We start from the raw sequence: 57,671 nt of genomic DNA, 5'->3' as shown, positions 1-57,671 counted from the left end.
ATCGGCAGGAATTCGTGGTGGTGGGTTACACCGATCCCAAGGGTTCGCGCAGTGCCTTCGGCGCGTTGTTGCTGGGCTTGCATGATCGCGACAGCGGCAAATTGCGCTACGCCGGTAAGGTGGGCACCGGGTTCAACGAAACGACACTGAAGAGCATTTACGCGCAATTGCTGCCGTTGAAGGCGAAGAAACCCTCGGTCGCCAACCCGCCCTCGGGGTTCGATGCCAAGGGTGTGCATTGGCTCAAGCCGGTGTTGCTGGCGGAAATTGCCTTTGCCGAAATGACCAAGGACGGCTCCGTGCGCCACGCGGTGTTCCATGGCTTGCGTGACGACAAGCCGGCCAAAGATATCACTGAGGAGCGCCCAGCCGTGGTGAAAAAAAGCGCTGCATCGGCGCCTGCTGCCAGGAAGTCTGCTACCAGGAACCCTCCAACCAAAAAGCCTGCCGGCAAAAAAGCCGCCGCAGAGCAAGCCAGCCCGGCGCCATCCCAGGCGGGACTTGCTGCGGGCAAGGTGCGCATTACTCACCCGGACCGGGTGATCGATGCCAGCAGTGGCACCACCAAGATGCAACTGGCCGAGTATTACGCCCGAGTCGCCGAATTCATCCTGCCCGAACTGAAGGATCGCCCGGTCGCCCTGGTGCGCGCCCCGGATGGCATCGCCGGCGAACTGTTCTTCCAGAAAAACGCCGAGCGCCTGGCGATCCCGGGCATTACTACCCTGGACAAGGACCTTACCGGGCAGCCGGTGATGATGATCAACAACGCCGAAGCGCTGATCGGTGCCGTGCAGATGAGCACGGTGGAACTGCATACCTGGAATGCCACGTCCGATAAGCTGGACAGGCCTGACCGATTCATCCTCGACCTCGACCCTGACCCGGCGCTGCCTTGGAAAAGCATGGTCGAGGCGACTCAGCTGACCCTTTCGGTGCTGGATGAACTGGGGCTTAAGGCGTTCCTAAAGACCAGCGGTGGCAAAGGTATTCATGTGGTGGTGCCGCTGACCCGCAAGCTTGGCTGGGATGAGGTGAAAGAATTCAGTCACGCGATTGTCAGCCACATGGCGAAACTGCTGCCAGAACGGTTTTCCGCCGTGTCCGGGCCGAAAAACCGCGTCGGGCGGATATTCATCGACTATCTGCGCAACGGCCTTGGCGCCACGACGATCTGCGCCTACGCGGTGCGCACCCGTGAAGGGCTGCCGGTGTCAGTGCCGATTTTCAGGGAGGAGGTAGGAGAGCTGAAGGGCGGTAATCAATGGAATGTGCACAACGTGCATGAACGCCTTGCCGAGGTCGGCCATGAGCCCTGGGCAAACCTGAAAAAAACCCGCCAGACCATCACCGCCGATATGCGCCGTCGCGTTGGAATGAAAAAGTAGGCCTCACAACGGGTTAATTGCGGGCTTCAGAGTTTGCTGGATTTGCCCCTGATCTACGTTTCACGCATCTCTGAGCAGGTCATTGGCATTGAGCAATTCATAAGCCACTTCAGGATGCTTTTCCAACCCGCGCCGAATCGCCGCCGGGATCGATGCGCGGGTCTTGCGGCACAAGCCGGGCAGTTCGGCGATCGAAATGGCGATGCCGCGCATGGTCCGGACTTCGTTGAAGCCTGGCGCAATGTCAACGCGGATGCCCAGTTGTTCGTGCATGCGGCGTTGCAAGCGCTCCAGGTCACCAAGGCTCTGGAGGTTCTCCAGACGCTCGAGCAGACGTTTTTCCTCCGCACGGGTCAGCAGCAGGATGCGCACGTCCGCGCCCGGGGTTTCCAACAGCGGATCACGCCCGCAATCGCAGGCGCCGGGAGGGCAGGGTTGGCGGAACGCAGGCATGTTGGTCATGGTGGTCAATCATAGCAGCCGAATCGGCTGCCGAAACTACCTTCAACCCACCACCACACCGAGCACACCCGCCGCCCCACAAACGCTTACTTCACTTCAACACCAACAACCGCGATACGCCGTCCTCGGTTTCAATGCCGTGCGTATCATGTGTAAAGCCCGGGAAGGACTTGTCGAAGTTCTCCAGCGCCTTCAGATATGCCAGCAATGGCCCATCCGCAGGTCCTGCGTTCTCGCCCGGCATCAACAGCGGAATACCAGGCGGATAAGGCACGATCCCGGTAGCGACAACGCGCCCGGCAGCTTCTTCCAGGGTCACCAGTTCGACTTCGTTCCTCACCAGCTTCTCATAGGCTTCCACCGGGCTGAACTCGGCTTGCGGCAGCATGCCGAAGGCCCGGGCCATGGTGGAAGTGGTCTTGTTCTCCTTCATCGCGGCGAAAATCTCGTCGGCCAGGTTCTTCAGGCCCATGCCGGCATAGCGCTGCTGATTCGCGGCCAACAAGTCCGGCAGGCACAGTTCGAGCTCCACGTTCTCGTCGTAGTCACGCTTGAAGTCGAGCAAGGCGTTGACCAGCGTGCCCCATTTGCCTTTGGTGATGCCGATGGAGAACAGGAACAGGATGGTGAAGTCAGTGGTTTTTTCCACCACGATGCCCTGGCGACCGAGGTACGCCGTCAGCACGCAAGCGGGAATGCCGGATTCCAGCAAATTGCCGTCGTCGCCCATGCCCGGGCTCAGCACCGACACCTTGATGGGGTCAAGCATGCAGTAGCCGTCTTCGATGTCGCCAAAGCCGTGCCACACCTCATTAGGGTGCAGTACCCAGCAGTTCGGCTCGGTTTTCAGCAACTGCGGATCGACCTCATGGAACGGCACCGCCGCCGCGCCGACTTGCACGGTCGGTGGCTGCCAGCAGGTGAAGAACCACTGGTCATTGCTGGCCATCTCATGGTGCATGCGCGAGATGACCTGGCGGAAGCTGATCGCTTCTTCGATGGATTCAGTGGTGAGGATTTGCCCGCTGGGCGCTTCCATCATCGCAGAGCTGACGTCGCATGAGGCCATGATCGCGTAGTTCGGCGAGGTTGAGGCGTGCATCATGTACGATTCGTTGAAGCGTGCATGGGGGATCGGATTACGGCCGTTACGCACGTGAATCATCGACGCCTGGGACAGTGCGGCCAGCAGTTTGTGGGTCGATTGGGTGGCGAACACGGTTGGCCGGGACTCGTCGTGATCCTCAGGGGCGCCATGCATGGCGAAGCGTTCGCGGTACAGCGGGTTGAACCGCGCATAGCCGTACCAGGCCTCGTCGAAATGCAGACGATCGACGCTTTCCCCCAGCAATTTCTCGACTCGGGTGACGTTGTAGGTCAGGCCATCGTAGGTAGAGTTGGTGATGATGGCGTGGACCGGCGTCGGATCGATGCCTTCCTTGACCAACGGGTTGTTGGCAATGGCGGCCTTGACGCCCTCGGCGCTCAAAGTCTGCGGCAGGATCGGGCCGATGATGCCGTAGCGATTGCGGGTCGGCACCAGGTAGGTCGGGATGGCCCCGGACAACGTCATCGCGTGTTCAGCAGATTTGTGGCAGTTGCGGTCGCACAGGGCGATCTGATCGCGCGTGACGCTGGCCATGAGGATGACGCGGTTGGACATCGAGGAGCCGTTGGTCACGTAATAGGTGCGGTGCGCGCCGAACACCTTGGCCGCGTAGCGCTCGCCCTGGCCGATCGGGCCGCTGTGATCGAGCAGGGAGCCCAATTCGCCGACCGAAATCGACAGGTCGGAGCGCAACAGGTTTTCGCCGAAGAATTCGTAGAACGCGCGTCCGGCAGTGCTTTTCAGGAAGGCGGTGCCACCGGCATGGCCAGGGGTGTGCCAAGAGTATTCGTAGGAGCGGGAGAACTTCACCAGCGCGCCAAACATTGGCGGTAGAGCGGCCTGCCGATAGCGCTCGATGGCTGCCATGATGCGGCCGCTGAGGAAGCGACTGGTGTCTTCCGGCAGCCAGATGAAGTCGTCGGCATGCTGCATCACCACCAGCGGAATGTTCGACGCGGTACTGCGGTCGCTGATCAGGAATACCGGCACCCGAGTGTTGCGCTCGCGCAGGGTGGTCAGCAGCTTGATGCATTCCTCATGGCCTTCACTTTCGTCCATTTCCCAGCTGAGCAACACGCACTGGATGGCCGAGTCCGAACGCAGGATCGACGTCGCGTCGCTCAGGCTTTCCGACATCAACACGCTGATGGAGCGTTCTTCCACGTCGTGGATCAGTTGGTCCAGGGCGCGACCGAAGACGGTACGTTTGTCCGGGGGAGTGCCCACCACCAGCGCGAGCATGCCCAGCGAGTGTTTATATTCCGTCATGATCTAACCTCCAAAGGCACAGTATTCAAATGATTCACCGGCACCGGTTCGCCCGTGATGTGCTGGGCGCTGACCGTCTGCGTCGGTACGCTGTTGTTGTGCGCTTCAAGCGCAATCAAGCGGTTGTTGACGAAGCTGAACAGGGTGTAGCCGAAGATCGTCGCCACACCGCCGAGCATCAGCGCCTGCTCGCCTGAACTGTACAGCGCCAGGTAACTGTAGGCCGTGGCGACCCAGGCAATGATGTTGGTAGCCAGTGCCTTGCCTGCCGGTACGTTGGAGACCTTCTGGATCGTCATGAGAGCCGCCATCGACAGGATGTACGGGATCAGGTTGGTGACCACTGCCAGGTTGACCAGAATGTCGAACTGCTTGCTCAGATCCGGACTGATGGTCAGGAAGCCGATTGCAGTCTGGATCGCCAGCAGGATCAACATGCCGACAATCGGCGTGCCGGCCTTGGTGGCCTTGGCGAAGATCGGCAGGAAGTAACCGGTATCCGCCGAGCTCTTGAACACTTGGGCAATGGTGAACTGCCAGCCCAGTAACGAGCCAATGCAGGCCAGGATCATCGCCGCCATGACGATGTTACCGACCATCGGATTGAACATCTTGGCGAACACCAGCCCGAACGGCGCGGTGGAGGAGGCCAGCTCCGGATTGCCGACGATGCCGGCGATCACGTTGGTGGAGACGATGTAGATCACCGCTGCGCCCAAGGTGCCGCCGAGTACGGCGATCGGTACGTTCTTCTCCGGGTTTTCCACGGCGTCCGTGTTGGCGCACGCCGATTCCAGGCCCAGGAAAGCCCACAACGTGATTGCGACCGAAGCCCCCGCTGCTTCCAGATAGCCCATGTTGTGCGGGTTCCATCCCGCCGCGTAGACGCTGCTGTCGAACCAGAACCAGCCGACGGTGGAAACCAGGACCACAGGTGCGATCACGCCCCAGACGGTGATCGAACCGATTTTGCCAGTAATCCGCGCGCCGCCGAAGTTGGCGAACGTGGTGATCCACAGCAACGCAATGGTCGCCAGGCCTACTTGCAGCGAATCGAGTTTGACGTCGAACAGCGTCTGTATATAGCCGACCGCCGTAATGCTGATCGCCACGTTGGCAATCAACAGCGAGACGCCGTAGGTGTAGTTGGTCAGGTAGTTGCCGGCCTTGCCGAAGGTGTATTCAGCGTAGCCACCCATGCCGCCCGTCTTGCGGCTGAGCATCCCGCAGCGCGCGAAGGCGTAAGCCAGCGCGAGGGAACCGGTGGCTGTGATCAGCCAGGAAAGAATGGAAATTCCGCCGACTTCGGCGAGTTTGGTTGGCAACAATATGATGCCGGACCCCAACATGTTGACGGCTGTCAACATTGTCAGTTGCCCTACCGTCATCTTCTTTGCGACTGACATTCCGTTGCCTCACTTTAGAACATTGGAGTGTTAGCTATAGCTAACAAAATGGATGTTGCAAAAAATGTCTTGGATTTATCAAGAATTATTCTCATGTAGGCGTAAGGCATTTTACTGGCCCCGAACACTGCGGGTTTTGATCAGAATCAATTTAATTTCAAATTGTTAGGATCGAATCTACATGCGCAGTGTGATGATCGCGTTAATGTCGTGCGGGCTGGCCAGCGTGGCGACGATGGCCGAAGCCCGGGAACTGAAGACGAATGATCGTTACATGTGCAGTTGGGGCGCGGGGACGGCCGCTAAAGCCCAGGAGTTGAAGCTGGCGGGAGTGTCGCTGTACGCCGCGCGTCAGAAGCTGCAGACCTACAAATTCACCAAACCGTGGATGCGCATGATGGCCATGGGCATCACCGAACAGACCTACGACAGCCCCTCGCGAATCAAGCCGGAGGCCATTCGCCAAGGCTTTTATGAGGATTGTGTCCGATACAAGCTGGCACGTCGGTAAACACTCTGGAATCCCATGGGGTCCCCGTAGGAGCTGCCGCAGGCCGGGATCTTTTGATCCTGGAAAATCAAAAGATCGCAGCCTTGTTTCACTCGGCAGCTCCTACAGGGTCAGGGTTGTGCACGGGATTTGTGCAGCACATCAGACTCTACGGGTTCTCCATTCCCGGACCTCTATCCTCAACCGTCTCCTATACTGACCCGTCCAGCAGTTTCCCAACCCTTCACCGCGAGGAGAACGCACATGACCATTCGTATTGGCGACGAAGCACCGGATTTCACCGTCGAGAGCACCGAGGGCACGCTGCATTTCCATGAATGGATTGGCGATCAGTGGGCCATCCTGTTTTCCCACCCCAAGGACTTCACCCCGGTGTGCACCACTGAACTTGGCTACATGGCCGGGCTCAAGCCCGAGTTCGACAAGCGCAACACCAAGATCGTCGGGCTCAGCGTTGACCCGGTGGGTAACCATCAAAGCTGGGCCAAGGACATCGAGGAAACCCAGGGCCACGCGGTGAATTACCCCATGATCGGCGACGAGAACCTGGTGGTGGCCAAGCTCTACGACATGATCCACCCCAATGCCAGTGGCGGCGCGCGCACGGCCGTGGACAACGCCACCGTGCGCTCGGTGTTCATCATCGGCCCGGACAAGAAGATCAAGGCCATGCTGATCTACCCAATGAGCGCCGGGCGCAACTTCGATGAAGTGCTGCGACTGCTCGATGCCATCCAGCTCAATGCCAAACACACCGTGGCCACCCCGGTGAACTGGCGCCCGGGCGAGGACGTGATCATCCCGACTTCGGTTTCCGATGAAGACGCGAAGAAGAAGTATCCGGACGGTTTTAAAACGGTAAAACCCTATTTGCGCACAGTCGCGCAACCGAAATAGCTCAGTTGCCCATCCCGTCTTCAATCGCGATGCCTCGTGCCCGCATCGCCTTGATCAGCTCGGCGCGGGTTCCGGGAAGACTGAGCAAGCGTTGGCGCTGTTGACCGGTGCACTGAGCCTGTTCGTCTGATCGCCTGATTCCCCCTGAAAACTGTCCACGCGGCCCTGCAAAGGGCGCGCGGATCAGCATCTGCCACTAACAATAATGAGGTTAATCGCCGTATGTCGGCACCCGGGAACCGCTATCTGCACCAGACGCCCAACCAGAAACAACCGTTGGAGTCTGGCCATGAACGACGATCGAAAGCAGCAAGCAATGGCGGCCTGGTACCAACTGCTCAAGGAGCCGTTGATTCGCATGGATTGTGAAGAGCAGTACGATGAGCTCCTCAAGGCCGCTGACGAGATGGAACGTACCGGTCTGATCAACAGCTATGAATGGCGTCAGCTGGTGCGCGAGGCCGGTGTGGCGTTTGCCCAGGCGACCGAGGGCATCGGTAACGGCACCTAGCTTTCGGGGTTCGCGATTTTCCCCTCGGCCTGCTGGGCAAACCACTCAAGGATCAGCCCACAGGCCGGATGCGTGCTCGCTGAGGGTTGCAGGATCAGCGCATACACGCCCGTTGTCTTCAGCGCCTTGCCGAAGGGAATCACCAACACGCCTCGATCTACCGACTCGCCCGCCAGGGTCAGGTCTGTCATCGCCACACCCAGCCCGCGTGCAGCCGCATCCAGTGCCAGTTCATCCAAGTTGAAAGGAATGTGCCGGTAGCGCTCCAGCGGTCCACCGCCCTTGGCTGCCAACCATTTTATCCAGTCATGCCGGTCCGAGGAGCGATGCAGCAGGGTGCAATGCACCAGGTCTTCAACTGCTCGCAGCGGGTCAGCCAGCCCCGGCGCGCAGACGGGCACTAGCGCTTCCTCGAACAGCGTCATGGACTGCGGATCATTCGAGGGTTGCGCCAGGTAGAGGATGTAGGCGTCGCTGTCGACGGCTGGCTCCACCACTTCAGTTGCCACAGTCTCGATCGACAGCAAAACCTCGGGATGAGATCGGTAGAACTCGCTCAGCCTGGGCAGCAGCCAGCGCACCGCCAGGGATACGTGCATGCGGATGCGAAACGGACGCTCCCTGGGGGCCAGCCGTTCCTCCAGGGCTTTGAGTTGCTCAAGGATGCTGCGGGCACTGGTTAGCACCTGCTCGCCCTGGGGCGTGAGACTCAGGCTGCGACTGGTGCGCACGAACAACGCCACACCGAAGTGACTCTCCAGCTGCTGAATTTGCCGACTCACAGCGCTTTGAGTCAGGCACAGCCTTGATGCGGCCTGCGTAAAGCTGCCCGAGTCGGCGACTTCCACCAGCGCCTGCATTGCTTGCAGCGACGGCACGTGACGAAGCTTATCCATGCGTTTTCCGAATACTTCGATGATTTTATAACGTTGGTTTTATCACCGATGACACTCTAAATTCCAGTCAAGGCCGAGGTTTCTCATGCGTTCAGCGCATGGGAAAGGGCAGTGCCCACGGCGGGACAACAGTGGATCGAGGTGATGCATGACCAATGAATGTGGCTGGATTGCGCAGGCGGGCAGCTCGCCCGTGCGCGGTTCCCTGAAGGGTACCGAGAAGGCTGACTGGCTGATTATCGGGGCTGGGATTACCGGGTTGAACGCCGCCCACACCCTCGCGCAGATACACCCTCAGGCCCGCATCGTGATCGTTGATCGCCAGCGTGCGGCGCAAGGCGCTTCGGCGCGCAACTCAGGGTTTGCCGTGGCCCACGAACATCCGGGCACCGATGAGTTGTTGGGTAGCAAGGGTTTTGCCAATTATCAGGTGGACACCGAGATCTCCCGGGTTGCAAGCCTCGAAGTGCGCCAGCGTATCGCCCGGCATGGCATCGAATGCGATTTTCGCGACGATGGTTACTTTTTTGCGGTGAGCGATCCCGGCAAATTGACCCAGGTCGAGGACAAGCTGCAAACCCTGCGCGCGGTGGGTGCTTCGGCGCATTTTCTACAAGGCGAGGCGCTGTATCACAAGCTGGGCACCCGGCATTACCAGGCGGCTATCTGGTGCGGCAATGGCAACGCGTTGTTGCAGCCGGCGAAGTACGTCAAGGGCTTGCTGGATGCATTGCCCGCCAGCGTCACCCTCTACGAAAACACCGACATCACCGGTCTGGAGCGCCTGAGTCAGGGGCGCGTGCGCGCCAATGGCGTTGCCGGCCGAATTGAAGCGCAGCAGGTGCTGGTATGCCTGAATGCATTCATCTCGCGTTCGGGCATCGACGACAGCGCAACGTTTGCGATGGAGCTCAGCGCGAGCCTCACCCGGCAGCTGACTGACGCCGAGTACCAGGCAATCGGCGCGGTCGAGCCCTGGGGCGTGCTGTCCACCCGCCCGCTGGGCGCCACCGTGCGCTTGACCCCGGACCGCCGGGTGATGATCCGCAACACGGCGGAATACCGGTCGCGGGATTTGTCCGCCAGCGAGCTGCGAGTGCGCCGTGAACATCATGTGCTGGGTTTGCAGCGGCGTTTCCCATTCCTCGGCGCGCAGGACATCCAGTACACCTGGACCGGACATTTGAGTGCATCGCGCAGCGGCCAGCCTTACTTCGCCAAGGTCGAGGAGGGGGTTTATGCGGTGGCCGGCTGCAATGGTTCCGGCGTGGCACGCGGCACTTTGTGGGGGCGGTTGCTGGCTGAAATGTCCTCTGGCGTCGATTCGCCAGTCCTGCAATCGGTGATGCGCCGAGCCCAACCCGGCTGGCTGCCACCCAAACCGTTGCTGGATATCGGTGCCATGCTGCGCATGCGTGTGGAGTCAGTCAGGGCCAGAACTGAAATCTAGAACATCCGTCGATCAACCAAGAACAACAACTCAGCACACACGGTGACAGAAAATGCGCATCAACAACCTTACCCTGGTGGTCATGCTCGCCTCGTTCCCGGCAGCCAGTTACGCGGATGAAGTGGTCAATATCTCCAACTGGAACGGCTACATCGCCGATGACACCCTGACTACTTTTACCAAGGAAACCGGGATCAAGGCCACCTACGACATTCATGACAGCAACGAGGTGCTGGAATCCAAGCTGATGACCGGCAACACAGGGTATGACGTGGTCAGCCCTTCAAACCATTTTCTCTCGCGCCTGATCAAGGCCGGCGCCGTGCAGAAGCTCGACAAGAGCCAGCTGCCGAACTGGAAAAACCTCGACCCGGTATTGCTGCACAAGCTTGAGGTCAACGACCCGGGCAACCAGTATGGCTACCCCTATATGTGGGGCACCGCAGGCATTGGCTACAACGTCGAGAAGATCAAGGCGATCTTTGGCAACACCGATATTACCCGTTCCTGGAAATTGTTCTTTGACGAAGAGAACATCAAGAAGCTCAGCCAGTGCGGCGTGGCGATCATCGATAACCCCACGCAGATCCTGCCGATCACCCTCAACTACCTGGGCCTTGCGCCCCACAGCCACGAGCCGGCGGACTACAAGAAGGCCGAGCAGGCGTTGCTGAAAATCCGCCCGTATGTGCAGTACTTCCATGCCTCCAAGTACATCAGCGACCTGGCCAACGGCAATGTCTGCGCAGTGATCGGCTTCAACGGCGACGTGGTACAGGCGGCGGCCAGTGCGAAGGAAGCCAACAATGGCATCAACATCGCCTATTCGATTCCTGATGAGGGCTCGACCCTGTGGTTTGACATGGTGGTGATGCCCAAGAGCGCACCGCACGAGAAGAACGGCTACGCCTACATGAACTATCTGCTTGATCCGCAGGTGATTGCCAATATCAGCAACAGCATCCACTACGCCAACCCCAATCTGGCGGCGGATCAATATGTGGTGCCGGCGGTGAAGCAGGACCTGGCGATCTATCCGCCAAAGACGGTGCTGGAGAAGCTGTTCACGGTCGAGGAGTTGCCAGCGGCGATTGCGCGGTTGAGTACGCGCTTGTGGACTCGATTGAAGACCAATACCTGAGGTTTCGATAGCCTGATCCCCTCCGCACGGGTCTGGCAGAGATCACTGTGGGAGCAAAGCTTGCTCGCGATAGCGGCATGACATCCACCAACGATGTCGCCTGATACGCCCTCATCGCGAGCAGGCTCACTCCTGCAGGGGATCGCCACACCGTCACAGCGCGCCTGTACTACGCTGTGTGGAATCGCAGGCTTATAAAAACAACTCCGGCCGACATCGCCTGACTTCGCTGTGGATGACCCGCTCGGACTGGAAACGCTAGGTGCCCGCCTGGCTGCGCGGAACCCTGATCGGCTTTCCGTTTGGCTCGATTCCGGCTGGCGGTGCGCAGATCCCGACTTTCCTGTCCTATTCCACGGAACGCAAACTGAGCAAATACCCCAAGGAGTTCTCGGCGAACAAAGGCGAGGGCGCCATTGAGGGCGTCGCCGGCCCCGAAGCGGCGAACAACGCCAGCGCCACCGGCTCGCTGGTGCCGCTGCTGACCCTGGGCATCCCCACTTCAGCCACTGCGGCGATACTGCTGGCAGCGTTCCAGAACTACAACCTGCAGCCGGGGCCGATGCTCTTTGAAACCTCCGCGGACCTCGTCTGGACGCTGGTGGCTTCGCTGTACATCGGCAACGTGATTCTGCTGGTGTTGAACCTGCCGTTGGTGGTCCTGTGGGTCAAGCTGTTGCAGATCCCCAGGCCCTACCTCAATGCCGGCATCCTGGTGTTTGCCACGATCGGCGTGTACGGCATGCGCCATTCCTCGTTCGATCTGCTGTTGATGCTCGGGATCGGTTGGGGCGGGGTGTTGATGCGGCGATTCGATTTCCCTGTGGCCCCGGTGATCGTCGGCATGGTGCTGGGGCCCATGGCGGAAAAACAGCTGCGCAACGCCTTGTCGATCAGCGAGGGCGACTGGCTTATCTTCGTCACGCAACCGATATCGGCTGCGTTCCTGGCGTTGATGCTGCTGGTGCTGGTGGTCCCGCCGCTGCTGCATGCCCGTGGCATCAAGCTGCATGAGGACGACTGAGCCGGCTTAAAAGGTGGGAGTGTATTTGACGCTGAACATCAGGTTGCGTGGATCGCCATAGTTGTTATTGCCATTGAGCTGGTTATACCCCGCCGTGATGTAGCTTTTGTCGAACAGGTTGTTGGCGTTCATCGCCAGGCCGATCTCCGGAGTCAGCTGATAGCCGACACGGGCATTCCACACGGTGTAGCCCGGCACCTCGTAAGTGTGTTCGTAGCCCAGGGTATGACTTTGCGTGGTGAAGCCCAAGCCGGTGCTGAGGCGGTTGAAGTCGCCACTGAACTGGTAGTCGCTCCATACCCGCAGCATGTGCTTGGGCGTCCAGGTACTGAAGGTCTTGCCTTCATTGTCCGGGTCGTCGAGGTACTTGGTGGTGTTGTAGGTGTAGCCGGCGAACAGTTGCAGGCCATTGAGCACTTCACCGCTGATCTCGGCATCGAGCCCCTGGCTGCGGACTTTCCCCGAAGCAGTGGAGCAATACCAGCCGTCACAGGCGAACCCCGAGGCCACATCGTTGACCGCGCGGTTTTCCTGGTCGTAGCGGAATAGCGCCAGGGAGGTGTTGACCCTGCCATCCATCAGTTCGCCCTTGAGACCGATTTCGTAGTTGCTGCCAATCACCGGCTTGAGCACCGAGCCGCTGGTGGTGCGAGCGGTCTGTGGCTCGAAGACATCGGTGTAACTGGCGTACACCGCCCATTCGCGGTTCAGGTCGTAGACGATACCGGCGTAAGGCGTGACTTCACCGTTCTCGCTCATGGTGCTTGGCACATTGGTAGTGGCGACATTGGCGAAGGCTCGCTGGTCCGCCGATTTGTAGCTGTAATCGTACCAGCTGACCCTGGAGCCGAGCACCAGGGTCAGCGGCTCAATCGGCTTGACCCGCCAACTGCCGTAGATACCTTTTTGCCGGATGTCGTATTTGCTGAGAGTTGCGCGGCCACCGGCAGTATTGAGCAAACCCTCGTAGCTGATCTCGGGCCGATGGTGGTCGATGTCGAAAATCGTGTCGCTGCTGTTGTTGAAAGTGCGGGCGAATTTGTCGTCGGACTTCAACTTTGAGTAGTTGCTGCCAAGCATGATTTCCTGGGGCATGGACAAGGCTTCAAAGCGCCCTGTGAGGTTCATGTCCAAGCCGATCTTGGTGGCATCGAAGTCAGTCGCGAAGTCGGCATATTGCACCCCGCTACCGTCGGCATTGATACCGGCTCCGGAGGACTGCAGGCGCTGGTTTATAGCGTCGTTGTCTTCGGTCATGCGCACTGCACCGACCTTGAGTGCCCAGTCGTCGTTGAAGCGATGTTCCATATCGGCATACACAGTGGTCAAGTCAATTTGTGAGTGGTTCCAGGTGGCGCCGGTGAAGGTCGAACGGGGCACGTTCAACCCGTCGCCATTGGTATAGCGGGGCAGGCCGCGAATGATCGGGCGCGACTCGTTGTCGGAGCGGCTGACGGCCAGTCCCAGGGTGGTATCCTCGCGCAAGTCGACGTCGAGAGCGCCGTATAGCGAGTGGGTTTTGCTCCATTCATAATCGGTGAACGAATGGCTGTCGTCCTCGTCGGCAACCAGGCGTCCACGTACCGTCCCGCTCTCATTCAGCGGGCCACCGGCATCCAGTTGCAGACCGTAACGGTCCCAGGAGCCGGCCTTGCCGGTGAGGGTCACGGTCGGTGCGTTCTGTCCGCGTTTGCGTACCAGGTTGATCGCACCGCCAGGGCTGCCGGTGCCTTGCAGCAAGCCCGATGCGCCGCGCAGCACTTCCAGGCGATCGAAGAAGATCAGGTCCTGGGTCGCCCAGTTGCCCAGGGCGTAGGTGTTGCGGGGGATCGGCACGCCGTCGTACTGCCAGTCATCTATCTGGAAGCCGCGGGAAGTGAGGATCATGCCTTTACCCACGCCTTGCACACCGACCAGGCCGGTGGTCTGGTTGGCGGCGTCCTTGAGGTCGGTCAGGCCCTGGTCGTCCATCTGTTTGCGAGTCATCACGGTGACTGACTGCGGAATTTCTTTGAGGGTGTGGGTTCCCTTGCCGATGGTCACGGCCCGCGCGGCATAGGAGCCGGAGCCTTCAGTCGTGGCCTCGACGCTGTTCTCAACGATGGTGGTCGCCCCCAACTGCACTGCCGCGCTGCCATCGGCGCCAGGCTCGACGCTGAAGTTGCCTTGCCCGGTCACGCGCAATTGCAGGCCGCTGCCGGTCAGTGCCTGATTCATCGCTTGTTCGGGGAGCATCCGGCCGACCACCGCAGGCGCCTGCTTGCCTTGTACCAGAGCGGGTTCAAGCGAGACGATGTGCCCGCTTTGGCTGGCAATCGCATTCAACGTGGCGGCCAAGGGGCCGGCCGGCAGGTTGAAGGTCAGGGGTTGCGCCTGGGCCAGGATGGGGCTGGCCAGGGTTGCCAGGGCAACAGCGACGGAAAGGGCGTGGGGCCACGGGTTGAACACAGCGTTCTCCTGATGATGTGAAAGTGTCAGGAGATAGGTGGGATGAGAAACGAAAACCGGACACGAATAAGAAGTATTTTCAAAAAAATTTTCGCTTGGAGTTTTGCACCCCTCTTGCGGCGAGCGCCACAGGGTCACAGCTTCCAGTTCCATTCACGTGTTTCGTGCCCGGATCAACGTCAGCCACGGGCTGTAGCTGTCCACCTGGATAGGCAAGGTTTCTGCCAGCGCGGCGAGGGTCCGGGCCGGGTCGTCGAGGGGGAATACACCCTGGACCCGCAAGTGACGCACCTGCGGCGCAATCCGGATGAATCCGCGCTGGTACGGACGCAGGGCCTCGACCACTTGCTCGAGGGGTTCGTCGAGCACATTCAGGCGTCCGACCAGCCAGTCGGCGCGACCACGCTGGTCGCCGGCCGTTGGCGTGATGCGCCCAGTGGCCAGCAGGGCGGACTGGCCTTCCTGCAGATCCCGTGTGGTGCCGTCCGGCAGTCGCAGCTGCACCGAATGCTGCAGCACAACGACCCGGGTGGCGTCCTGTTCCTGGGCCACCAGGAAACGTGTGCCCAGGGCCTGCACCTGCCCTTGAGCGGTGCGCACACGCAATGGACGTTGCGGATCGGGTGCCACCTGAATCACCAATTCGCCGTGACGCAGAACCACCAGGCGTTGCTGGTCGTCGAAGCGCAGGTCCACCGCGCTGTTGGCGTTGAGGTTCAGGCGGCTGCCATCTGCGAGGTTGTACCCCTGACGCTGACCGCGCCCGGTGCTCAGGTCGGCCAGTAAGGAATCCCCCAGCGGACTGCGGGCGCAGAGCCACAGACCGCCGCCCAGCAGACCCAGCCCGGCAATGACCCGCAGAGCATCCCGTCGAGAGCCTTGGGGTTGCAGCAGGATCTGCCGCGCTTCACCGGCCTGGCCCGGCACTCGGCGATCCAGGGCGCGCACGGTGTTGAACGATGCCCCGAGTCGCTCCTGCAGAGTCGTCCAGGCCTGCAGGTGCGCCGGGTCCATCGCCAACCAGGCATTGAAGCGCATTTGCAATGCGGCATCCGGGGTGCCGGCGCGAAGCTTGACCATCCAGTCTATGGCTTGCTCGCTGACCGGGTCCAGGCGCAGCTTGCTCATGGCGTGATCTCGCTCAGGTAGCACTGACGCAGGGCCTGCTTCATGTAGCGGCTGACGGTGCGCTCCGATAATCCCAGTTTCTGCGCAATGGCCACGTAGCTCAGCCCGTCGAGCTGGCTATAAAGGAAAGTCGCCTTGACGATCGACGGCAAGCCATCGATGGCCTTGTCGATGGCGACCAATGCTTCAATCAGCAGCATCTGCTCTTCAGGGGAGGGCGCCAGTGCTTCCGGCAGCAATGACAGGCGTTCCAGATAGGCCAGTTCCAGTTTGCGCCGACGGTGGCGGTCAAAGATCAGCCGGCGGGCGATGGTCGACAGGTAGGCGCGTGGTTGTTCGATGCTGTCCGGGTCGACCCGCGCCGCCAGCAGCTGGCAGAACGTATCGGCGGCAGTGTCCTCGGCATCCGCATGATTGCGCATTCGCTGCTGGATATGCTGCAGCAACCAGCGGTGATGGTCGCTGAAAAAGAAGCCCAGCTTGCGGGTCGAGGAGGGTTGCACCGGTCGGCGTTCCAGATGTGAGTGAGAATCGCTCTCAATATTACCTGCGAGATGATGGCCACTGCAATCACTCGATAGTGGCGTTGGTCGCGACGAAGATGCAACGAATGGCGCCCCAGGCCCTCATATGAAAACGAGCGGTGCTATTGGAGTGCAATGGCCGACTGCGATTTCGATTCTCGAACACAGGTGATTGTTATATGACGGCAGCGGAAAATAACCATGTGGCCTGGCTGGTTCAACAATCAATGCTGCACGCTGCCCGCCAGCGGGCCAAGCTCTACTCGGGGCAGGGCCGCCTGTGGCAACAGCCGTTTGCCCATACCCGCCCGCGAGATGCTTCGGCGTTGTCTTCAGTGTGGTTCACCGCGTATCCGGCATCCATCGTCACCCGCGAAGACGGCACTGTGCTTGAGGCACTGGGCGATGAAACCCTGTGGCATGCGCTGTCGAAAATCGGTATCCAGGGTATTCACAATGGGCCGCTGAAAATGTCCGGTGGTTTGCGCGGCACGGTCCAGACGCCAACCATCGACGGTAACTTCGACCGCATCAGTTTCGAAATCGACCCGCAACTGGGCACCGAGGCGCAGTTGCAGGCGCTGACCCGCATGGCCGCCGCGCATAACGCGGTGATCATCGACGATGTGATTCCTTCGCACACCGGCAAGGGCGCGGATTTTCGCCTGGCCGAGATGGCGTACGAGGATTACCCGGGTCTCTACCACATGGTCGAGATCCGCGAAGAAGACTGGCCCCTGCTACCGGAGATCGAGGAAGGTCGCGACGCGCACAACCTCAGCCCGCAGCAGGTTGATGTGTTGCGGGACAAGCATTACATCGTCGGCCAGTTGCAGCGGGTGATTTTCTTCGAGCCAGGGGTCAAGGAGACCGACTGGAGCGCCACACCGGTAGTCGTCGGCGTCGACGGCAAACCGCGCCGCTGGGTGTACCTGCATTACTTCAAGGAAGGCCAGCCGTCATTGAACTGGCTGGACCCGACCTTCGCTGCGCAGCAGATGATCATCGGCGACGCCCTGCACGCTATCGACGTGATGGGCGCAAAGATCCTGCGCCTGGACGCCAATGGCTTTCTCGGCGTGGAGCGCAAGCTCGATGGCACCGCCTGGTCGGAGAGTCACCCGCTGTCGATCACCGGCAACCAGCTGTTGGCCGGGGCGATCCGCAAGGCCGGCGGGTTCAGTTTCCAGGAGTTGAACCTCACCGTGGATGACATCGCCGCCATGTCCCACGGCGGCGCGGACCTGTCCTACGACTTCATCACCCGCCCGGCCTACCAGCATGCCTTGCTGATGGGGGATACCGAATTCCTGCGCCTGATGCTGCGTCAGATGCACACCCTGGGCATCGACCCCGGCTCGCTGATCCACGCGTTGCAAAACCACGACGAGCTGACCCTGGAGCTGGTGCACTTCTGGACGCTGCACGCCCATGATACCTACCTGTATCAGGGCCAGACCTTCCCCGGCAATATCCTGCGCGAGCACATCCGCGAACAGATGTACGAACGCCTGGCCGGCGAACATGCCCCCTATAACCTTAAATTCGTCACCAACGGCGTGTCTTGCACTACGGCGAGCATCATCACGGCGGCATTGGGGATTCGTGATCTTGACGCTATCACTGCGGCAGATATCGCGCAGATCCGTCAGGTGCACCTGCTGCTGGTGATGTACAACGCGATGCAGCCAGGGGTGTTTGCCTTGTCTGGCTGGGATCTGGTGGGCGCCTTGCCATTGCCCGCGGAACAGGTCGAGCACTTGATGCTCGATGGCGATACCCGCTGGATCCATCGGGGGGCCTACGACCTGGTCGATCTGAACCCTGATGCGCCCCTGTCCGCGGGACAGATGCCGCGGCCGAAGACGCTTTATGGCAGCTTGCCGACGCAGCTAAACGACCCTGACTCCTTCGCGTCTCAGCTGCAGAAAATCCTCGCCGCGCGCCGCGCCTATGACATCGCCGCCAGCCGCCAGATCCTGGTGCCGGATGTGCAGCACCCTGGGCTGTTGGTCATGGTGCATGAGTTGCCCGCCGGCAAAGGCACGCAAATCACTGCGCTGAATTTCGGCTCGACGCCGATCACCGAAACCCTGCACCTGCCCAACATCGCGCCGGGCCCGGTGGTCGACATCATTAATGAACGAGTGGAAGGCGACCTCACGGCCGAGGGTGAATTCACCATCACCCTGGATGCCTATGAGGGCCTGGCGCTGCGGGTGGTCAGCACTTCGCCTATGAATTAACGCTGCACAAAAGTCTTCGTAGGAGCCGGCTTGCCGGCGATTCGATGGTGCATTTGATGCCGCCATCGCTGGCAAGCCAAGCTCCTGCAGGGGCAGCTTGCAGCCACCAGCATCTACCGAAAAAACTCCCCCGGCGTTTCGCCAAACTGCTGCCGAAACGCCGCAATGAATGCCGAGGTCGATTCGTAACCGCAGGCCAGCGCCACATCGGTCACTCGTTCTCCCTGTTCCAACGGGGTGAGCGCGCCCAGCAGGCGCAGACGCTGGCGCCAGGCGCGGAAGGTCAGGCCGGTATCGCGCAGGAAGAGGCGGCTCAGGGTCTTTTCCGTCACGCCGAATTTCTGGCTCCAGTGCGCCAGGGTTGTCTGCTGTTCCGGATGGGCCTGCAGGCTCTGGTAGATCTGCCGCAAACGCAGATCCTGAGGCAGCGGCAGCATCAAGTCGATCGTCGGCGCCTCGGCGAGCTGGTCCAGCAATACCTGAGTCAGCCGCCCATGGGCGCCGTGCTGCTCATACTCTATGGGGATTTTACTGAAAGCCCTGATCAACTCGCGCAGCAGATCACTGACCCCCAGCACATGGCAACGCGGCGGTGCCCATTGCGTCACGCTGCAATCCAGGTACAGGCTGCGCATTTCCGTGCGCGGCGAGCTGAACACCCGATGCGGCATACCAGCCGGTATCCATACCGCCCGTTCGGGTGGCGCTACGAAGCGGCCCACACTGGTCTGCACCTCCAGCACGCCCTGAATCGCGTACGACAACTGCACCCATGGGTGACTGTGGCGGCGGGTTAACGCGCGATTGGGCAGTGATTCGGTACGACCGTAGACCGGTCTGGGCAGGCTGGGAAGCCCCGGTACACTGCGCCTTACGCTTTTTTCATGTCCTTTAGGCGGCATCAGCTGACTCATCGGCGTTAGTCGGTAATCAGCAGGCACGTTAGAGTCGGTGCCACGTACTTGGCAACCCCCGGATGATGATCTGATGACTCGCCCTCGTTTCCTGCCCGACAATTTCACCCTGACCCTGGTTGGCGTGGTCGTTATCGCCAGCGTGCTGCCTGCCAGCGGTCAGGTCGCCGTGGGCTTCGGCTGGTTGACCAACATCGCCATTGCGCTGCTGTTTTTCCTGCACGGTGCCAAACTTTCCCGTGACTCGATCATTGCCGGCGCCGGTCACTGGCGCCTGCACCTCTTGGTATTTGGCCTGACCTTCGTGCTGTTCCCGCTGCTGGGGCTGGCGCTCAAACCGCTGTTGACGCCACTGATTGGCGACGAGCTGTACATGGGCATGCTGTACCTCTGTGCGTTACCCGCGACCGTACAATCGGCGATCGCCTTCACGTCCCTGGCCCGGGGCAATATCCCGGCGGCCATTTGCAGCGCGGCGGCGTCCAGCCTGTTCGGGATTTTCCTGACGCCGTTGCTGGTGACCTTGCTGCTGGACGTGCACGGCGACGGCGGGTCAACCCTCGATGCGATCATGAAGATCAGCGTGCAATTGCTGCTGCCGTTCATTGCCGGGCAGATCGCCCGACGCTGGATAGGGGCGTGGGTGGGACGCAACAAGAGCTGGCTCAAATTCGTCGACCAGGGCTCGATCCTGCTGGTGGTCTACGGTGCTTTCAGCGAGGCGGTGAACGAGGGCATCTGGCAGCTGATTCCGGTATGGGAGCTGGCGGGCCTGGTACTGGTGTGCTGCATCTTCCTGGCGCTGGTGCTGGCATCTGCCACGGTGCTGGGCAAGGTGTTCGGTTTCAACCAGGAAGACCGTATCACCATCCTGTTCTGTGGCTCGAAGAAGAGCCTGGCCACCGGGGTGCCGATGGCACAAGTGCTCTTCGCCGGCAGCACCATCGGCGTGCTGATCCTGCCGCTGATGCTGTTCCATCAAATTCAGCTGATGGTCTGTGCAGTGCTGGCGCAGCGTTATGCCAAGCGCCAGGAGAGCGTCGCCGAATTGATGGGGAAGGTGGACCCCTGATGTGGCAGTAGGATTCGCATTCAACGGCAGGCAATTTTGCAGGCAGGTTTTATCTTCACAAGGTTCTAGCGCCAGAGCGAATCAATCTAATCGAGCAGTTTGAAAATCGAGGGTTTTTGCTATCCTGAAGGTGTAGGTGAAGACGCAGACTGATGCGCAAGCGGATAGCGAGGAGACGCGGGGCAGCGTTCCGAAGGGTACACGGTTAGAAAGATCTCCGCGCTGAGATCCAGCCCTGATGCCGTGTGAAGCACTAGTGCAGTACATACAAAGCGCTTGTGTGGGAGTCCTGATAAACCTTGTAAGCCGGAGACCAGCACTGGCCACCTACTCGAAATCTGAAGCCCGCTTAGAGCGGGCTTTTTCGTATAGCCTATAAAACCCTTCGACGTCCATTTGCGGACAAGTATTTTGGCCATTTCGATCCCCTTTTGGCCAATCGCCCACTGTGAACCGACCCTGCTGTCAGCAAGAATCGGTGGCAGTCGCCACGACGATCAGATTCCTGCTGCTCCTTGCCTTTGGCTATTTTTCAAGCCTGCTGCCGTGTACAGAACATAAAAACCATCGTACTGACGTCACACTTGGGGAAATCAATGCAAACGATGAAACGCATTCTCGGTGCAGGCCTGTGCGGGCTGACACTGCTGGCCGCCGCAGTACACGCCGAACAGCGCGAACTGAGAGTTTATAACTGGGCAGACTACATCCTGCCATCGGTGCCCAAGGACTTCGCCAAGGACACTGGCATCAAGGTGACCTGGGACACCTTCGACACCAACGAGTCACTGGAAGCCAAGCTGTTGACCGGTAACTCCGGCTACGACCTGGTAGTGCCGTCGAACCAGTTCATCGAAACCCAGATCAAGGCTGGCGTGTTCCAGAAACTCGATAAATCCAAGTTGCCGAACTGGAGCCATCAGGACCCGGAACTGCTCAAGCTGCTGAACAAGAACGATCCCGGCAATCTCTACGGCGTGCCCTATATGTACGGCACCGTGCTGATTGGCTTCAACCCGGCCAAGGTCAAGGCGGCACTTGGCGAGAATGCCCCGGTGGACAGCTGGGACCTGGTGTTCAAGCCCGAGAACATGGAGAAGCTCAAGGCCTGTGGCGTGGCCATGCTCGACTCACCTTCGGAAATCCTGCCGCTGGCCCTGCATTACCTTGGCCTGGATCCCAACAGCCAGAATCCCGATGACTACGAAAAAGCCAAGGCGTTGATGATGAAAATCCGCCCGTATGTCACCTACTTCAACTCCGCCAAATACATGACCGACATTGCCAACGGTGACATCTGCGTCGCCATTGGTTACTCCGGCAGCTTTTATCAATTCGGCAACCGCGCCAAGGAAGCGGGTAATGGCGTAGTAGTTGACTGGCGCCTTCCCAAGGAAGGCGCGCCGATCTGGTTCGATACCTTCGCCATTCCCAAAAGTGCGAAGAACGTCGAGGAGGCCCACGAGTTCCTCAATACCCTGCTGGACCCTAAAGTCATCGCCCCGATCAGTGATTTCCTCGGGTACCCCAACGCCAACAAGGATTCGATCGCGCTGATCAACAAGGACATTACCGGCAACCCGAACCTGACCCCGACCAGCGAAGCCCTGAAAACCCTTTACGTCGTGCAACCGCTGCCACAGAAACTTGAGCGGGTGCGTACTCGGGTGTGGACCAGTATCAAGTCCGACAAATAACCGCTCGCTCCACACCGTCGGCAAAACGACGGTGCGTGCGCAGCTTCGCTGGCCAGAGCGACAGCTATGTGCTGCCCAGGCCTGAATCGAGCAGCTCGCGCACCCGATGGCTCAGATCATTGAGGCTGAACGGCTTGGGCAATACCTGGGTAGACGCATCCATCGAGACCAGGCGCGAACCTGCGGCAAAACCGGTAATGAACAGCACATTGAGCGACGGGTATCGCCCCCTGAATTCCGCAGCCAGGCTGACTCCGTTCATCACGCCGGGCAAGCCGATATCCGTCAGCAACAGGTCCAGATGGTCGAGTTTTTCCGCCTGCTTGATGGCAGACACGCTGTCCACGGCTTCGATCACGCGATAGCCCATCTCGCTCAGAAACTCCGATACCATCTGCCGAATGGCTTTTTCGTCGTCCACCAGCAGGATGACTTCGTTGTGGGCTGCGGGCAGCATGGAATGCGCTTCACCGGCTTTTTTTCGGCTATGCCCCGGCTGCGAATGGTCTACCGGGAAGTACATGGTGACGGTCGTACCTACACCGAGGCTGCTGTGGACTTTGATCTGGCCTCCGGATTGCTGGGTGAAGCCATAGATCATCGACAGGCCCAGGCCTGTGCCTTCACCTATTTTCTTGGTGGTGAAGAAAGGGTCGAAGATGCGCGAGAGGATATCCGGGCTGATACCGGTGCCCGAGTCGGTGACCGAAATGCTGACATAGGTACCCTGGGGCATGTTCCTGTCAAAGGACGCTGGCGCATCAATAGTGCAGCGATCAACCATCAAGCTCAGAGTGCCGCCGTCTGGCATCGCATCCCGCGCATTGATGGCGAGGTTGAGCAGCGCATTTTCCAGCTGGTTGAGGTCGCAGCGGATGCGGTCGCTCGCTCTGAACGAGCACTCGACGACAATGCTGGGCCCCACCGAACGCCTGATCATTTCTTCCAGGCCCGCGACGACGGTGCGCGGTTCGAGCAGCTCGGGCTCCAGTGATTGTTGTCTGGAAAACGCCAGCAGCCGCTGAGTCAGGGCGGCCGCCCTGGAGGCGGAAGTCATGGCGACTGAGTTGTAGCGGGTGAGCTGATTGTGCTGCCCGGCGTCGATGCGTCGCTGCATCAACTCAAGGCTGCCAATGATCCCGGCCAACAAGTTGTTGAAGTCGTGGGCGATGCCGCCAGTCAGCTGGCCGACTGCTTCCATTTTCTGACTTTGCCGAAGCTTGGATTCTGCCATGGCCCGCTCTTGCTGTTCGGCCTCAAGCTGCGCGGTGCGCTGGGCGATTCGGTCTTCCAGCAAATCGTTCCAGTCGCGCAACGCTGACTCAAGTTGCACCCGGTCATCGACGTTCTCCAGGGTGCCATACCATTGCTCGCTGTGCCCGCCAGCGTCGAGGCTGCACAATGCGCGCACCCTGAACCAGGGTAGCTCGCCATCGTGCTTGCGCAATCGGACGTGCAGATCGAAGGGTTCCAGGGTCGCCAGCGAATGATCCCAGCCTTGGGCCAGGGATTGGCGATCGTCTGGATGGGCGGCTTGGGTCCACTCGCGACCCAGCGTTTGCGCCGGGTTCAGCCCGGTGTATTCGTGCCAGCGCTGATCGATGGAAATCAGCGCGCCTTGACTGTCGGCGCTCCAGGGCCACAACGGATTGAGCTCTGCGGCGATCCGGTAGTGCTTCTCGCTTTCGCGCAGTTTTTCTTCGGTGGAGCGCATGACCTGCAAGGCGTTGAAGCGTTTGAGGACCGCCCCCAGCAGATTGCTGTAGACCCGCAGGAAATCAATATCACTGTCGGTAAATTCGCGAGGGCAGCGGCTGTCGACTTCGAAAATCCCGAAGGGACGCTGATCGGTGGCCCCGTGTACCAGCACGTTGACGAACGCTTGCACGCCATTCCTGGTCTGGAAGTCGTGGTAGCGGAAGCGAGTTTCGGTGGCGACATTCACCGAGATCACCGGTAGATCAGTGTCCAGGGAGTAACGCTCCGGGCTGCCTTCACAGGCTTGCACCTGGACCTTGCCCACGACATCCGGCGTCCAGCCAATCCCGTTGCGCACCAGGAACGTGATGCCGTCTTCGCGCAACAACATGAACTTGGCCAGATTGGTTTCCAGCGCCTCACCCACCAGGCGACAGGCCTCGTCGAGGATGTGCTCAAGATCATCCGACACCAGGGCCAGCTCGCCAAATTCGGCAAGCACCTTGCGCTGGCGCAGTAGTGTGTCCTCGATGTCCATGGGTTTACCCGATCTGATTTTAATATCCGAGGGGTAGGGCGGCGGGTAGGTTCAACCGGTTTGATCGAAGGCTCGGGGTTTGCTCCCACAGCAAGGCAGCGGCCGAATCTACAGCCAGGTATCTGCCAGACGCCGGTCCAGCTCCTCCAGATCCGCCATGCCCAATACACGCGTGGTGTTCAGGCCGCGCAGGTAGCCGCGTAGCTGATTGGCAGTGTCCCGGGCCAGCTCCGGGCTCGGCGCGGGGTCGCTCAATAGCACGCTTTCGTACTGCACCAGATATTCGGCCACCCGTTCACGGTACTGGGGCAAGACGGCGTCGCGGATAAAGTCAAAAGTTCTCAAGTAGAGACCCTCATCGATCTTGTTAGATGGCGTGCCTGCCGGGACGGCGGGCAACTATTGCTAGAAGTAATAGTGAACATCACCAAAGGCAAGTTCTACTTTGCTGACAATACCCGGAAAATCACCACCATCGAACAGGGCGATGCCGTTCAACTGCTGAATCGCCCAATTTTTTCAGGATGAGATGGATGCGTGCTCTTTTTGTTTTTGCCATGGCGTTTGCCTCGTTGCTGCTGGCCGGTTGTGCCTCCGCGCCGAACGATCCGACCATGACCTTGCAGACCAGCAAGACTCCGGCCCAGTACGCTGACTGCGTCGTACCGAAGTTGCAGGGCAGTGCGCTGCATCCGACCGTTTCCCAGACCCAGCGCAGCTACCGGATCGTGGTGCCAAGCAAAATCTCGGCGGACAACGTGCTGGAAGCCTACAAGGCCGGCCACGGCGGCAAAGTGTTCATCTATGAGCGGCACTTGCTGGCGTCGAATTTACTGCCTTCCAGTTTTGAACGTGCAGCACAGGACTGCATCTAAGGTTTACTACAGAGCTCCTTTGGTTGGCCGCAACCAACCAATTTTTTAACCCCGCACCTCATTCGGTTGCGGGGTTTTTTTTGCGCTTTAGTTACCCCGGTAGGTCGAAAACCCGTAAGGACTGAGCAGCAGCGGGATGTGGTAGTGAGGAACGGTGCCATCCACCTCGAAAATCACCGGTACTTCCGGGAAGAAACTGGCCACCTTGTGCGCCTTGAACCACTCGCCGGTCTTGAAGGTGACGCGGTAGGTGCCTTTCTCCAGGTTCTGGCCTTCCGGATACAAACCGGTAACCCGCCCCTGTTCGTTGGTCGCGGCGCTGTTGAGCATGTCCCAGTTCTTGCCGTCCTGTTTTTCCAGCGTGACGTTGACCCCAGGGGAAGGCAGGCCATCCTGCAAGTTGAGTACGTGGACGCTCAGCGGGTTGGCTGCCGCTGATGCCAGGGTCGACAGGGCGCTCAATACGACGCCGGCAAAGAGAGATTTCAATACAGTCATGGTGATTTCCTTAGTGTTTAACAGCAGGGAGGACTTGGTTGATGGCAGCCAGTGCACAGCCTTCATCGAATGCAGCGCCACCGGCGCCGGCCACTCCGATGGCGCCGATCACCTGGCCCTCGAACTGCAATGGCACGCCCCCACCCAGCAGTAACAATTCACCCAAGGTGTTGAGGTTTTCTGCATCCGGGGTGCTGCGAGCTCGCTCGGCGAGAAGGCGGGTCGAGGTCTTGGTCGATAGCGCGGTGTAGGCTTTGCGTTGAGCGGCCAGCGTGTTGTGCGGGCCGACGTTGTCGTCGCGCTGCACGGCGACCAGGTTGCCGCCACGGTCGACGACGACGGCAACGGCCGTGCGGCCATCGGCGTGGCAGGCGCCCAGCGTGGCATTGAGCAAGTCATTGGCCAGCGCCAGCGTCACGTCCATCCGCGGCACTGGCGCCTGGGCGGCGTGGACGAATACAGGGCTCATGGCGAGTGTGATCAGCAATGAAGTCGATAGGCCGGTACGCATGCTTGTTCCTTGATCAGGGCGGGTTGAGTCATTGGTCGCCATGATGCCCGGCCCGTCCGCTCAGGATGATTGCCCGATCATTACCAATATGTAATGTGAGAACCACGCGAAGCGGGCTAGCCTATGCTCCAGTTCTGGAGGAAAAAATGCGTATCCTGGTGGTTGAAGACGAAGCGAAGACGGCGGATTACCTGCGCAAGGCCCTGACTGAGTCGGGCTATGTGGTCGAGATCGCCCTGAACGGGCTGGACGGCCAGCACCTGGCTCAGGAGAGCGAGTTCGACCTGATCATCCTCGACGTCATGTTGCCCGGCCTGGATGGCTGGCAATTGCTGCAGATCATCCGGCGCAAATGGCAAACCCCGGTACTGTTCCTGACGGCCCGGGATTCCGTGGACGATCGGGTCAAAGGGCTGGAACTGGGCGCTGACGATTACCTGGTCAAACCTTTCTCCTATGCCGAATTGCTGGCCCGGGTGCGCACCCTGCTGCGCCGCGGCCCGCCGCGTGAGGTCGAACATTTCGTGGTCGGTGACCTGAGCCTGGATCTGCTGCGGCGCAAGGTCACCCGCGGCGGCGAGCGCCTGATCCTGACCAACAAGGAGTTCGCCCTGCTGCACTTGCTGCTCAGTCGGGAAGGGGAGGTATTGTCCCGTTCGCTGATCGCCTCGCAGATCTGGCAGATGAACTTCGACAGCGACACCAACGTGGTCGACGTCGCGATCCGTCGATTGCGGGCGAAGGTGGATGATCCTTACCCGCTCAAGTTGATCCACACCGTGCGCGGTATTGGCTACATGCTCGAGGTGCAATCCTGAACCTGTTCCCGCGCGCCCTCAGCCTGCGCCTGGCGGTGATGTTCGCGCTCGTCAGCGCGCTGTTGCTGGGCGCGATCGGCTTTTACCTGTATCAGTCCCTGGAGCGGGAGATTGCCTGGCGCGATGACCAGGCCTTGCTCGGTCGCCTCGAGCGCATGCAGGCGTTGATCAACGACAGCGACAGCGTCGAGCAATTGCGCAGTCGGCCCAAGCTCTACGAGAACATGCTGGGCAATCGCGACAACCTGCTGTGGATCCTCGATGAAAGCGGCCAGGTGCTGATCGAAATCAACCCGGCCCAGATGAACCTGCCAAGGTTGCCAGCCACGCCCCAGGCGCTCGTTGCTGACGCAGATGCGTCAGAACCCGTGCGCCTTGCCTGGAAGGATGTCACCCAGGGCGACCGCCGTCTCACCCTGATCGCCGGCAAGTTGCTTGGTGAGCGAGAGCAGATGCTGGCGGCCTATCGATTCAAGCTCTGGCTGGCCATGTCGGTCGGTGCGCTGCTGGCTTTTGTGCTGGGCTGGTGGGTCAGCCAGCGTGGTTTGCGACCGGTGCGCCTGTTGGCCAGGCGCGCTGCCGGGATCGATGTGCAGCACCTGCATTTGCGCCTGGATGAGTTCAGTGAACTCAGTGAGCTGCAGGCGCTGAGCCATGCACTCAACCAGATGCTCGCACGACTGGAAGACGGCTTTGCCCAGCTGTCGCGTTTTTCCGAAGACCTGGCCCATGAGATGCGCACGCCGCTGAGCAACCTGATGGGCCATACCCAGCAGACCCTGCGGCACAGTCGTTCGATCGAGGATTACCAAAACCTGCTGGTATCCAATCAGGAAGAATACGAGCGTCTGGCGCGAATGATCGACAGCATGCTGTTTCTCGCCCGCACCGAGCAGTCCGACGCGGCGGTGAAAGCCGTTCAAATCGACTTGCACGAGCTGATCGAGCAGCTCTGTGATTACTTTGAAGGCGTGGCGCAGGAGCGCGAGGTAGGGCTGATCAACCAGGCCCATGATCAGTTGCTGGCCGACCCCGGCCTGGTGCGCAGGGCTCTGGCCAACCTGCTGGCCAATGCCCTGCGCTACGCGACGCCTGGCACGGCGGTGACGATCAGCAGCACACTGCTGCAGGACCGCCTCGAGGTCACGGTGCACAACCAGGGCGCGCCGATCGCTGCGGAACATCTGCCGAGATTGTTCGAACGGTTCTACCGGTGCGACCCGTCACGCAATCAGCCGGATGATTCCGGCGGGTTGGGCCTGGCCATCGTCCGCTCGATCATGCACCTGCATGACGGTTGGGTGAGCGTGGACAGTGACGAAACCGGTACGCGTTTTCGCCTGGGTTTTCCGCTCGCCGAGACTTGAGCGAATCACCCGGGACAGATGGGTTAATCAATTAACGGATGCTGCTGCACCAGCCGCTCGCGCTTGGCTTGCAGCTCGGCGATTTCGGCATCGAGGTCCTCGATCTTCTGCTCGATGTTGTCATGATGCTCCTGCAGCAGCTCCCGTGCTTCCTCCAGGTCGGACGCCGCTGGCGCCGCACCGCGCAATGGTTTGTTGGCCGTTTCTTTCATCGTCACGCCGGTGACCAGGCCGACCACGGCGATCACCATCAGGTAATACGCCGGCACGTACAGGTCTTGTGTGCTTTCCACCAGCCAGGCGACGATAGCTGGCGTCAGGCCCGCGATCAGCACCGAGACGTTGAAGGCGCTGGCCAGCGCGCTGTAGCGGATGTGCGTAGGAAACATCGCCGGGAGGGTGGACGCCATTACCCCGATGAAGAAGTTCAGCAGCACCGCCAGCATCAGCAACCCGGAAAAAATCAGGCCGAGCTTGCCGCTGTTGATCAGCATGAACGCCGGAATAGCGAGGAAGAACAAGCCAACGCTGCCGCAGATGATGAAAGGACGACGACCAATCTTGTCGCTGACCAGCCCGATCAGCGGCTGCACGAACAGCATGCCGACCATGATCGCGATGATGATCAACACACCGTGATTTTCGCTGTAGTGCAGGTTGTGCGTGAGGTAGCTCGGCATGTAGGTGAGCAGCATGTAGTAAGTGACGTTGGTCGCCGCGACCACGCCGATGCAGGTCAACAGGCTGCGCCAGTGCTTGGTGGCGACTTCCTTGAAAGACACCTTCGGCCCACGTGCCAGGCCGTCGCGATCGTCCTGTTCCAGCTGCTCTACATGCTGCTGGAACGCCGGAGTCTCTTCCAGCGCATGACGCAGATAGAGGCCGATCATGCCCAGGGGCAGGGCGAGGAAGAACGGCAGACGCCAGCCCCAGGCTTCGAACTGTTCTTCACCTATGATGGTGGAGATCAGCACGACCACCCCGGCACCGAGGACAAAACCGGCGATCGAGCCGAAGTCCAGCCAGCTGCCGAGGAAACCACGCTTGCGGTCAGGGGCGTATTCGGCGACGAAGATCGAGGCGCCGGTGTATTCCCCTCCAACCGAGAAGCCCTGCGCCATTTTGGCCAGCAGCAGGAGGATCGGCGCCCAGATGCCAATCGAGGCATAGGACGGGATCAGCCCGATGGCGAAGGTGCTCAGCGACATGATGACAATGGTGGCGGCCGCTCCCGCAAGGATCGTTGCCAAGCTGAAATTGTGCGAACTAAAAACTGACCAGGAGGTCAGGATGATCAGCAGCTCTTCTTTCATTCCGAGGATCGATCATGCGCAATTTCACGGTGCAATACCTGTTCAACGGCGAGCTCCGCTCCCACCTGTTCGAGCTCAAGCAGGAGCAGTTACCAGTGCATGAGGCCGCTCTGCATCTGTTGGAGTTACATTTTGGTGACGCGGAAAACGGCCTGATCATGCCCCCAGCTGACGCATCGCCGGAGGAAATTGTGCAACAAGCTGAGGTGGTAGGGTTAACGCAGATTAAGGTGCTCGATTGAGTGCAATCGCATTCCCCTTGGGAATGCACGCAACACGCGCCAACGAGTACGCCACGCAGAGCCGTATTGCGTTAGCCGGCTACGACGCTTGCTCGCGGGCAAGTCGATTCGTCGCACCGCCGCTCCCACAGGTGTTGTTGGTGTGCGCAGTATTTGTGTTCGGCGCAGATCACTGTGGGAGCTGGGCTTGCCCGCGATGGCGTCTGCACATTCGACATTGATGCGGCAGGGGGAAGACAATTGCTCCAGCAGGGGATTTGCGGTGTGGGTCAGAACGTTGTCTGACAGAGATTGCCGAACTGTTGCATCGGGAAGGGTTAGGCAAGGCACTTGGCGAGGCTTACTCCGCAGAACGACAAGCCCGGGGCGAGGCCTCTAAAGGCAGGCCACAGCGCGCTTAGTTGGACAGTGAAACCGCCAGGTCCAGCGCAGTGAAGGGCACGTAAATCAAGGTGATGAACGAATACGTTTTACGTGACCGGGCCAGGAATGCGCAGACCGGCAGGACGATCATGATCACATCCAGGACTCCCCACAGTGCAAGCGGCGAGGCCTTGAAAAACCACACGTTAACGCACAGCCCGAGCAGCAGGTAGGTCGACAGCGACAGCAGGGCGTAGCGGCCATCCTGCTCGAAGTAGAGGCGCAGGCCGTTCTGTTCGTCTTCGCTGCGGCTGGGAAGCAGCAGCGCAGCGGCCACAAACAACGATAACGCCAGCAGGACCAGCACCAGGAATTCGGGGAACGAAAAGGTCGTCTTGACCGCCGGCAGGGAGTTCACCGCCCACCAGAAATCCAGCTGGGTGGCGAACAGCATGATCGCCCAGACCAGGGGCACCCAGTCAGGTTTGGCGACCCGGCGAATGCGGAAAACAGTCAATGCACCCAGGAGCAGGCGGGTAACGGACAACCCCAGGATCATGGAGAGTACCGTGGCCACGATGGCGAAATTGCTCATCACCCCTCCTGTTCAGATTGCCAATCTGCGCAACACCGCAAAATTGTCGCAAGCGTAGACCACCACTCAGCGACGTGCAGGCCTCAGCGAAGGCTCCAAGACACCCCGGCGTACACACCCAGGCCTTCACCCGGCGTCGACCGCGCGGCATCCAGGCCCTTGTCGTCATAGCCCGGCGTGACCGTGGCGGCGTAGTGCTTGTTAGTCAGGTTGCGCAGGTCCAGCCAGGTCTGCCAGTCATCCTTGGGCGAGTTGTAGCCCACCGTCGCACCGAACAGCGCATAGGGATCGGCGTAATAGCTGTTGGCGTAATCGACTGCCACCTTGGATACCCACTGGGTGTTCAGCCCGGCAAAAAATCCCTGGGGCCAGTCATAACGCAGTTCGCCCTGGTAGTAGTGCATTGGCAGGCCCGGCAGGCGGTTGTCGCCGAAGCGATCGTCGTCGCGGTAATGGAAGTCGCTGAAGGTATAGCTCTGGCGCAGGCTCAGTTGGCCGCCGTCGTCTCGGGACCAGAGGTTGCTCTGCAGGCCGGCTTCCACACCCTGATGCACGGTGGGGCTGGCGTTGAGTTCGTATGGCGTGGTGGCGTTGGCGTCCGGCAGCACCGAGAGCAACTCGTTATGCACCTGGGCGTAGTACCAGGCCAGGCTCCATTGACCCAGGCGACTGTCGCCGCGCCCGCCGAGTTCCAGGGTGGTGGCGGTCTGGTTTTGCAGCTTGACCGGATCACGTTGAGTGCCCGTGGCGGCGCCGCTGCCTGCCGGGAAGCGCTGGTTGGCGCTGTAGATCAGCGACCAGGGATGCGGCCCTTCAACGGATCGGCTGAGGTTGCCAAACAGTTGCAGGTCCGGGTTCACCTGATAGCGCAGGCCCAGGCGCGGGGCGTAGTCCCAGTCATTGAGACTGGTCTTGCCGCCGCCGTCCGGGTAGGTCACGGCGCTTTCGCGCCGTGTGTAGATGGCGGCGAGGCCGGTGGTCAGCCACAGGTCGTCGGCGATCTGCAGATCGTTGCCTGCGTGCAATACCGTGTCCGAGCCCTGATAGGTGAAATTACGCATGGCGGTGCCCGGGGCGTACCCGGCGGTGTTGCCGGTGGGGATGCGCACCGATTCACTGGCGCCGGCGTTGGGCAGGTGCCTGGTCACTCGCAGGCCGACATTGCTCTGGCTTTCCAGGCCCCACAGGGTATCGCGACGCTTGTAGTCGAAGGTGCCGCTGACATCCGAATACGCTACCTTCAGGCGGTTGGGGCCTTCGCGCAGGTCCATCGGATAGTCGTGATAGGCCAGCCCGGTCTGGATGCTCGAATCGTCATCGATGAACCAGGTGGTCTTGTTGCCGATGAACGTGCTGCCCGGCTGATCGCGGCTGTCGTCCCGTGCGACATAGGCCGGGTTGGCGGCCCGTGCGTCGTGCTCGATGGAGTGCTTGGTCACGCGCCCGGCCAGATCGTTGTCGGTCTGGCGGTGGCGCAGATAGAAGCGCGTTTCCAGGTTCGGGTTGAAGCGATAACCGAAGTTGGCGATCAGCCCCTGGCTTTTGCTGGCGGTGTGATCCTGATACCCGTCGGCGCTCGCGTCGGTCACCGCCACGTAGTAATCGAATGCCCCCAGCACCTGCCCGGAACTGATCTGGCGCTGCTGATAGCCGTGACTGCCTACCGCATAGCGCACCTGCAACCGCGCCGCGTCGTAGCCCGTGTGGCTGATATAGTCGATGGCCCCACCCAGGGCCAGTGCACCGCGGTCAAACCCGTTGGCACCGCGCAACACTTCCACATGATCGAGCCACAGCGGTTCCAGCAACTCATAGGGCGTGCCCCCCGGCCCCGTCAGCGGCAGGCCGTCGAGCATGGCGTACAGACCCGAGGCATGGGCGCCGGGCGCACGGTTGATTCCGGAGCCACGGATCGAAATCTTCACCCCTTCATTGCCCGCAGACTGCGCATAGACGCCCGGCTGATAGGCCAGCACATCCTGGTTGCTGGCAACTCGACCCTGCAGCGCACGGCGCATGTCGACCACGTTAGTGCCGCCAGGCACCTGGGAAAGCCGCTCGCTGGCTTCCTCGATGGACGAGTCTGCGGTGCCTTGTCCGTCAGCTTCGATCAGCACCTGCCCCAACTCCATGCCCTGTGCCGCAGCGATGGCCGGACAGACGAGAGCCAGGCCCAGCAGGGCTGCCGGGAAGGAATGGGGCGAGGGCATGGGGAACTCCGGGTGAATGGCGCGGGCAGTGAGAAGTGCGACGCAGGAAACACCGAAGGGAGCACATTACTGCCGAAAAACTAATGCTCCAGGCTACATGCTTGCACTGCAAAGCCCTCATGACGCGTCACATGCCCACGACTAATTCACCGAGCCTGCTCGCTTGATATCACCGCAAAAAATATCGAGATTGCCGCTGTCCGGGGCAGTTCGCACGACGACCGAGTGCTCACTGGCAAGCAACACGGGCAGTTCCACTGGCGCACTTCTTGAGAATACCCAGCCGCGAATGGCCTGGCGTTCGGTGCCGACCTGGTCGTTCATTTCGTAGGCAACGGTGCCGGGCTGCTGGCAGCTGCCCTTGTTGATGAAAGTATACAGCCGCAGCGGCAGGGAGGCGCCGTCGGGAACGCCACTGATGATGAAGTTGAATCCAGTTTTCTTGCCCCAGTTGGCCAGGGTTACATTGCCGATTTGCCCGGTGTTATGCCGGGTGGCCTGGAGTGGCACGGACACTCCTTTCTGGGCGGGAGTGGTGCAACCGACCAGGGTGACGGTGATCAGCAATGCCAATGAGTTTTTGAGTTTCATTTCGAATCTCCAGAGTGGAAAAACTGCACTGGTAGATTAGTAGGTTTGCCGCTGTCGAATCTGCTCATTAGCGGGTTTGATTCTACCGTGGCGAAACGCAACTTATCGTTTGGCGGCGACAGGTTTTGGGGCCGCTTTGCGAACCAGCGCGAGCAAATTCGCTCGGCACGGGGTTGGTGGTGCCCCATACCTGGAGTGAGGCGATTGCTGCGTTGTGTGCACTCATACAGTGCTCACAAGTCAGTTATCGGAGAATTTGACGGTTGCTAGACTTCGCAGCTCTTCAGCCTTCTTATCCAGCATTCAAACGGGATCAATGATGTTCAGTGAAATCCTGGTGGCTATCAATGGCAACGCCCAGAGCGACAAGGTCCTGGAGTTGGCCATGAGAGTGGCCCATGACGCCACGCGGGTGCATGTGGTGAGCGTAATCGCGTACGAATTCAGCGCACCGGATCTTGAGTCCCGGCAAGCATCGCCCGCCTCGTGGGCAGAGCAGTTGCACTGCGAAGAAATTGTCGAAAAGGCCCGGCTGTTTCTTCAGGCTCGGCACATCAAATGCACGGCCACCGTCATTGCCGGCGACCCGGAGCATGCCATCTGCAACCACGCCCGGGAGCAGGGGTGCGATCTGATTGTGATGGGGCATCACCACATGTCGACGTTTGAGCGGCTGGTGGGCAACTCGGTGGCGTATGAGGTTTTGCAGAATGCTCCCTGCCCGATTCTGATTGAGGCGGGGTGAGTGGTGTTGTCATTTGCCACTGCGCAACTGCCCCGGACTCGCCCCCAGCCGTTGTCGGAACAGCGTCGCCATATGCGCCTGGGAATTGAAGCCGCAGATGAGGGCGATCTCGGCCAGGCTGGCGCTTGAGTCGCGCAGCAGGGCGCGGGCCTTGGCCACGCGCCGGTCGATCAGGTAGCTGTGCGGGCTTTTACCGGTAGCCTGTTTGAACGCCCGCATGAAAAACCCTTCCGACAGTTCAAAAAGGCCGGCCATCGCCAGCACACTCAGCGGCCCCTCAAGGCCCGCATCGATGAACTCATCCAGCAGGCGCAGGCGGTTGGCCGTAAGGGAGCCTGTCGGTTGCGCAGGTGATGCGATGTGCGCCGTTGCCCGCTCAGCCAGGGCCAGTGCCCAGGCCTGCCAATCGTCATCCACGGCGGCGTGCAGCATTGCGTTGCGCATGCGCAGCGCCAGGCGGATCGCTTGCGGATCGATACGATTATTAAAAGCGTGATCGCCGGGCAATTCCAGGCCATCGGTGCGCACCACCCGCAGGTATTCACCGCCCTGCGAGGACTCGGACAACACGTCGCAACCGGCCGGGACAAACGCCAGGCCGTTGGGAGTGGCGAGGAAGGGCCGTACCCGGTCGTTGCCGATGGCGTGCACGCCGCGCTGGCTGTCAAAGGCGAAGCCAATGGCGGCCTGGCTTGCTACGTAACGGGTCGTGTAGGGAGCGGCGGGCAACAACTCAATCGCCCACGGCCCGGCGTCGACCCGGCGCACCGGTTCGGTCATGAGCGTTGAGGGCTGGCGATTTCGCGGGTTCATGCCCGCATAGTAGTGAAGATGGGGCAAAAAAGTCAGGTCGGTTTTCTGAAAGCCGACGTAGCGCCTGCGCACCTAGACTGGGCAAAACCTCAAGGAGACTGCCCATGCACACATTGACTCGCGACGACATCGAACACGCCGCCCGCCTGGTGTACCAGGTCATGCCCGCCACGGCTCAGTACGCCTGGCCGTTGCTGGCAGAACGGTTGGGCTGCACGGTGTGGGTCAAGCATGAAAACCACACCCCCACGGGCGCCTTCAAGGTACGCGGCGGCATTACCTTCATGCACTGGCTCAAGCGCACCCACCCCGGAGTGAAGGGCATCGTCACCGCAACTCGCGGCAACCATGGCCAGAGCCTGGCGCTGGCTGCCAGTGCCGTGGGCTTGCGCGCGTTGATCGTGGTGCCCGAAGGCAACTCGGTGGAGAAGAACAACGCCATGCGTGGCTTCGGGGGAGAGGTGGTCGAGTGCGGCCGCGATTTCGATGACGCCCGGGTCGAGGCTGCTCGCCTGGCGCAGGCGCATGACCTGTTGCTGGTGCCACCGTTCCACACCGAACTGGTCAAGGGCGTGGCCACCTATGCCCTGGAACTGTTCACTGCGGTGCCCGACCTCGACACCGTCTATGTGCCGATCGGCTGCGGTTCGGGGATCTGCGGGGTGATCGCCGCGCGCGACGCGCTGGGCCTCAAGACCCAGGTGGTGGGAGTGGTGTCGACGGAGGCTGACGCCGCCAGGTTATCGTTTGAGGCGGGAGAGATCTGTGAAACCCCCTCGGCGAATACCTTTGCCGATGGCTTGGCGGTGCGCAAGCCGATTCCCGATGCATTTGCCATCTACAGTGCGGGCGCGGCGCGAATTGTCGCGGTTAGCGACGGGCAGATCGCCGAAGCGATGCGCATGTATTACACCGATACCCACAACCTTGCAGAAGGCGCGGGCGCTTCGGCGCTGGCGGCCCTGGTACAGGAGCGTGAAACAATGGCGGGCAGGAAAGTCGGAGTGATCCTGTCGGGGGGTAACGTCGATCGTGGGGTATATGCACAGGTGATCCAATAAGCGGACTTGCAATTAATTGTTCGGGTAAAGACTGAAACCGAGCACAGCGGCCGGGGACACGGGTCACCGGGCCCGGCCGTCAATATGGAAACATCTGCCACACTCTCCCCGACCAGCCATTGTTATGTTCCCTGGCAGTGGTGCTGGTGGTGTGGCTGCTGGTCGGTCGCAACATCTACTCTGTGTTCTTCATCGGCGTATTTGCCACGCTGTTCGCCAGCATCTCCGGCAAAACCGCCGCCTTCTCGATGCTCATTACCGATGCCTTCCAGCACGTGCTGCCCAAGCGTCGCGACAAGTACGGCAAAGAGTTTCACCATGATCCGATGCACAAGTGGTTCATGCTGTTCATACTCGTGACTCCGCTGGTCTGGTCGGTACCGGGCATGCCGGACTTTGCGACCGGCCTGGCCCTGTGTGTCGCGTTCCAGCTGGGCGTTGACCTGTTCAGCCTGTAGCAGCTGCAACCGTCGAGGGGCCCCATGGCCCCTCGGTGTTGGGTGTGCGGTTGATGGATTTGTTCATCGCTGAAAGCCTCACGAAAGTTTCCTGGCGCACCCTTCGAGCCGAGCTCTGCTATCGTATGAAAACCTCTAATCGCCCCTTCGGGCGATTTTCCGTAAGCACGCTTTACGGCACCGTCATCACGGTCAGGTTTGCGAGTTAACGGAAAACCATTCCATGGAAAACCCGCCGGTAGATCGTCCACCCTCCGAACCCCAGTCTCGCGCCGAGAAGATTGTCGAGTTTCGAAGGCAGAAAAGCCTGCTCAAGACCGGTGCCCTGCAAGACGCGATTTTCAACAGCGCTTATTTCTCCAGCATCGCTACCGACGAAAAAGGCGTGATCCAGATCTTCAACGTGGGTGCCGAGCGCATGCTTGGGTACCTGTCAGAGGATGTGGTCGACAAGATCACTCCGGCGGACATTTCCGACCCTGCCGAGCTGATCACCCGCGCCGCAGCCCTCAGCCTGGAACTCAAGACCGAAATCACGCCGGGCTTCGACGCGCTGGTATTCAAGGCTTCCCGGGGCATCGAAGATATTTATGAGCTGACCTACATCCGCAAGGACGGCAGCCGCCTCTCGGCAATGGTCTCGGTGACTTCATTGCGCGACAGCGCCGAAGTCATCATCGGTTACCTGTTGATCGGTACTGACAACACCGCACGCAAGCAGGAAGAAGCCACCCAGGCCTTGCTCGATCAGCGCCTGCGCGACCAGCAGTTCTATACCCGCTCGCTGATCGAGTCGAACATCGATGCGCTGATGATGACCAATCCCCAGGGGATCATCTCCGACGTCAACAAGCAGATGATGGCGCTGACCGGGCGCACCCGGGACGAGTTGATCGGTGCACCGTGTCGCAACTTCTTCACCGACCCTGCACGAGCCGATGCGGCCATCAAGCGCGTGCTAAGCGAAAACAAGGTCAGCGACTATGAACTGACGGTGCGGGCCTACGACGGCACCGAAACCGTGGTGTCCTATAACGCGGCGACCTTCCACGACCGTGATCGCAAGCTGCAGGGGGTATTTGCCGCCGCCCGGGACGTCACCGAGCGCAAGCGCTTCGAGCGCACGCTGGAAGAGAAAAACGTCGAACTCGAACATGCCAGCCTGATGAAGTCGGAGTTCCTGGCGACCATGTCCCACGAACTGCGCACTCCGTTGAACGCCGTGATCGGTTTTTCCGAAGCGCTCAAGGACGGCATGGTGGGTGACATGACCGACACCCAGCGCGAGTACATCAGCGACATCTTTACCAGCGGCCAGCACCTGCTGTCGCTGATCAATGACATTCTCGACCTGTCCAAGGTCGAAGCCGGGATGATGGCCCTGGAGCTCGAACCCGTCGAGCTGCAAGGCCTGCTGAGCAACAGTTTGCTGATCGTGCGCGAAAAGGCGGCCCTGCAATGTATTCAGCTGAAACTGGAAACCGACGACGACCTGGGCACCGTCGAGCTGGACCTGCGCAAGACCAAGCAGATCGTCTACAACCTGCTGGCCAACGCGGTGAAGTTCAGCACCGCTGAAGGCGTGGTCACGCTGGCGGTCAAGCAGGTTACGCGCGAACAGGTCGGGATCATTGAAGGCGACTGGCCCGTGCATGGCTTTGAGGTGCCGTCCAGCGAGCATGAGCAGTTTCTGCAACTGAGTGTCAGCGATACCGGCATTGGTATCGCCCAGGCGGACATGGACAAGCTGTTCAAGGCCTTCAGCCAGATCGACAGCAGCCTGGCCCGTAAATTCGAGGGCACTGGCCTGGGCCTGGCGATGGTCAAGCAATTGACCGAGCTGCAGGGTGGCAGTGTCGCGGTTGCCAGCCGCGAAGGGGCAGGGGCCCGTTTCGTGGCCTGGTTGCCCATCCGTGGAACAACAATTGTGGAGGCGCCGTGGCTGAAATCCTGATCGTCGAAGACAACGCCGCCAATATGCGCCTGGCCCGGTTGCTGCTCACCAGTGCCGGTCACAGCGTCATTTGCGCGGCTGATGCGGAAACCGGCCTGAAGCTGGCACGCGAACGGCAGCCTGCGCTCATCCTGATGGATATCCAGCTGCCGGGCATGGATGGCCTCAAGGCCACCTCGCTGCTCAAGAAGGACGCGGCGACGGCGGCCATTCCGGTGGTGGCGCTCACCGCCATGGCCATGAAGGAAGACCAGGAAAAGACCCGCCTGGCGGGTTGCAATGCGTACATTATCAAACCACTACGTTACAAGGAGCTCTACCGGGTCATCGACACGTTGCTGCAAAACACTCTGCCTCAACAGCCCTCTACCTGAGCTCTCTCCATGTCCGACACTGCCGCAACCCTGTTGATCGTCGACGATGAAACCCATGTGCGCAAACTGCTGCAGATCCTGCTGCAGAATCAGGGTTATCAGACACAAACCGCCAGTTCGGGGGAAGAGGCCCTCGCGATGATTGCGCAACAGCCGCCCGACCTGATCCTGCTCGATATCATGATGCCGGGCATGGACGGCTACGAAGTCGCCCGCCACCTGAAAACCGACAAGGCCACCTCGAACATTCCGATCATCATGCTCTCGGCTTTGGGGGAGCACAGTGCGCGTATATCGGGCCTGGAGGCGGGGGCTGAAGACTTTCTCAGCAAGCCGGTGGAAAGCGCCGAATTGTGGCTGCGGGTGCGCAACCTGCTGCGGCTCAAGGCGTTCGGCGACTACCTCAAAAGCCACAGCCTGATGCTCGAAGAGCAGCTGCAGCAGCGCACCATCGACCTGGAGCGCTTTCGCTCGGCGATGGATGCCTCGGGGGACGCGATTTTCCTGGTCAACCGCAGCAGCATGCAGCTGATCGAATTCAACCGGCGGGCTTGCCAGGTGCTGGGTTACACCCCTGAAGAGCTCCTGCGCATGACACCTGCGGACCTCGGCGATCAAACCATTGAAGAGCTCAAGGGCTTGTATGACCAGATCATCGCCGGCACAGGGCCGAACGAGCCTGCAGAGTCGCGCATCCGTTGCAAGGACGGCAGTTACCTGGAGGTGGAAGTCCATCGCCAGGCCTACAAGACCGGCGACGACTGGATCATTGTCGGTATCGCGCGCGACATTACCCAGCGCAAGGAAAACGACCAGCGCATGCTGCAAATGGCCCACTACGACACCTTGACCGGCCTGCCCAACCGCAATCTGTTTTTTACCACACTGGAGATGGGGCTCACCCAGGCGGTGCTCAGCGATTGGCAGTTGGCCGTGGTGACGGTTGATCTGGACGATTTCAACAACGTCAATGAAACCTGGGGCCACCTGCTGGGTGACCAGATGCTGGCTGAGCTGGCTCAGCGCCTGACTGGCTGCCTCAACGTCAGCGATACCTTGGGGCGCTTGCACGGTGACGAATTCGCCCTGATCCTTATGCTCCGCCAGGGCCAGGCGGACCCGCTGCAAACCGTCGAGCGCATCCGTGAAGTGCTGCGCCTGCCGTTTCAGCTCGACGGCCAGGACACGTCGATGACCGCCAGTATCGGTATTTCCCTGTACCCCAACGACGCCGCCGATGCCCAGAGTCTGATCAAGCAGGCCAACACCGCCAGGCACCGGGCGAAGAAGATCGGCCGCGATACCTACCGGTTTTATACCGCGCAAATGAACGTGGAAGCCTCGGCGCGCCAGGAGATGGAAAACGCCCTGCGCGAAGCCGTGCAACAGCAGGCATTCGAACTGTTCTACCAGCCCAAGATCGACCTGGAAGACGGCGCGGTGTGCGGGCTTGAAGCCCTGTTGCGCTGGCCGCGGCCGGGGCAGGCCAATGTGTCCCCTGCGGTGTTCGTACCTATCCTGGAAAGCATGGGGCTGATTACCGAGGTAGGTAACTGGGTGATCACCCGGGTCTGTCAGAAAATGGCCGAGTGGCAACGTGCCGGGCAGGGGCCGTTGCAGGTGGCGGTCAACGTGTCCGGCCAGCAGATCATCGAGGGCGACCTGATCGCCAGCATCCGCCAGGCCCTGATCGACAACCAGATTGAACCACGCTGGCTGGAAATCGAGCTGACCGAAAGCTCGCTGATGGAAAATACCGCCCACACCATCGCCAGCCTGCAAACGCTCAAACAACTTGGGGTCAAGGTTTCCATCGACGACTTTGGCACCGGTTATTCCAGCCTGGCTTACCTGCGGCGATTCCCGATCGACAAACTGAAGATCGACATCGCCTTCATCCGCGAGGTGACCAGCAACCCCCAGGACGCCGCGATTGCCCGGACCATTATCGAGCTGGCTCACAGCCTTGATCTGCAGGTCATCGCCGAGGGGGTAGAGACCCCCGAGCAGCTGGCATTCCTCACGGAAAACGGTTGTGACCAGGTGCAGGGTTACCTGTTCAGCCGGCCCTTGCCGGTCCCGGAGCTGGAGGTGTTCCTGCGCGAGCAGCAGGCATCCACCTGAGTAAAATGATACTCAACATAAAAATTTGAAACCTTTTGCCGTGGATTGCAATCCATCGCCCATAGGGGAGCAATTTTGCGCTCGCCGTCAGGTGGGCAAAAAGCAAAGGTTGGCTTTACACAAGACGACGTTGCCCGGTGCACGAAGGGCAGTCTCACAACGAGCCGGACTCAACATGCCAACTAATCACTTACCAGGCGCCGGCGCTGGCTTCCTGGCCTACGACACCCATCGGCTCGCCCTTATAGAGATAGGCGAGCGGATTCGCGACCTGGATGACACGCCCGCGTTAGCCTATGCGGCAGCGGAAATACTCGGGCGCACATTGCAGGTCAGCCGGGTCGGCTACGGCACCATCGACCCGGTGGCCGAGACCATCACGATTGAGCGCGACTGGAACGCGCCGGGGATTGAAACCCTGGCTGGCGTCTTGAGTTTTCGCGAATACGGCAGCTACATCGAAGACCTGAAAAAGAGCGAGACCGTGGTGGTGCGCGATGTCGGCGAGGACCCGCGAACTCGTGACAGTGCCCAGCAGCTCAAGGCGATCAGCGCCCAGTCGTTTATCAATATGCCCATCACCGAGAAAGGCCGGCCGGTGGCGCTGCTCTACCTCAACCATTGCGAGGTTCGCGACTGGTCGGATGATGAGCTGGCGCTGATTCGCGAAGTCGCCGAACGCACGCGCATGGCAACCGAACGCTGCCGTGCCCGGGATGATCTGCGCGATTTGGCCGCGTCCCTTGAGCATCAGGTGCAGGTGCGCACGGAGCAATTGCGTCAGTCGCAGAAGATGGAGGCCGTGGGGCGCTTGACCGGACGCTTTGCCCATGACTTCAACAACCTGTTGACCGTTATCCGGTCCTCCTGTGACTTGCTCAAGCGCCCTGGCAGTTCCGAGGAACGCCGTCTGCGCCTGGTCGAAGCGATTTCCGAGGCCGTGGAAAGAGGCAGCAGCCTCACCGGTCAGTTGCTGTCATTTGCGCGCCGCCAGGCGCTCAATCCGTCGGCGCTGGATGTGAACGCCAGTGTCACGGCCATCGCCGATGCCATTACGTTGCAGGTTGGGCCGGGCATCAACGTAGTCATCGATTTGCCTGAACAATTCTGTGCGATTCTCGCTGATCCAGGCCAGTTCGAAGTGGCGCTGCTCAACCTGGCCAACAACGCCATTGAAGCCATGCACGGCCAGGGTGAAATGGTCATCAGCGTGACCGCAGCCGAGCGTATTCCGGCTACCCGGGGTGACCCTGCCATCGACGGCAACTTCATTGCCATCGCTGTCAGCGACAACGGCTCGGGCATTGCGCCGTTTTGTCTCGAAAGGATTTTCGAACCTTTTTTCACGACCAAGACCGTTGGCCAGGGCACCGGCCTGGGCTTGAGCCAGGTGTTCGGGTTTGCCAAGCAGTCTGGTGGCGAGATACGCGTGGACAGTTGCCTGGGCCAGGGCAGTGCCTTCACCCTGTATTTACCTTGTGCGTAAGCGAGCGAGTGGATAGCCCGAATCGGAAAATGGCGTTAGCATCGTAGACCTTCGGCCGATGGCCTGTAGTTCAGATCAGGGTTTCATTGTGGAAAAGCTAAAACGCCTTCAAAGCGGAATCGAGGGGCTTGATGCTCTGCTCAAGGGTGGGCTTGTCGCGGGTTCGTCCTACATCATTCAAGGACGCCCGGGCTCTGGTAAAACCATCCTCGCCAACCAGCTCGGGTTTCATCATGCGCGCAATGGCGGCCGGGTCCTGGTCGCCACGTTGCTGGCCGAATCCCATGATCGCCTGTTTCAGTTTCTCTCGACCCTGAGCTTCTTCGAGCCGGCCCGGGTCGGCGCCGAGATTCAGTTTGTCAGCGCTTTCGACACCCTGGAAAACGAAGGCCTGGACGAAGTGGTCAAACTGCTGCGGCGTGAAATCAGCCGACAGAAGGCCACGGTGCTGGTGGTCGACGGCTTGCTCAATGCGCGCTCCAAGGCCGACTCACCCATCGACACGAAAAAATTCATCTCCGAGCTGCAAGGCCACGCCGCCTTCGCTGGTTGCACCGTGCTGTTCCTCACCAGCTCCCGGCTGGATGACGGCAGCCCCGAGCACACCATGGTCGATGGCGTCATTGAGATCGGTGAAGAGCTGTTCGGCACCCGTTCCGTGCGGCGCATCCAGATGCGCAAGACCCGGGGCAGCGGCGCGCTTACCGGCCTGCACGAATGCGAAATCACCGATGACGGCCTGGTCGTCTATCCACGTTTGGAAAGCCTCTACAGCCATCCGTCCATGCCCGACAGCGCAGACCTGACGCGCATCCCCAGCGGCATTGGTGCGCTTGACGGTCTGATCGGCGGCGGGTTGCACAGTTCCTCCGTGACCTTGGTGATGGGCCCTTCGGGGGTCGGCAAAACCACCCTGGGCCTCAAGTTTCTTGCTGAATCGACGGTGGACGCCCCCGGCCTGCATTTCGGTTTTTACGAAAGTCCGCAACGGCTGCGGCTCAAGGGCCAGTCGTTGGGGATCGACATCAAGGGCATGGAAGAAAGTGGCGCGCTCAGCATTGCCTGGCAGCCCACCACCGAGGGCTTGATCGACAGCCTGGGTGCACGCCTGCTGAGCATCGTCGAGCAGAAGGGCATCAAGCGCGTGTTTATCGATAGCCTCAGTGGTCTGGCACGGGTGTCGACCACGCCGGCGCGGATCACTGATTTCTACAGCGCCCTGATGAGCGAACTGCGCGCCCGGGGCGTGACGGTATTCGCCTCGTGGGAGATGCGTGACCTGTTCGGTTCCGAGGTCAGTGCGCCGACGCCGGACCTGTCGAGCATCGTCGATAACCTGATGCTGATGCGTTTCTTCGAGACCCAGTCTGAACTTCGACGACTGCTTTCGATTCTCAAGGTACGAGACAGCGGCTATGACCCCTCGCTTCTTGAAGTGGTTATCCATGAACACGGCGTCGAACTGAAAAAGGCCTCACGACATGCAACGGCAGTCCCCAATGATTCTGCGTTGCCCGGTTCAATTTCCTAAGTCTGTGAGTCGGGTTGAATTGACATGACCACCATCCTGGTCGTCGACGACGAGTACTTGATCGCTGATATCCTCGGCTACGCGCTGGAGGATGAGGGGTTCATGGTAGTAAAGGCCAGCAATGGCCAAAAAGGGCTTGAGGTGCTGGAGCGCGAGCGTCCTTCGCTGGTCATTACCGACTTCATGATGCCGGTGATGGACGGCCTCGAATTTGCCAAGGCGGTTCGGGCACTGCCGGTGGCCAGTCAATTGCCGATCATCCTGATCAGCGGTGCCCAGGCCCACATCGGCATGCAGCGCTCGGACCTGTTCGATGCGGTGCTGGAAAAGCCGTTCAATATTGACCTGGTGATCGCCAAGGCGCGGGAGCTGCTGGCGTTGAGCTGACCGGCCTGGCAAAACCTGCCGCCACCCCCAACTCCCTGATGCATCAATTCCGGCACTCCGACAAGACCACCTTGCAGGTCCTGGGCGTGCCGCCTGATCGTCCGGCATAACGAGCGCAGTTATTCAGCGACTTCTGCCGGGCGATGCTCAGGGTAGCCCCCCACGCCAGGCCGCCTTCGCCGGCCGTGGGCAAGGCCTTGGCATAGCAACTTGAACCGACGTTCGAAGCCGCGTAGCGAGCCGTGGTGGTTCTGCCGGAACAACCGGCAGTCAGCGCCAGGTTAATGGCGAGCAGGGAGGGTATGACCCAGGTTGAGCAGGGATGCGCTGTTTTGGCGGTCATTCCCATGTCCCCTGTAGCGACGTGATGGTGACGTGTTTAGCGTAGTCGGTTTATTTTCTACGCAATATTGAGTTTTCATTCCTGTAATGACGATGCCTACTTTGGCGCGCCGGTCATGCGATAAGTCAGCAAAACGATGCCGGTGACCACAATCACCCCTCCCAGCACCTGCCCCGCGCTGAGCATTTGATCCAGCACAATCCAGCCCATCAGCAGCGTTGCCAACGGCTCGATGTTCATGACCGGCGCATTGCGTGGCATGTTCAGTCGAGGCACTGAAATGAACAGCACGATAAAACCGGTGCCATAAAGCACCACCAGAGTGGCGAGGGCCAGCCATCCGGTCGAGGTTGCGGGCAGGTTCAGTCCGCCTGGCAGGGCGCCGGTCAGGCCCGCCAGATTGACGCTGCTGAAGACGATAAAAATGGTCAACAGACTGCGCACCGAACCACGTACCTGCGCCAATTTGTGGTCGGTGATCCACAACGCGCAGGCGAATACGCTGGCGGCGCAGAACGCGAGTGCGACGCCCAGGAGCCATTCCGGGCTGACGTCGCTGGTGGTCGAAAGGCGCCCGGGGACGTCGAGCACAAACACCAGCCCCACCAGAATCAAACCCATCAACATAGCGGTGCGCGCGGTTGGTCGCGGGCCGCCCATTGCCCATGTAAGCAACGCCAGCAGGATGGGGAACACGTTTGCCACCAGCAGCGCCAGTGCCACCGGCACCCGCGCGGCACCCGCGCGACAGCCGAGTACAGGCACAGGCTCTGCGCGGTAATCAGGAGGCCCAACAGCAATTGCCAGCGCCAGGCACCTGCCGGCAGACGCAGACTCTGTTTTTGCCACAGCACCAGGATGGCGAGTACCAGCAAGGTCCCGCCAGAACGCAGCAAAATCGCCAGCAACACACCCGCGCCATCATCGAAAGCGACCCGTGCCGCCACATGGTTGCCGGCGAACGCACAGCCCATGCACAACAGAATGATCACGGCGAGATGGCGGGGGAAAGGCGCCGGTAGGGTTTGGGCAAGGGCAGGGCGGGGCATGGCAGATCTCGAAGGGTGACAGGCCAACTCGGGATGGCTCGTGGGTTTTTATTATGTTGTCGTACAACTGCTTCGATTTGTATCCTATTCAGCCAGGCCGGGCAAGAGAGTTTTTGAGCGATGAAGGCTTTAGGATTGAGCTAAGTTGAATTTTTCTAGTGCTTTGGCAAAGCTGTAGAGGTCGTATGACTTCGTTAGGTCAGCTTCTGTACCTCAACGCTTCCACCAATGCAGAAAACGCTGCAGACGTCTGGCGTCTGTTGGGATAGTACAAATGGTTGCCCTGGAACTCAGGGCACCAGTCGGCCAGGACCTCCTGGAGTCGGCCGTCGGCCAGGTACGGTGCAACCAGTTCTTCGGGTACGTAGGCCAAGCCAATGCCATCGGCGGCTGCGTTGAGTACATGCATGATGCTGTTGAACACCAGTTGGCCGTCGACCTTGACCGTAAAAGCCTTGCCATCGTTTTCGAATTCCCAGGCGTAGATCGCCCCGGATGGTCGGTGGCGGATGTTCACGCATTTATGTCTGGTCAACTCATGGGGGGTTGTGGGAGCCGGGTTGCGGGCGAAGTATTCTGGAGAACCCACCACGGCCAACCGCCAATCCGGGCCTATGCGAACGGCGATCATGTCTTTGCTGATCGATTCGCCCATTCGGTTGCCGGCATCAAATCGCTCCTCGACCACGTTGGTGAAGCCATAGTCGACGTAGAACTCCAGCGTGATATCCGGGTAGCACGTCAGGAATTCTGCAAGCATCGGCCGCACGCACAATTCAATCTGATCGTCAGTACAGGAAATACGAATCGTGCCACTGGGCTTGTCCCGCAGCTCGCCCAGCGCTTCAAGCTCGGCGGTAATCTGGTCAAAGAGCGGGGCAATCGAGCGCATCAACCGTTCCCCCGCCTCCGTGGGCGCCACATTGCGTGTCGTACGGGCCAGCAGTCGTATCCCCAGTCTTTGTTCAAGTGCGCGGATCGTATGGCTTAGCGCAGAAGGCGAGACGCCCAGTTTGGCGGCGGCTTTCGTGAAGCTCTGATCTCGCGCTACTGCCAAAAAAGCCTGCAGGTCGTTGACTTTGGTGTTGGCCATTACTGAATTTTTCTCAAAACCGCATGAAGATTATGACTACTAATCAAGATATTCCCGATCAGTCAAGCTATGTCACCTACGGGCGATGGCTTGGATGGCCGGTGCGGGTCAGGTGCATCGGTATGACCGCGTGGACTTGATTCCCTGGACCCGGCTCAACGCCTTTTTTACCCGGCAGCTGACGGTGGTTGGCTAACCGGGCAGGGCTGCACCCCACAACGTTTGGATGAGAGGTTTTTGCATGACGGCTCAAGTATTCGACACCCCGGAAGGTGATGTCTCAGCCCGGCCTGGGACTGGCGAACAGCCGGCCTGCTGGAGTGGCATTTTTGCGATGACACTGTGCGTATTCGCGCTGATTGCCTCGGAATTCATGCCTGTCAGCTTGCTTACGCCGATTGCCTCGGACCTGCAAATCAGTGAAGGGCTGGCCGGTTACGGGATCGCCATATCCGGCGCTTTCGCGGTGCTGACCAGCCTTTCGATTTCCAGGCTGGCAGGCTCGCTGGACCGCAAGACGCTATTGCTGCTACTGACCGGGATGATGTGTGTGTCGGGGCTGGTGGTGGGCCTGGCGCCAAACTATACGGTGTACATGATGGGGCGTGCGCTGATCGGCGTGGTGATCGGCGGGTTCTGGTCGATGTCGGCGGCAATGGCCATGCGCCTGGTGCCTTCCCATAGCGTGCCCAAGGCTCTGGCGATCTTCAACGGTGGCAATGCGTTGGCAACCGTAGTGGCCGCACCGCTGGGAAGCTATCTGGGCAGTGTCATCGGTTGGCGGGGCGCTTTTTTGTGCCTGATTCCGGTCGCGATCATCGCGTTGATCTGGCAATGGATCAGCCTGCCAGCCATGCCGGCGGCGCCGCGCAAAGCGGGTGCTGGCAATGTCTTTCGATTGTTCAAAAAGCCATTGGTCAGTTTCGGCATGTTGAGTGTGGGCCTGTTCTTCATGGGGCAATTTGTGTTGTTCAACTATCTGCGCCCGTTCCTGGAAAGTATCACGGGTGTAGATGTCTCCCTGTTGTCGATGATCCTGCTGGTCATCGGAGTGGCGGGTTTTGTCGGGACCCTTGTGATCGGCACATTCCTGAAAGCCGGAATGTACCGGGTACTGGTCTGCATTCCACTGTTGATGGCCGCCATTGCACTGTCCTTGATTGTCCTCGGCGACGGAGTCGTGGCAGCGTTTGTATTGCTGGGTCTGTGGGGCCTGATCGCAACGGCGGCACCGGTGGGGTGGTGGTCATGGCTGGCCAAGGCATTGCCCAGGGACGCGGAAGCCGGTGGCGGCCTGATGGTGGCCGTCATTCAGCTATTCATCGCGCTGGGCTCCACCCTCGGCGGGCTGCTGTTCGACGCAAGCGGCTATCGCCTGACATTTCTCGCCAGCGCCATCTTGCTGGTGCTGGCGGCAGTATCGGCCTTTTTCACATCGCGAAAACAGCTTTGATGGAAGGTGGATTTGATCAAGGCAGGCTAATGTCCGCCGCTTGAAACCCTCAAGGCAACCGTTCAATGGCAGAATCTCCCGAACTTGATCTTTTTGGAGACCACCATGCTTCGTGGATTTGAACGAAGGCTCGACCCTTTTCCTCCCGACGAGGTACCACCGCCACCCGCGGGGCTGGCGCGGTTCCTGTGGGCATGCACACGGGGCGCGCGCGGTTATATTCTTGCGTTTGCGCTGCTGAGTGCCGGTGTGTCGATCTACGAAGCCTGGCTGTTTTCTTTCCTCGGCCAGGTCGTGGATCTGCTCTCGACCTGGAAAGCCGGCGGTGATGCCGCGGCCCAGGAAAGTCGCGTGCTGTGGGGAATGGGCATCGTAATGGTGACCAGTGTTGCACTGGTGGCGTTGCGCACCATGGTGCAGCACCAGATATTGGCGATCAACCTGCCGTTGCGGCTGCGTTGGGACTTCCACCGCCTGATGCTGCGGCAGAGCCTTTCGTTCTTTTCCGATGAGTTTTCCGGCCGGGTCACCACTAAGGTGATGCAGACTGCGCTGGCTGTGCGCGACGTGCTGTTCACCCTTATTGAGATCGTCCCGGGAATAGGCGTGTACTTCATCGCGATCATTGCGCTGGCCGGCGGCTTCGCACTGAAACTGATGCTGCCTTTCATTGCCTGGATCCTGCTGTTCGGGCTAGCCATGCTCTATTTCGTACCCCGTTTGGGTAAAGTCGGGCAGGAACAGGCGCACGCGCGCTCCTCGATGACCGGGCGTATCTCCGACGCCTATACCAACATCACGACGGTCAAGCTGTTCTCCCACTCCAATCGTGAAGCGCACTTCGCGCGTGCAGCCATGGAGGATTTCAAGCTGACCGGCTTTCGCCAGATGCGCCTCGTCAGCCAGTTCGAGATCGTCAACCAGGCATTGGTGGTGGCCTTGATCATGGCGGCCGGCGGCTATGCCCTGTGGCTATGGCACCAAGGCGAGGTCGGCGCCGGTGCCGTGGCGGCCATCACCGCCATGGCGTTGCGCATCAATGGCATGTCGCACTGGATCATGTGGCAAATGACCTCTCTGTTCGAGAGCATCGGCACCGTGCAGGACGGCATGTCCACACTGACCCACGGCCCCAAGGTGCAGGACGCGCCGGACGCAGGTGTGCTGGTGACTTCTGGCGGGGCGGTCACTTTCGACAACGTCAGCTTCAACTACAACGGCGAGCGCCAGGTGCTCGATGGCCTGAGCCTGAACATCCGCGCGGGCGAAAAAATCGGTCTGGTTGGCCGCTCCGGGGCAGGGAAGTCGACACTTATCAACCTGCTGCTGCGCTTTTACGACGTCGACAAAGGAGAGATTCGCATCGACGGGCAAAACATCGCACACGTCACCCAAGACAGCTTGCGCAGCGCCATTGGGATGGTCACTCAGGACACTTCCCTTTTGCACCGTTCCATCCGCGACAATATCGCCTACGGCCGACCTGACGCGAGCGACGCGCAAATCCGCAGTGCTGCGGCCAGTGCGCAGGCCGATGAGTTCATCAGCCAACTGAGCGACCGACAAGGCCACACCGGCTACGACACCCTGGTAGGCGAGCGCGGCATCAAGCTTTCGGGCGGCCAGCGCCAGCGCGTCGCGATCGCCCGGGTGATGCTCAAGAACGCTCCGATCCTGCTGCTTGACGAGGCCACCAGTGCACTGGACTCGGAAGTCGAAGTGGCGATTCAGGAAAGCCTCGATGACATGATGCAAGGCAAGACCGTGATCGCAATCGCCCATCGGCTGTCCACGATCGCAGCCATGGATCGACTTATTGTCATGGATGACGGCCGTATCATCGAGCAGGGCACTCACAGCGAACTGCTCGCTAAGAACGGCATCTATGCGCGGCTGTGGCATCACCAGAGCGGCGGTTTTCTGGGGGAGGATCGAGGGGTGGCCGAGTTTATGGAGCAGGAGTGAGCGTGAAGTGTCCGGCGCGTTTATTCATGCGCCGTCTCCGCACCGGCCGCTGACCACAGTTCGTAAGCTTCTTTCATCCTCTGCCAGGTATGCGCGTCGGCGGGGATGAGGTGCTCGATGCGCAATGAGGCCACGGTGATATCGAGCGGCATGCCGAACGTTGTAAAGGTGGATAGGAATCGCAGTTCCCCTTTGTTGGTGCGCACTCGGGTCAGTATCAAGGGTGACGATGGTGTGTCCAGCGGGATGTCTGTCGGCCCTGCCAGGTGCTGCATAAGACGCGCCAAGTCGGGATTGCTGATGGCTTCCCTGGCGGCACGTTGCCACGCAATAGCCCGGATTTCCTGTGCGTTCACCAGACAGTCACCCAAGCCGCCGGGACGCAACAGGGTGTCGAGCAGGTTGAGACGTCGCCTCATGCCACCGCCGCCTTGTAGGAGCTGCCGAAGGCTCGGGCCGCGTTCGGCAGCTCCTACAGGGAATGTTGCAGCACAACATTCATCGAGCATCGCGAATGCGTGCGGAAAAGTTCGGTATCCCGTGTATGTCACCACCTGGGGCGATCCGAAATCGGAGGACAATAGATCCGGTTCCTTTTCCGATAACGTGCATCTCGCATTGGCCTTCTTTTTGGTTAGCAGTGGACGGTCAAAGGTTCTGATAGATTGGGACAAATTTGCTATCTGTTCGAGAAACACAATCCATGAGAGTTATTCGTAGCAAGGATTTCACCGCCACTCGCGCCTGGGGCGCTGACGACATTGCTAACATGGGTGGAACCACCGTCCGCCTCCATTGGACCGACCAGCCGTACAAATGGCATGTGAATGATGGCGAGGAGGTGTTCGCCGTCCTCGACGGCACGGTAGATATGCATTATCGCGAATCAGGCATCGAGCGCGTCGTGACATTGGTGGTGGGCGACGTGTTTTTCGCAGGGGTGGGATGTGAGCACGTTGCGCATCCTCGTGGAGAAGCGCGGATTCTGGTCATCGAACGTGAGGGCAGCGTTTGAACGACCTAAGCTTGCGCTCATCACTATCAGCGGCTTTGACAGATCATTCGGGATCGATAGCGTGCATTGGCGACAGGTCGCTCCTGGCAAAAAAGCTTCCGGTCATCAGAAGCTATTCTGAGCCAATTACTCCGTTCATGAAGACTCTCACGTAAGCCTCATGAAGGGATTCTTCAGCGGAACGTAAGAAACACGTAACCGCCCCTGGTCATGCAATCCTCGATTCATACAAACTCCGGCAATACTCTTTGTCCAACCCCCCCGTTTTTCTCCCACCCCGCGCCACCTAACATCGCCCCCAAGCCGCCAGCAATTACGCTTCGCGGCTTCCTCAACGAGGCGGTGAACATCATGACCTTCAAGAAAACAGCCCTGCTCATACTTTTCGGCACCTTCGGTGCACACGCCTATGCGGCGGACAACGCCGAGTCCAAAACCATCCCAATCGAGACCTACGACTACGCAACCAAACTGGACATCGAGCACGTCATCTCCATCAGCGAACCAGCCAACGAGTGTGCCCCGGTGCCGGTTCGGATGACTTATGAGGACTCTTACGGCGAGCGCCATGTTTTGCAGTATCAAGTGATGGGGACCGGCTGCTCAAGTTGAGTCCGGTGCTGGCGTTGGAGGGTCGACACTCCATGCCGCTACGCTCAGTTTCCTGGTCCGATGATGTGTTCATCCGATGCCAGTCGCTCTGGTATCGACTGCTTGAGAAATTCCACCCAGGTTTTGATTTTCGCATCGACGAACTTGCGCGACGGGTAGATCGCGAACAGGTTCAACTCTTCCCTCCGATATTTCGGCAAGACCCGCACCAGCGTTCCCGCCCTCAAGCCGTCCACGGCCGATGCAATCGGTTGTATGCCAATTCCCATGCCTTTGTTGATCGCGATGGTCATGCCGTCAGCGGTGTTGATGTGCAAGGGCGACACCGGAATGTTGATGGTTTCCATGCCTTCGGGCCCTTCGAATGTCCAGTTTTCCTCCGGCATCACTGTGTTGACGATGCGCAGGCAATCGTGTTCGCCGAGTGTGGCGGGGGAGTCGGGGGTTCCGCGTTTTTTCAGGTAGGCCGGCGAGGCGCACAGCACGCTGTAGGTGGTACCCAGCCGTTGTGCAACGAAGCCGGAATCGGGCAGGTCGCGGGCCAGGACGATGGACATGTCGTAGCCTTCCTCGAGCAGGTCGGGGACGCGATTTGTCAGGGTCAGGTCGAACATCACGGTGGGGTGGATCTCGCGGTATCTGGCGATGGCGTCGATCAAGTAATGGTTGCCGATAGCCGACATGGTGTGGATTTTCAGGCGGCCGACGGGAAGGGTTTGCGCGGTGCCAGCTTCGTCGTCGGCGTCGCGCACGTCGTCAATGATCTTTTCGCAACGTTTCAGGTAGCGCATGCCGGCCTCCGTGAGGGCCAGACGTCGAGTGGTTCGGTTGATCAGGCGCGTGTGCAGCCGGGTTTCGAGGGCGGTGATGGTTTTCGAGACGTTGGTCGTGGTGGTATCCAGCAATTGCGCAGCGGCGGTGAAGCTGCCGCTTTGGGCGACGCAGACGAAGAAGCGCATGCTCTGGAAGACGTCCATCGGGGTGCTCCCGCAAATTCACTGGAAAAATAGATAGATGGCTTCGCTCGGAGGCCGTCTATCTATCGTGTGTCACTTCTTGCGTGGAATAAACCCCGGCACCCCTGTCTCCACCACGGAGTTGAAACGAATCCGCGTGGTGATCTCGTCCTTGATCTCCCGCATGGCGCGCTGCGGCAGGGTGCTGATGTCGAAGTTCTCCTGAATGTGCCCTGGCGTCGCCGAAGTGGTGAGAAACGCGGTACCGCGCTGCACAGCCCAGGCAAGCAGCACTTGTGCCGGGGTCTTCTGCACGCGCTTGGCGATGCCGGTGATCACCGAGTCCTCCAGCACATTCGGCTGCATGCCATGGCCCAACGGGGCGAAGGCGAGGACGAGTATGCCGTGCTGTTTGCAGAACTCCAGCAGCTCCCATTCAGGCAAGTACGGGTGCGATTCGATCTGCACCACGGCCGGCTTGATCCGTGCGGCGGCGACGATTTCCTTGAGAGCGTCGAGGGTGATGTCCGAGAGGCCGATGGATTTGCAGCGACCCTCATCCACCAGGTTCTCCAAGGCGCGCCAGGTATCGATCAACTTGACCTCGCCGTCGTAAATCACATGACCGTACACGTCGCGCGGGTCCTGGTCGTCACCCGCCTGGAAAGCGAACGGCGTGTGAATCAGGTAGCAATCGATGTAGTCGACCTGCAAACGCCGGCAGCTCGCTTCGAGTGCTGCTTTGACTCGCTCCGGACGGTGGTTGGTGTTCCACAGTTTAGTGGTGACGAACACGTCTTCGCGTCGGATCAGACCGGCGGCGAACACCTGCTGAAAGGCCACGCCGACCTGTTCTTCATTGCGATAGCGCTCGGCGCAGTCGAAGTGGCGAAAGCCCACTTCCAGGGCGCATTTGACCGCTTCGGTGGTGGTGCTCAGGTCGCGGAACAGCGTGCCGAATCCCACCGCCGGCATCGCGCCAGCGCCATTGTTCAGCGGTAAACGGGTGTCGCGTAGTACATCGTTAAAGGCTTCGTAGGTCATGGCGTTTCTCCGTCGTTACAGCGGTTGTTGAGCGAGGGATTTCGCAGCGGCGTGGGCGGCGACTTGTTGCTTGAACACGCCAACCGAGTGGCCGCCGAGCGCGACGAACAGGTGCACGCTGTCGAGGTAGCGCGCGGTCCGGGCCTGGATCTGGCCGAGCAGCGCCTGCTGGTAGGCGCGCTCGGCTTCGAGCACCTGCAGCACGCTGTTTTCTCCCTGCACGTAAGCTTGTTGGTTGAGCCGCAAACTGCTATCGGCGGCGCGCAAGGCGTCGTCCTGGACCTGGCTCCGCTCCGCGCCGTGGTTGATCGCCTGCAAGGTGTCCGCGACCTGACCGAACGACTGAATCAGCGTCTGTTGATAGCGGGCGAGTGCCGCGTTGTAGCCTTCGACGGCCGCCTGACGTTCAGCTTTGAGCGTGCCACCATTGAAGATCGGCGCAGTCAGCCCCGCGGCGAATCCCCACAGTGCGGCGCCCCCGTTGCCGGATGCCGCTTGCGCTAGCGAGGCGGACAGCTCGACATGCGGGTACAGATTGGCGGTGGCGACACCCACGGCGGCGCTGGCGATGTGCAGTTCCGACTCGGCTTGCAGCACATCCGGCCGGCTGTGGGCCATCTCCGACGGCAGACTGACCGGGATGCTCTGCGGCAAGTTGAAGTCATCGAGGCTGAAGTCGGGGGCAATCCAGTCCGCCGGACCTGCGCCGGCCAGAATCGACAACGCATGACGTGCGGCATCGCGCTGCTGGGCGAGGGGCGGCAGCAGGGTGCGATCCTGGGCGAGGCGGGTTTCGGCAAGCGATACGTCGATCTGGTTGGTGCTGCCGCTCTGATGGGCGCGGCGGATCAGGTCGAGATTCTTCGTGTCGTTGGCCAGCAGGGTTTCCACGGCCTGGATCTGCGCGTTGGCCGAGGCGAGCAGCAATGCCTGACTGGCGACGTCTCCGGTCAGCGTCAGGTACGCGGCTTCGTAGCGATGGGTTTGCAGAGTGGTCAGTGCTTGCTGCTGTTCGACCCGCCGTTTGTTGCCACCAAACGCATCCAGATCAAACGCGACTCGTGGACCGATTGCGTAGAAATTTTCCACCACGGGTTCCGGCCCGTTGTGCGTGCGTTGGCGTCCGGCCTGGCCGGCGAAATCCACTTGCGGATACAGCGCGCCTTCAGCGGCTGCCACCGAGGACGCGGCTTGGCGAATGGTGGCGTCGGCAGCGACCAGTTCGAGGTTGCCAGCGATGGCGCGACGCACCACTTGATCGAGCTTCGGCGAGTGAAACGCCGACCACCAGTCACCGTTGAGGCGTTGGCCCATGTCGACGTGCTGAGCCCCCGGCGCGCCCTGTGTCTGCTCGGCCTGCTGGTCGTAGTGTTGCGATTGACTGACATCGGGTCGCTGAAAGTCCGGCCCGACAGTACAGGCCGACAACATGACCAGCGCCGCCAACAGGGTGATTTTCGTCGGCAACGATTGCCGCGAGATGAAGCGCGTAAAAGATTTCATGTTCCAGACTCCACTAACATTAGTTGGCCGCAACGGGCTTGCGCAGGAACAGCACCAGTGGACTGACCACCAGCATCGCCACTAGCAGAATCTTGAATTGGCCCATGACCGCGATAAACGCCGCTTGATGGGTGATCAGATGGTTCAAGCCCTCGAGCGCTGGCGGGGACGTCGGCAGCGAATGGCGATAGGGCGTCAGCTGGCTGGCCAGCGCCGAGTGCATGGACTGGGTGTTGTTGAAGAAGTAGATCTGCACCACCGCCACGCCAAGCGTGCTGCCGTAGACGCGCATCAGGTTGAAGAAACCGGTGGCTTCCGGGCGCAGCTGCGGTTCGAGGGTGCTGAAGGCGACTTTGCTCAGGGCCGGCATCAACATGCCGAGTCCGGCGCCCTGGACGAATCCGCTGACGGCCACGGGCGTCCAGTCCATCAGTGGCGAGTAGCCGAGCATCAGCCAGTTGGCGTACACCACGAGCGCGATGCCGAGGACAACAAACAACCGAGGATCGATCCGCGTCGGCGCCCGGCCCATCAGCAGGAAAGCGCCGACCAGGCCAATGCCGCGCGGTATGGTCAGGAACCCTGTGGTGTCTGGCGGGTAACCGAGGATTTCATCGAGCATCGGTGAGGTCAGCGCCATGGTCGACAGCAACACGAAACCGAGGGCGAAGAAGATTGCTGTTGAGCACAGGAAGTTGCGGTCGGCGAACAACCCCTTGCTGAGGAAATGCACCTGGCGCGTCAGCACATGCACCACGAACAGGTACAGCCCGAGCGCGCTGGCCAGCGCTTCGATCCAGATCTCCGGCGAGTCGAACCAGTCCAGCCGTTCGCCACGGTCGAGGAGCATTTGCAGCCCGATCATGCCGAGGGTGAAGCTGGCAAAGCCGAAGAAATCGAATGCAGGACGCTGTGCGGCTTTCTTCTCGGAGAGCAACAGTGTTACGACCATGAAGATGTAAGCGGTCAGTGGCAGGCTCAGGTAAAACATCGGTCGCCAGTCGAAGTACTCGCAGATCACACCGCCGATGCTCGGACCGCTGACGATGCCGAACAATACCAGCGCCGTCCATTTCGGGCCGAAGCCCTGGTGGCGTGCGGCGGGCAGCGTCTCCATGGCAATAGCCATCGACAACGGCGCCAGCACGCCGGCGGCGAGGCCTTGCAGGATGCGCGCGGCGATGAACGTCAGCGGCGTGTCGGCCAGGGTAACGAGCCACAGGCCCGTGGCGAACGCGGCGAGCGCAGTCTGATAGACAAGCTTCAAACCAAAGCGCCCGGCCAGCCATTGAGCGACCGGCGTGGTGATGGCGCTAGCGGCAAGGTACGCGGTGAAGATCCACCCGGCCTGGTCGTCGGTCATCGACAGGCTGCCCTGAATCAGGCGCAGTGCCGCGTTGGGCAGCGGCAGGTTGGCCGACTGCAGGTAGGTCGCAAGCAGGGCGACGAAGCGCAGGGCGCGGGCGTCGGCTGCCGCCGAAGTGGTGGTATTCATCAGAAGTCACCTGCGCTCAGCAACGACTTGAGGGGATGCCACCATGGCGTACGGTGCCCGGTGTCGACCCGGACCGTGGCGCTGATACCGGAAAACAGCGGCAGGCTCGGATCAAGCTCATCCAGCTCCAACCGTACCGGCACCCGTTGCACTACTTTCACCCAGTTACCAGTAGCGTTCTCCGGCGGCAGCAGAGCAAAGTCGGAACCTGCGCCCGGGCTCATGCTGGTAACGTGGGCCTTGAACTGGCGATCCGGATAGGTATCGATCGAAATGGTCGCGGCCTGCCCGGGGCGCATGTGCGTGACTTGCGTCTCGCGGAAGTTGGCTTCGACCCAGATCTCGCGGTTGGAAATCAATGCGAACGCGGGCGCGCCGCTGTTGAGGTAGTTGCCGACTTGCAGATCGTCGACCTTGGCAACGATTCCGTCGTCCGGTGCGGTCACGGTGGCGTAGGACAGGTACAGTCGCGCCTCATCGAGCTGCGCCTTGGCCTCGC

Annotated in this window: 48 protein-coding genes and 6 pseudogenes (2 of these 54 only partly in view); 27 read left to right on the top strand and 27 right to left on the bottom strand. The window is 60.3% G+C overall.

All coding sequences use genetic code 11. The annotated features are described in order from the left end of the window. A protein-coding gene (gene ligD / locus IMW75_RS07810; protein ID WP_205892259.1) for a DNA ligase D crosses the window boundary here: on the top strand, positions 1–1,388 show its 3' portion. The gene continues 1,240 nt to the left of window position 1, outside the view; the window shows 1,388 of its 2,628 coding nt (coding positions 1,241–2,628); the start codon falls outside the window, past its left edge; its stop codon occupies positions 1,386–1,388. 60 nt (positions 1,389–1,448) lie between these two features. On the opposite strand, the gene IMW75_RS07805 is transcribed toward ligD, so the two are convergent. From IMW75_RS07805 to potE, 3 genes are all read right to left on the bottom strand, one after another. Next, complete coding sequence (locus IMW75_RS07805) at positions 1,449–1,850, bottom strand: hypothetical protein (protein ID WP_045059020.1); 402 nt, start codon at positions 1,848–1,850, stop codon at positions 1,449–1,451. 91 nt (positions 1,851–1,941) lie between these two features. Further along, on the bottom strand, positions 1,942–4,227 hold the full coding sequence (locus IMW75_RS07800) for an Orn/Lys/Arg family decarboxylase (RefSeq protein WP_205892258.1): 2,286 nt from the start codon (positions 4,225–4,227) through the stop codon (positions 1,942–1,944). Further along, positions 4,224–5,633: a putrescine-ornithine antiporter gene (gene potE / locus IMW75_RS07795; RefSeq protein ID WP_045059022.1), complete on the bottom strand. Its 1,410-nt coding sequence runs from the start codon at positions 5,631–5,633 to the stop codon at positions 4,224–4,226. The genes IMW75_RS07800 and potE overlap by 4 nt, the downstream gene beginning before the upstream one ends. 181 nt (positions 5,634–5,814) lie before the next feature. Here potE and IMW75_RS07790 point away from each other — a divergent pair, with 181 nt between their 5' ends. Next, positions 5,815–6,144 carry a hypothetical protein gene (locus tag IMW75_RS07790; protein WP_205892257.1) on the top strand — a complete coding sequence of 110 codons (330 nt, stop codon included), beginning with the start codon at positions 5,815–5,817 and terminating at the stop codon, positions 6,142–6,144. 243 nt (positions 6,145–6,387) lie between these two features. Next, positions 6,388–7,041: a peroxiredoxin gene (locus IMW75_RS07785; protein ID WP_045059024.1), complete on the top strand. Its 654-nt coding sequence runs from the start codon at positions 6,388–6,390 to the stop codon at positions 7,039–7,041. A 1-nt stretch (position 7,042) separates the two neighbouring features. Here the strand turns inward: IMW75_RS07785 and IMW75_RS26860 are convergent. After that, positions 7,043–7,129 (bottom strand): annotated as a pseudogene (locus tag IMW75_RS26860) (cytochrome C); the annotation flags it as partial. Positions 7,130–7,330: 201 nt separating this feature from the next. Here IMW75_RS26860 and IMW75_RS07780 point away from each other — a divergent pair. Beyond that, on the top strand, positions 7,331–7,552 hold the full coding sequence (locus tag IMW75_RS07780; protein ID WP_045059026.1) for a hypothetical protein: 222 nt from the start codon (positions 7,331–7,333) through the stop codon (positions 7,550–7,552). On the opposite strand, the gene IMW75_RS07775 is transcribed toward IMW75_RS07780, so the two are convergent. Then, on the bottom strand, positions 7,549–8,448 hold the full coding sequence (locus IMW75_RS07775) for a LysR family transcriptional regulator (RefSeq protein WP_205892256.1): 900 nt from the start codon (positions 8,446–8,448) through the stop codon (positions 7,549–7,551). The genes IMW75_RS07780 and IMW75_RS07775 overlap by 4 nt on opposite strands. A gap of 148 nt (positions 8,449–8,596) precedes the next feature. On the opposite strand from IMW75_RS07775, the gene IMW75_RS07770 reads away from it, so the two are divergent. The 3 genes and pseudogenes from IMW75_RS07770 to IMW75_RS07760 all read left to right on the top strand — a co-directional run. After that, the gene (locus IMW75_RS07770) at positions 8,597–9,898 is read left to right on the top strand and encodes an NAD(P)/FAD-dependent oxidoreductase (RefSeq protein ID WP_205892255.1); all 1,302 of its coding nucleotides are present in this window, start codon (positions 8,597–8,599) and stop codon (positions 9,896–9,898) included. Between the two features lie 52 nt (positions 9,899–9,950). Then, the gene (locus IMW75_RS07765) at positions 9,951–11,039 is read left to right on the top strand and encodes a polyamine ABC transporter substrate-binding protein (protein WP_205892254.1); all 1,089 of its coding nucleotides are present in this window, start codon (positions 9,951–9,953) and stop codon (positions 11,037–11,039) included. Between the two features lie 208 nt (positions 11,040–11,247). After that, positions 11,248–12,063 (top strand): annotated as a pseudogene (locus IMW75_RS07760) (tripartite tricarboxylate transporter permease); the annotation flags it as partial. Between the two features lie 6 nt (positions 12,064–12,069). Here the strand turns inward: IMW75_RS07760 and IMW75_RS07755 are convergent. The 3 genes from IMW75_RS07755 to IMW75_RS07745 form a co-directional block, all read right to left on the bottom strand. Continuing rightward, positions 12,070–14,511: a TonB-dependent siderophore receptor gene (locus IMW75_RS07755; RefSeq protein WP_205892253.1), complete on the bottom strand. Its 2,442-nt coding sequence runs from the start codon at positions 14,509–14,511 to the stop codon at positions 12,070–12,072. Between the two features lie 153 nt (positions 14,512–14,664). After that, positions 14,665–15,639, bottom strand: a complete 975-nt coding sequence (locus IMW75_RS07750; RefSeq protein ID WP_205892252.1) for a FecR domain-containing protein — start codon at positions 15,637–15,639, stop codon at positions 14,665–14,667. Further along, a complete protein-coding gene (locus IMW75_RS07745) occupies positions 15,636–16,142 on the bottom strand; it encodes a sigma-70 family RNA polymerase sigma factor (protein WP_045059032.1) in 507 nt (168 codons plus the stop codon). Before IMW75_RS07745 ends, IMW75_RS07750 begins: the two co-directional genes overlap by 4 nt. A 200-nt stretch (positions 16,143–16,342) precedes the next feature. Here IMW75_RS07745 and treS point away from each other — a divergent pair, with 200 nt between their 5' ends. Then, a complete protein-coding gene (treS, locus tag IMW75_RS07740) occupies positions 16,343–18,409 on the top strand; it encodes a maltose alpha-D-glucosyltransferase (RefSeq protein ID WP_205892251.1) in 2,067 nt (688 codons plus the stop codon). Between the two features lie 113 nt (positions 18,410–18,522). On the opposite strand, the gene IMW75_RS07735 is transcribed toward treS, so the two are convergent. Continuing rightward, a complete protein-coding gene (locus tag IMW75_RS07735) occupies positions 18,523–19,311 on the bottom strand; it encodes an AraC family transcriptional regulator (RefSeq protein WP_045059034.1) in 789 nt (262 codons plus the stop codon). An 85-nt stretch (positions 19,312–19,396) separates the two neighbouring features. Here IMW75_RS07735 and IMW75_RS07730 point away from each other — a divergent pair, with 85 nt between their 5' ends. Both IMW75_RS07730 and IMW75_RS07725 read left to right on the top strand, forming a co-directional pair. Then, a complete protein-coding gene (locus IMW75_RS07730; RefSeq protein WP_205892250.1) occupies positions 19,397–20,395 on the top strand; it encodes a bile acid:sodium symporter family protein in 999 nt (332 codons plus the stop codon). A gap of 596 nt (positions 20,396–20,991) precedes the next feature. Next, positions 20,992–22,092, top strand: a complete 1,101-nt coding sequence (locus IMW75_RS07725; RefSeq protein WP_045059036.1) for a polyamine ABC transporter substrate-binding protein — start codon at positions 20,992–20,994, stop codon at positions 22,090–22,092. A 64-nt stretch (positions 22,093–22,156) separates the two neighbouring features. On the opposite strand, the gene IMW75_RS07720 is transcribed toward IMW75_RS07725, so the two are convergent. Continuing rightward, the gene (locus IMW75_RS07720) at positions 22,157–24,328 is read right to left on the bottom strand and encodes a hybrid sensor histidine kinase/response regulator (protein WP_205892249.1); all 2,172 of its coding nucleotides are present in this window, start codon (positions 24,326–24,328) and stop codon (positions 22,157–22,159) included. Positions 24,329–24,436: 108 nt separating this feature from the next. Next, the gene (locus tag IMW75_RS07715; RefSeq protein WP_045059038.1) at positions 24,437–24,673 is read right to left on the bottom strand and encodes a hypothetical protein; all 237 of its coding nucleotides are present in this window, start codon (positions 24,671–24,673) and stop codon (positions 24,437–24,439) included. 188 nt (positions 24,674–24,861) lie between these two features. Between IMW75_RS07715 and IMW75_RS07710 the strand changes: the two genes are divergently transcribed. Then, positions 24,862–25,203, top strand: coding sequence for a YajG family lipoprotein (locus IMW75_RS07710; protein WP_122838531.1), 342 nt, complete (start codon positions 24,862–24,864; stop codon positions 25,201–25,203). Between the two features lie 87 nt (positions 25,204–25,290). Here IMW75_RS07710 and uraH read toward each other — a convergent pair whose 3' ends face one another. Both uraH and IMW75_RS07700 read right to left on the bottom strand, forming a co-directional pair. Then, a complete protein-coding gene (gene uraH, locus IMW75_RS07705) occupies positions 25,291–25,701 on the bottom strand; it encodes a hydroxyisourate hydrolase (RefSeq protein ID WP_045059040.1) in 411 nt (136 codons plus the stop codon). A 10-nt stretch (positions 25,702–25,711) separates the two neighbouring features. Continuing rightward, on the bottom strand, positions 25,712–26,170 hold the full coding sequence (locus IMW75_RS07700; RefSeq protein WP_236695851.1) for a GlcG/HbpS family heme-binding protein: 459 nt from the start codon (positions 26,168–26,170) through the stop codon (positions 25,712–25,714). A gap of 188 nt (positions 26,171–26,358) precedes the next feature. Here IMW75_RS07700 and IMW75_RS07695 point away from each other — a divergent pair, with 188 nt between their 5' ends. Both IMW75_RS07695 and IMW75_RS07690 read left to right on the top strand, forming a co-directional pair. Beyond that, on the top strand, positions 26,359–27,030 hold the full coding sequence (locus IMW75_RS07695; protein ID WP_045059042.1) for a heavy metal response regulator transcription factor: 672 nt from the start codon (positions 26,359–26,361) through the stop codon (positions 27,028–27,030). Next, a complete protein-coding gene (locus IMW75_RS07690; RefSeq protein WP_205892281.1) occupies positions 27,027–28,397 on the top strand; it encodes a heavy metal sensor histidine kinase in 1,371 nt (456 codons plus the stop codon). The genes IMW75_RS07695 and IMW75_RS07690 overlap by 4 nt, the downstream gene beginning before the upstream one ends. A gap of 23 nt (positions 28,398–28,420) precedes the next feature. Here IMW75_RS07690 and proP read toward each other — a convergent pair. Then, positions 28,421–29,623, bottom strand: a pseudogene (proP, locus tag IMW75_RS07685) (glycine betaine/L-proline transporter ProP); the annotation flags it as partial. Positions 29,624–29,724: 101 nt separating this feature from the next. Here proP and IMW75_RS07680 point away from each other — a divergent pair. After that, entirely contained in the window at positions 29,725–29,952 is a 228-nt protein-coding gene (locus IMW75_RS07680; protein WP_045059044.1) for a hypothetical protein, read from the top strand. A 397-nt stretch (positions 29,953–30,349) separates the two neighbouring features. Here IMW75_RS07680 and IMW75_RS07675 read toward each other — a convergent pair whose 3' ends face one another. From IMW75_RS07675 to IMW75_RS07665, 3 genes are all read right to left on the bottom strand, one after another. Continuing rightward, positions 30,350–30,910 carry a hypothetical protein gene (locus IMW75_RS07675; protein ID WP_045059045.1) on the bottom strand — a complete coding sequence of 187 codons (561 nt, stop codon included), beginning with the start codon at positions 30,908–30,910 and terminating at the stop codon, positions 30,350–30,352. 83 nt (positions 30,911–30,993) lie between these two features. Then, positions 30,994–33,120, bottom strand: a complete 2,127-nt coding sequence (locus IMW75_RS07670; RefSeq protein WP_205892248.1) for a TonB-dependent receptor family protein — start codon at positions 33,118–33,120, stop codon at positions 30,994–30,996. Positions 33,121–33,261: 141 nt separating this feature from the next. Then, entirely contained in the window at positions 33,262–33,711 is a 450-nt protein-coding gene (locus tag IMW75_RS07665) for a hypothetical protein (protein WP_205892247.1), read from the bottom strand. Positions 33,712–34,030: 319 nt separating this feature from the next. Between IMW75_RS07665 and IMW75_RS07660 the strand changes: the two genes are divergently transcribed. Next, the gene (locus IMW75_RS07660) at positions 34,031–34,456 is read left to right on the top strand and encodes a universal stress protein (protein WP_052672981.1); all 426 of its coding nucleotides are present in this window, start codon (positions 34,031–34,033) and stop codon (positions 34,454–34,456) included. 9 nt (positions 34,457–34,465) lie between these two features. Here IMW75_RS07660 and IMW75_RS07655 read toward each other — a convergent pair whose 3' ends face one another. Then, positions 34,466–35,269, bottom strand: coding sequence for a helix-turn-helix transcriptional regulator (locus IMW75_RS07655; protein WP_205892246.1), 804 nt, complete (start codon positions 35,267–35,269; stop codon positions 34,466–34,468). A gap of 104 nt (positions 35,270–35,373) precedes the next feature. Between IMW75_RS07655 and IMW75_RS07650 the strand changes: the two genes are divergently transcribed. The 8 genes and pseudogenes from IMW75_RS07650 to IMW75_RS07615 all read left to right on the top strand — a co-directional run bounded on the left by IMW75_RS07650 (position 35,374) and on the right by IMW75_RS07615 (position 44,644). After that, the gene (locus IMW75_RS07650; protein ID WP_205892245.1) at positions 35,374–36,330 is read left to right on the top strand and encodes a threonine dehydratase; all 957 of its coding nucleotides are present in this window, start codon (positions 35,374–35,376) and stop codon (positions 36,328–36,330) included. Positions 36,331–36,512: 182 nt separating this feature from the next. Beyond that, positions 36,513–36,788, top strand: a pseudogene (locus IMW75_RS07645) (Nramp family divalent metal transporter); the annotation flags it as partial. 223 nt (positions 36,789–37,011) lie between these two features. Next, positions 37,012–38,742 carry a PAS domain-containing sensor histidine kinase gene (locus IMW75_RS07640; RefSeq protein WP_205892244.1) on the top strand — a complete coding sequence of 577 codons (1,731 nt, stop codon included), beginning with the start codon at positions 37,012–37,014 and terminating at the stop codon, positions 38,740–38,742. Further along, entirely contained in the window at positions 38,727–39,116 is a 390-nt protein-coding gene (locus tag IMW75_RS07635) for a response regulator (RefSeq protein ID WP_205892243.1), read from the top strand. Before IMW75_RS07640 ends, IMW75_RS07635 begins: the two co-directional genes overlap by 16 nt. 9 nt (positions 39,117–39,125) lie before the next feature. Then, complete coding sequence (locus IMW75_RS07630; protein WP_205892242.1) at positions 39,126–41,240, top strand: EAL domain-containing response regulator; 2,115 nt, start codon at positions 39,126–39,128, stop codon at positions 41,238–41,240. Between the two features lie 175 nt (positions 41,241–41,415). Beyond that, positions 41,416–42,726 (top strand): sensor histidine kinase, encoded by a 1,311-nt coding sequence (locus tag IMW75_RS07625; RefSeq protein ID WP_052672982.1) that lies wholly within the window; start codon positions 41,416–41,418, stop codon positions 42,724–42,726. A gap of 88 nt (positions 42,727–42,814) precedes the next feature. Then, a complete protein-coding gene (locus tag IMW75_RS07620) occupies positions 42,815–44,257 on the top strand; it encodes an ATPase domain-containing protein (RefSeq protein WP_045059064.1) in 1,443 nt (480 codons plus the stop codon). A gap of 24 nt (positions 44,258–44,281) precedes the next feature. Beyond that, complete coding sequence (locus IMW75_RS07615; protein ID WP_045059053.1) at positions 44,282–44,644, top strand: response regulator; 363 nt, start codon at positions 44,282–44,284, stop codon at positions 44,642–44,644. 43 nt (positions 44,645–44,687) lie between these two features. On the opposite strand, the gene IMW75_RS07610 is transcribed toward IMW75_RS07615, so the two are convergent. The 3 genes and pseudogenes from IMW75_RS07610 to IMW75_RS07600 all read right to left on the bottom strand — a co-directional run bounded on the left by IMW75_RS07610 (position 44,688) and on the right by IMW75_RS07600 (position 47,129). Beyond that, entirely contained in the window at positions 44,688–44,987 is a 300-nt protein-coding gene (locus IMW75_RS07610) for a hypothetical protein (RefSeq protein ID WP_082069160.1), read from the bottom strand. A 96-nt stretch (positions 44,988–45,083) separates the two neighbouring features. Further along, positions 45,084–45,961, bottom strand: a pseudogene (locus tag IMW75_RS07605) (EamA family transporter). A 274-nt stretch (positions 45,962–46,235) separates the two neighbouring features. Next, positions 46,236–47,129 carry a LysR family transcriptional regulator gene (locus tag IMW75_RS07600; RefSeq protein ID WP_205892241.1) on the bottom strand — a complete coding sequence of 298 codons (894 nt, stop codon included), beginning with the start codon at positions 47,127–47,129 and terminating at the stop codon, positions 46,236–46,238. Between the two features lie 241 nt (positions 47,130–47,370). Here IMW75_RS07600 and IMW75_RS07595 point away from each other — a divergent pair, with 241 nt between their 5' ends. Beyond that, a complete protein-coding gene (locus IMW75_RS07595) occupies positions 47,371–48,582 on the top strand; it encodes an MFS transporter (protein ID WP_205892240.1) in 1,212 nt (403 codons plus the stop codon). Positions 48,583–48,687: 105 nt separating this feature from the next. Continuing rightward, on the top strand, positions 48,688–50,547 hold the full coding sequence (locus tag IMW75_RS07590; RefSeq protein WP_205892239.1) for an ABC transporter ATP-binding protein: 1,860 nt from the start codon (positions 48,688–48,690) through the stop codon (positions 50,545–50,547). A 20-nt stretch (positions 50,548–50,567) separates the two neighbouring features. Here IMW75_RS07590 and IMW75_RS07585 read toward each other — a convergent pair. Continuing rightward, positions 50,568–50,954 (bottom strand): annotated as a pseudogene (locus IMW75_RS07585) (helix-turn-helix domain-containing protein); the annotation flags it as partial. Between the two features lie 296 nt (positions 50,955–51,250). On the opposite strand from IMW75_RS07585, the gene IMW75_RS07580 reads away from it, so the two are divergent. Then, positions 51,251–51,562: a cupin domain-containing protein gene (locus tag IMW75_RS07580; protein ID WP_004880438.1), complete on the top strand. Its 312-nt coding sequence runs from the start codon at positions 51,251–51,253 to the stop codon at positions 51,560–51,562. Between the two features lie 351 nt (positions 51,563–51,913). Further along, positions 51,914–52,174 carry a DUF2790 domain-containing protein gene (locus tag IMW75_RS07575; RefSeq protein ID WP_045057893.1) on the top strand — a complete coding sequence of 87 codons (261 nt, stop codon included), beginning with the start codon at positions 51,914–51,916 and terminating at the stop codon, positions 52,172–52,174. A 44-nt stretch (positions 52,175–52,218) separates the two neighbouring features. Here IMW75_RS07575 and IMW75_RS07570 read toward each other — a convergent pair whose 3' ends face one another. From IMW75_RS07570 to IMW75_RS07550, 5 genes are all read right to left on the bottom strand, one after another. Next, the gene (locus tag IMW75_RS07570) at positions 52,219–53,151 is read right to left on the bottom strand and encodes a LysR family transcriptional regulator (protein WP_205892238.1); all 933 of its coding nucleotides are present in this window, start codon (positions 53,149–53,151) and stop codon (positions 52,219–52,221) included. A 72-nt stretch (positions 53,152–53,223) separates the two neighbouring features. Next, positions 53,224–54,174, bottom strand: coding sequence for an aldo/keto reductase (locus tag IMW75_RS07565; RefSeq protein ID WP_205892237.1), 951 nt, complete (start codon positions 54,172–54,174; stop codon positions 53,224–53,226). 15 nt (positions 54,175–54,189) lie between these two features. Then, positions 54,190–55,677 carry an efflux transporter outer membrane subunit gene (locus IMW75_RS07560; protein ID WP_205892236.1) on the bottom strand — a complete coding sequence of 496 codons (1,488 nt, stop codon included), beginning with the start codon at positions 55,675–55,677 and terminating at the stop codon, positions 54,190–54,192. Between the two features lie 19 nt (positions 55,678–55,696). After that, positions 55,697–57,172: a DHA2 family efflux MFS transporter permease subunit gene (locus IMW75_RS07555; RefSeq protein ID WP_045057883.1), complete on the bottom strand. Its 1,476-nt coding sequence runs from the start codon at positions 57,170–57,172 to the stop codon at positions 55,697–55,699. After that, a protein-coding gene (locus IMW75_RS07550) for an HlyD family secretion protein (RefSeq protein ID WP_205892235.1) crosses the window boundary here: on the bottom strand, positions 57,172–57,671 show its 3' portion. It continues 637 nt past the right edge of the window; the window shows 500 of its 1,137 coding nt (coding positions 638–1,137); its start codon lies off the right edge, out of view — the gene reads right to left on this strand; it ends in the stop codon at positions 57,172–57,174. The genes IMW75_RS07555 and IMW75_RS07550 overlap by 1 nt, the downstream gene beginning before the upstream one ends.

It is taken from the genome of Pseudomonas gregormendelii, assembly GCF_017114825.1.
Lineage (GTDB): Bacteria > Pseudomonadota > Gammaproteobacteria > Pseudomonadales > Pseudomonadaceae > Aquipseudomonas > Aquipseudomonas gregormendelii.
This window is presented reverse-complemented; position numbering and strand designations above follow the sequence as displayed.

Bases quoted from the DNA above. Each gene is read 5' to 3' on its own strand.
- IMW75_RS07805 (WP_045059020.1), bottom strand. From the start codon at position 1,850: ATGACCAACATGCCTGCGTTCCGCCAACCCTGCCCTCCCGGCGCCTGC.
- IMW75_RS07800 (WP_205892258.1), bottom strand. From the start codon at position 4,227: ATGACGGAATATAAACACTCGCTGGGCATGCTCGCGCTGGTGGTGGGC.
- potE (WP_045059022.1), bottom strand. From the start codon at position 5,633: ATGTCAGTCGCAAAGAAGATGACGGTAGGGCAACTGACAATGTTGACA.
- IMW75_RS07790 (WP_205892257.1), top strand. From the start codon at position 5,815: ATGCGCAGTGTGATGATCGCGTTAATGTCGTGCGGGCTGGCCAGCGTG.
- IMW75_RS07785 (WP_045059024.1), top strand. From the start codon at position 6,388: ATGACCATTCGTATTGGCGACGAAGCACCGGATTTCACCGTCGAGAGC.
- IMW75_RS07780 (WP_045059026.1), top strand. From the start codon at position 7,331: ATGAACGACGATCGAAAGCAGCAAGCAATGGCGGCCTGGTACCAACTG.
- IMW75_RS07775 (WP_205892256.1), bottom strand. From the start codon at position 8,448: ATGGATAAGCTTCGTCACGTGCCGTCGCTGCAAGCAATGCAGGCGCTG.
- IMW75_RS07770 (WP_205892255.1), top strand. From the start codon at position 8,597: ATGACCAATGAATGTGGCTGGATTGCGCAGGCGGGCAGCTCGCCCGTG.
- IMW75_RS07765 (WP_205892254.1), top strand. From the start codon at position 9,951: ATGCGCATCAACAACCTTACCCTGGTGGTCATGCTCGCCTCGTTCCCG.
- IMW75_RS07750 (WP_205892252.1), bottom strand. From the start codon at position 15,639: ATGAGCAAGCTGCGCCTGGACCCGGTCAGCGAGCAAGCCATAGACTGG.
- treS (WP_205892251.1), top strand. From the start codon at position 16,343: ATGACGGCAGCGGAAAATAACCATGTGGCCTGGCTGGTTCAACAATCA.
- IMW75_RS07735 (WP_045059034.1), bottom strand. From the start codon at position 19,311: ATGCCGCCTAAAGGACATGAAAAAAGCGTAAGGCGCAGTGTACCGGGG.
- IMW75_RS07730 (WP_205892250.1), top strand. From the start codon at position 19,397: ATGACTCGCCCTCGTTTCCTGCCCGACAATTTCACCCTGACCCTGGTT.
- IMW75_RS07725 (WP_045059036.1), top strand. From the start codon at position 20,992: ATGCAAACGATGAAACGCATTCTCGGTGCAGGCCTGTGCGGGCTGACA.
- IMW75_RS07720 (WP_205892249.1), bottom strand. From the start codon at position 24,328: ATGGACATCGAGGACACACTACTGCGCCAGCGCAAGGTGCTTGCCGAA.
- IMW75_RS07710 (WP_122838531.1), top strand. From the start codon at position 24,862: ATGCGTGCTCTTTTTGTTTTTGCCATGGCGTTTGCCTCGTTGCTGCTG.
- uraH (WP_045059040.1), bottom strand. From the start codon at position 25,701: ATGACTGTATTGAAATCTCTCTTTGCCGGCGTCGTATTGAGCGCCCTG.
- IMW75_RS07700 (WP_236695851.1), bottom strand. From the start codon at position 26,170: ATGAGCCCTGTATTCGTCCACGCCGCCCAGGCGCCAGTGCCGCGGATG.
- IMW75_RS07695 (WP_045059042.1), top strand. From the start codon at position 26,359: ATGCGTATCCTGGTGGTTGAAGACGAAGCGAAGACGGCGGATTACCTG.
- IMW75_RS07680 (WP_045059044.1), top strand. From the start codon at position 29,725: ATGCGCAATTTCACGGTGCAATACCTGTTCAACGGCGAGCTCCGCTCC.
- IMW75_RS07675 (WP_045059045.1), bottom strand. From the start codon at position 30,910: ATGAGCAATTTCGCCATCGTGGCCACGGTACTCTCCATGATCCTGGGG.
- IMW75_RS07670 (WP_205892248.1), bottom strand. From the start codon at position 33,120: ATGCCCTCGCCCCATTCCTTCCCGGCAGCCCTGCTGGGCCTGGCTCTC.
- IMW75_RS07665 (WP_205892247.1), bottom strand. From the start codon at position 33,711: ATGAAACTCAAAAACTCATTGGCATTGCTGATCACCGTCACCCTGGTC.
- IMW75_RS07660 (WP_052672981.1), top strand. From the start codon at position 34,031: ATGTTCAGTGAAATCCTGGTGGCTATCAATGGCAACGCCCAGAGCGAC.
- IMW75_RS07655 (WP_205892246.1), bottom strand. From the start codon at position 35,269: ATGAACCCGCGAAATCGCCAGCCCTCAACGCTCATGACCGAACCGGTG.
- IMW75_RS07650 (WP_205892245.1), top strand. From the start codon at position 35,374: ATGCACACATTGACTCGCGACGACATCGAACACGCCGCCCGCCTGGTG.
- IMW75_RS07640 (WP_205892244.1), top strand. From the start codon at position 37,012: ATGGAAAACCCGCCGGTAGATCGTCCACCCTCCGAACCCCAGTCTCGC.
- IMW75_RS07630 (WP_205892242.1), top strand. From the start codon at position 39,126: ATGTCCGACACTGCCGCAACCCTGTTGATCGTCGACGATGAAACCCAT.
- IMW75_RS07625 (WP_052672982.1), top strand. From the start codon at position 41,416: ATGCCAACTAATCACTTACCAGGCGCCGGCGCTGGCTTCCTGGCCTAC.
- IMW75_RS07615 (WP_045059053.1), top strand. From the start codon at position 44,282: ATGACCACCATCCTGGTCGTCGACGACGAGTACTTGATCGCTGATATC.
- IMW75_RS07610 (WP_082069160.1), bottom strand. From the start codon at position 44,987: ATGACCGCCAAAACAGCGCATCCCTGCTCAACCTGGGTCATACCCTCC.
- IMW75_RS07600 (WP_205892241.1), bottom strand. From the start codon at position 47,129: ATGGCCAACACCAAAGTCAACGACCTGCAGGCTTTTTTGGCAGTAGCG.
- IMW75_RS07595 (WP_205892240.1), top strand. From the start codon at position 47,371: ATGACGGCTCAAGTATTCGACACCCCGGAAGGTGATGTCTCAGCCCGG.
- IMW75_RS07590 (WP_205892239.1), top strand. From the start codon at position 48,688: ATGCTTCGTGGATTTGAACGAAGGCTCGACCCTTTTCCTCCCGACGAG.
- IMW75_RS07580 (WP_004880438.1), top strand. From the start codon at position 51,251: ATGAGAGTTATTCGTAGCAAGGATTTCACCGCCACTCGCGCCTGGGGC.
- IMW75_RS07575 (WP_045057893.1), top strand. From the start codon at position 51,914: ATGACCTTCAAGAAAACAGCCCTGCTCATACTTTTCGGCACCTTCGGT.
- IMW75_RS07570 (WP_205892238.1), bottom strand. From the start codon at position 53,151: ATGGACGTCTTCCAGAGCATGCGCTTCTTCGTCTGCGTCGCCCAAAGC.
- IMW75_RS07565 (WP_205892237.1), bottom strand. From the start codon at position 54,174: ATGACCTACGAAGCCTTTAACGATGTACTACGCGACACCCGTTTACCG.
- IMW75_RS07560 (WP_205892236.1), bottom strand. From the start codon at position 55,677: ATGAAATCTTTTACGCGCTTCATCTCGCGGCAATCGTTGCCGACGAAA.
- IMW75_RS07555 (WP_045057883.1), bottom strand. From the start codon at position 57,172: ATGAATACCACCACTTCGGCGGCAGCCGACGCCCGCGCCCTGCGCTTC.